Consider the following 56585-nt stretch of genomic DNA (forward strand, 5'->3'; position numbering starts at 1 on the left):
CCCGCGAAGGGGCGCGCAGCGGCCCCAAAAATGGCGGAATGAAATACATGGCACCCTGGCTGACAGTTGTAGGTATCGGCGAAGACGGCTTCAGCGGCCTGGGCAAGCAGGCCCGGCGCGCGCTGCTGGGCGCTGCGCGGATCTTCGGCAGCCCGCGCCAGCTGGCTTTGCTGCCACGCTGCGTGGTCGGCGAACGGCTGGGCTGGCCAAGCCCGTTCTCGCTGGCCCCGGTACTGGCCCTGCGCGGCCAGCCGGTATGCGTGCTGGCCAGCGGCGACCCGATGTTCTACGGCGTCGGCGCCAGCCTGGCGCGCCAACTGCCCGCCGCTGAAATTCGCGTGCTGTCGATGCCCTCCTCCTGCGCCCTGGCCGCCGCCCGCCTGGGCTGGCCACTGCAGGACGTGCAAGTCGTATCGCTGGTCGCTCGGCCCCTGGCAGCGCTCAATGCCCACCTGCACAGCGGCGTGCGCCTGCTGGTGCTGAGCAACGACGGCGACAGCCCGGCAGCAATTGCCACGCAGCTGCGCGAGCGGGGCTTCGGGCCAAGCCGCCTGCGGGTCTTCGAACACTTGGGTGGCGTGGACGAACGTGAGTTGGCCGGCACCGCCCAGGACTGGCCGCACAGCGACGTCGCCGCGCTCAACCTGGTAGCCATCGAGTGCCTGGCCACGCCCGAGGCGCCGCGCCTGCACCGGCTGGCCGGGTTGCCGGACAGCGCCTTCCGGCATGACGGCCAGCTGACCAAACGCGATGTCCGCGCCATCACCCTGGCCCGCCTGGCACCACAGCCCGGCGAGTTGCTGTGGGACGTGGGTGCCGGCTGCGGCTCGATCGGCATCGAATGGATGCGCGCCCACCCGGCCTGCCGCGCCCTGGCCATCGAGGCCGACGAAGGCCGCCAGGGCTTTATCGAACACAACCGCGATGCGCTGGGTGTACCCGGCCTGCAACTGGTCCGCGGCAAGGCACCGGCGGCGCTTGAAGGCCTGGAGCAACCGGATGCGATCTTCATCGGTGGCGGCGTCACCCGCGAAGGTGTGCTCGACCTGTGCTGGGCAAACCTGCGCCCCGGCGGCCGGCTGGTAGCCAATGCGGTGACCCTGCAAAGCGAACTGGCCCTGGCGCATTTCCGTGAACGCCATGGCGGCGAGCTGACCCGCATCCATGTCGCCCATGCCCAGCCATTGGGCGCGTTCGACACTTGGCGCCAGGCGCTGCCGATCACCTTGCTGGACATGGTGAAACCCGCCGATGCGTGAAGAAACCCGCGAACAGCCCGCCCCCCTGCGCAGCGGCCTGACCACCGGCAGCTGCGCCACCGCGACCAGCCTGGCGGCAGCACGCTTGCTGCTCGGTGGCGAGAGCAACGACGCCGTCAGCATCACCCTGCCCAAGGGCAAGGTGGTGCAGATGCGCCTGGAGTTCTGCCGCCTCACCGGCCAAGGTGCCGAAGCGGGCACGCTCAAGGACGCCGGCGATGACCCGGACGTGACCCACGGCGCCCTGCTCTATAGCCAGGTGCGCCTGCTGGCCGAACCGGGCATCCGTTTTGTCGCCGGCACCGGCGTCGGCACCGTGACCCGCCCGGGGCTGGTGCTGGCGGTGGGTGAGCCGGCCATCAACCCGGTGCCACGGCGCATGATCAGCGAACACCTGCAACGCCTGGCGGACGAATGCAGCTACCCCGGTGGCTTCGAGGTCACGGTCAATGTGCAGGGCGGCGAGCAACTGGCCCTGAAGACCATGAACCCGCGCCTGGGCATTCTCGGCGGGCTGTCGATCCTCGGCACCAGCGGCATCGTGCGGCCGTTTTCCTGCGCGGCCTACATCGCCTCGATCCACCAGGGCATCGACGTCGCCCACACCAACGGCTACACGCATATCGCCGCATGCACCGGCAACGCCAGCGAAGACACCATGCGCCGCGTCTATGGCCTGCCGGAAATAGCCCTGATCGAAATGGGCGACTTCGTCGGTGCGGTGCTCAAGCACCTGCGCAAGGTGCCGGTGCCACGCCTGACCCTGTGCGGCGGTTTCGGCAAGATCAGCAAACTGGCTGCCGGGCACATGGACCTGCACAGCCGCCATTCCAGCATCGACCTGCCGCAACTGGCCGGCTGGGCGGCGGACATCGGCGCCGACGAGGCGCTGCAGGCATCGATCATTACTGCCAACACCAGCCAGCAGGCCCTGGCACTGGCCCATGCAGCCGGCATCCCCTTGGGTGACGCGGTGTGCGGCCACGCCCTGGCCTTTGCCCGCAGCGTGGTGCCAGCGCAGGTGCAGGTGGAGGTGTTCGCCATCGACCGCCAGGGTGGCATCGTCGGCCGGGCGGGTGTGCAATGAACAGGCGCATCCTGCTGCTGGGCGGCGTCACTGAAGCCCTGGCCATCGCTCGCCGCCTGGGCCCGCAGCACGTCTACAGCCTGGCAGGCATCGGCCGGGTGCCGCAGGACCTGCAATGCCAGGTTCGGGTCGGCGGCTTTGGCGGTGCCGAAGGGCTGGCCAGCTACCTGCACGAGGCAGGCATCACGTTGCTGATCGATGCTACCCATCCCTATGCCGCACAGATCAGCCGCAATGCGGCCAACGCCGCAGGCATGGCCGGTATCCCGTGCTGGGCCTTGCGCCGCCCGGCGTGGCAGGCGCAAACGGGGGACGACTGGCGCGAGGTCGAGGACTGGGCGGGGTTGATCGAGGCACTCAAGCCGTTTCGCAGGCCATTGTTCACGCTGGGGCGTGAGCCGCTGCAACATCTGGACGAGATACCGCCGGAGCAGTTCTGGACCTTGCGTGCGCTGGTGACGTGCCCTGGCAATGATCGCTGCGAAGTGATTGGCGCGCGCGGGCCGTTTCATATCGACGATGAGCGGGCGTTGTTCCAGCGCCGCAAGATCGATGTGCTGATCAGCAAGAACAGCGGCAGCGTGGCGACCGAACCGAAGCTGGAAGTGGCGCGGGAGCTGGGGATACCTGTGCTGATCCTGAAGCGACCGGCTTTGCCGGATGTGGACCGGGCATTCGACTCGCCAGCCGACCTGGCTGCGGCACTCGACCTGCAATAACTGTGGGAGCGGGCGCGCCCGCGAACACCGGCGAAGCCGGTGCCATGCACCGAGTCGTATTTTTCGCGGGCACGCCCGCTCCCACAGGGGTGGCCTACAGTATGTTCAGACTTTTCTTGCAAACCATGAAGTGGCCATGTGCCGTACTGCTACCTTAAACTCGGCACTCCCTCCCGGAAGGCGCTACCCATATGGAAATGCAATGGTGGATCTGGCTGGTCTTCGGCATCGCGCTGATCCTGCTCGAACTGGTCCTGCCGACGTTCTTCATCCTCTGGTTCGGCATCGGCGCCGTGCTGGTATCGCTCATTTCGCTGGCCGCCCCCAGCCTGCAACTGGACATGCAGGTGCTGCTGTGGGTGCTGATGTCGTCAGTCACCACGGCACTGTGGTTCAAGCTGTTCCGGCGCAAGCAACCAGACGTGCGCTGGACCGCCGAAAGCGTGATCGGTGAAGTGGGGCTGCTGACTGCTGGTGTATCGGAGTTCCAGAAAGGCCGTGTGCGCTTCCAGAAGCCTATCCTCGGCAACGAGGAATGGACCTGCGTCGCCAACAGCGAGATCGCGGCCGGCGAGCGGGTACGCCTGACCGCCATCGAAGGGAACACCGCCCGGGTCATCCGGGCCTGAATCCGCACTAAAAGGAATTTCGCATCATGACCAGCCTCATCGTCGTCGTCGCCATTGCCCTGTTCGTCCTGATCACCGTGTTCAAGGGGGTGCGCATCGTGCCCCAGGGCGAGGAATGGGTCGTCGAGCGCCTGGGCCGCTACCAAAGCACGCTCAAGCCCGGCCTTAACATCGTCATCCCGTACATGGACGTGGTCGCCTACCGCCTGCCGACCAAGGACATCATCCTCGATGTGCAGCAGCAGGAAATCATCACCCGGGACAACGCGGTGATCGTCGCCAACGCCCTGTGCTTCGCCAAGGTGGTCGACCCGCAGAAGGCCTCCTATGGCGTGCAGGATTTCTCGTTCGCCGTCACCAGCCTGACCATGACCTCGCTGCGTGCCATCGTCGGCGCCATGGACCTGGACGAAGCGCTGTCCAGCCGCGAGCAGATCAAGGCACGCCTGCGCGAGGCGATGTCCGAGCAGACCGAAGACTGGGGCGTGACCGTACGCTCGGTGGAAATACAGGACATCAAGCCCTCGGAGAACATGCAACTGGCCATGGAGCGCCAGGCGGCAGCAGAGCGTGAGCGCAAGGCCGACGTGACCCGTGCCGAAGGGGCAAAGCAGGCGGCGATCCTGGAAGCAGAAGCACGCTTGCAGGCTGCCAGGCTGGATGCCGAAGCGCAGATCAGCCTGGCCGAGGCCTCGGCGCGGGCGATTACGCTGGTCAAGGACGCGGTCGGCAACGAGACCGTGCCGGCAATGTACCTGCTGGGCGAGCGCTATGTGGGGGCGATGGAGAACCTGGCGGGCAGCAGCAATGCCAAGGTGGTGGTGCTGCCGGCGGACCTGCAGGAGACCGTGCGTGGGCTGATGGGCCGCAACAAGGCTTGAGGGTACCTTTGCCTTCATCGCCGGCAAGCCAGCTCCCACAGGTTTACCACAGGCCTTGAAATCTGTGCGGTCCCTGTGGGAGCTGGCTTGCCGGCGATTGGGCTGCAAAGCAGCCCCTCGAAGGGCCCGGCCTGCGTCACTTCACCGCACCCCGCCATTTTTACCTATACTCCGCCTTACAATACCCACCACGATTCCTGACCGGATCTCTCCATGCCCCCACGTCGGCACATCGCCTGGATAGCCTGCCTTGCAGTGCTGTTCAACCTGCTGGCCATGCCGCTGTCTTCCGCCGCGCCCAAGGGCCCGGCCGAGCAGCTGCTGTGGGGGGCCTTCTGTTCCAGCATGGCCAACAAGGCCAAGGTCGACGTCCAGGCCCTGGCCAAGATCGACCTCGGCCCGCAAAGCGACGACAGCGCCAGCATGATGAATTGCTGGTGCTGCTCCGGTGCCGCGCCACTGCTGGCCCTGCCCGGCTACCCGCCGCAGCTGCACAACCCGCCGATACTGCTGGCCGGCCTGCTGCCATCACCCGCCGACTACCACGCCACGCCGCGCCAACTCTGGCCGGCGCTCAACCCCCGTGCCTCTCCGCTGGCCTGAGTTCTTCACGCTGTCTGCCTGAACCTGAACAGAAACGGAGATTCACCATGCTCAAGCACGCCCTCGTCATGGCCGCCCTGCTGCTGCCCGGCGCCTTTGCCAATGCCCACGAATACAGCGTGGGTGACCTGCACATCGCCCACCCCTGGTCACTGCAGCTGCCCCCCAACGCCCCCAACGTCGCGGCGTATTTCGTGGTGCACAACAACGGCCAGGCCGACGACCGCCTGCTCGGTGTCGACAGCCCCATCAGCGATGACGCACAACTGCACGAGCATGCCATGAGCGCCAGCGGTGCCATGAAGATGCAGCAGGTGCCCAGCGTGGTGGTGCCCGCAGGCAAGGACCTGACCTTCGCCCCCAGCGCCTACCATGTGATGCTGATGCAGCCCAAGGACCGCAGCCTGCTCAGCGACGGCAAGCGCTTCCCGTTGACCCTGCACTTCGAAAAGGCCGGCGATATCACCGTCGATGTGGCCGTGCAGAAGCAGGCGCCGACGGACCAGCCGCAAGCCCACGAACACACGCACTGATCACCCACTGAAAGGCACTCGTCATGAGCCTGCCGCGCAACAGCATCAGCCGTACCACCCGCCCTGACCGCAGGCGCGCCGGTGGCGGATGGCTGAGCCTGTTCGCCATGTGGATGATCTTCATCGGCCCGCTGATTTCCCAGTCGATGCCGATGGACCACCACGCCGGCATGAGCATGCCGATGGACATGCCGATGGCCACCGCCCATCAGCATGGCGGCGACACCCATCACGGCCAGGCTGGCGATGGCCAGCTGCATGTGATGTGGGAAAAGTGCGGTTACTGCAGCCTGTTGTTCAACTGCCCGGCCCTGCCCCAGGCCCTCAGCCCGCTCAGTGCCGGCAGCGTCGTACCCACCACCCACCTGTTCGCACCCACGCGCCAGGGCCATGCCCGGCAGGCTGTATTCCCCGGCGCGCGCAGCCGCGCCCCTCCTTCCTCGGTCAACGTCTGAACCCACATTTTTTGCGCACGGAGCCAGGAGGCTTCGCGCTGACTCATGACTGATCGACTGGAATCATTATGTCCGGCTGCACCCCTGTTTTTGCCTTGTCCCTGCGTGGGACCATCGCCGCCGTGTGCGGCTCGCTGCTCGCACCCGTGGCCCTGGCCGCCGACCCAGGCCATGAAGGCCATGCACACGACGCCCCCGAGCTGAGCCCGACGGTGATCACCGCCGTGGCCCCGAGCTCGCCGCTGACCGTGGTCACCAACCCGAAAGACCCGCGCCAGCCGGTGCCGGCCAGCGATGGCGCCGACTACCTGAAGACCATCCCCGGCTTCTCGGCCATCCGCGCCGGCGGCACCAACGGCGACCCGGTACTGCGCGGCATGTTCGGCTCGCGCCTGAACATCCTCACCAATGGCGGCCTGATGCTGGGCGCCTGCCCCAACCGCATGGACGCCCCCACATCGTACATTTCGCCGGAAACCTACGACCGCCTAACCGTCATCAAGGGCCCGCAAAGCGTGATCTGGGGCCCGGGCGGCTCGGCGGGCACCATCCTCTTCGAGCGCGAGCCGGAGAAGTTCGGCACCCTCGGCAGCCGGGTCAATGCCAGCCTGCTGGCCGGCTCCAACGGCCGCTTCGACAAGGTGCTGGACACTGCCGCCGGCAACGACCAGGCCTACGTCCGCTTCGTCGGCAACCAGTCGCGCTCGGACGACTACCACGACGGCGGTGACAACACCGTGCCGTCACGCTGGGACAAGTGGAACGGCGATGTCGCTCTCGGCTGGACCCCCGACCAGGACACCCTGCTGGAACTCACCGCCGGCAAGGGCGATGGCGAGGCCCGCTATGCCGGGCGTGGCATGGACGGCTCGCAGTTCAAGCGCGAAAGCCTGGGCCTGCGTTTCGAAAAGTCCAACCTCGGCGAGGTGCTCGACAAGGTCGAGGCGCAGGTCTACTACAACTACGCCGACCACGTGATGGACAACTACAGCCTGCGCACGCCTTCGGGCAGCGGCATGATGGGCATGCCGATGGTCAGCAACGTCGACCGCCGCACCATGGGCGCACGCATCAAGGCCACCTGGCGCTGGGCCGATGTGCAACTGATCGGCGGCATCGACGCGCAGACCAACGAACATCGCAAACGCGGCGGCATGGGTGTGGACGCGCACAAGGGCCAGGCCTGGACCAAGGACGCCGACTTCCACAACTACGGTGCATTCGGCGAGCTGACCTGGTACGTCAGCGGTGAGGACCGCATGATTACCGGTGCCCGCCTGGACCGCGCCTCGGCCCGCGACTTCCGCGCAACCAGCGCCACCAACGGCGACACCCGCGCCGATACCCTGCCCAGCGGCTTTGTCCGCTACGAGCACGACCTGGCAGCCATCCCGGCCACCACGTACATCGGCCTTGGTCATGCCCAGCGTTTCCCCGACTACTGGGAGCTGTTCTCGCCCAAGCTGGCACCACCCGGTGCGGCCAATGCTTTCGACGGTATCAAACCAGAGAAGACCACCCAGCTCGACTTCGGTGTCCAGTACCGTGACGAGCGCATGGAAGCCTGGGCGTCTGGCTACATCGGGCAGATCCGCGATTACATCCTGTTCGACTACCAGGGAATGAGCTCCCAGGCTCGCAACATCGACGCCCGCATCATGGGCGGCGAACTGGGCGCGGCCTACCAGCTGACGGAAAACTGGAAGGCCGATGCCACGCTGGCCTACGCCTGGGGCAAGAACAGCAGTGACGGCACGGCACTACCGCAAATGCCGCCCCTGGAAAGCCGCCTGGGCCTGACCTACAGCCGCGATGCCTGGAGCGTCGGCGCACTGTGGCGGCTGGTGGCGGCGCAGAACCGCATCGCTGAGAACCAGGGCAACGTGGTCGGCAAGGACTACGACAAGAGCGCCGGCTTCGGCGTGTTCTCGCTCAATGGCGCCTACAAGGTAAGCAACCACCTCAAGCTCAGCGCGGGGGTCGACAACCTGTTCGACAAGACCTACGCCGAGCACTTGAACCTGGCCGGGAACGCCGGGTTCGGCTACCCGGCTACCGATCCACAGCCGGTCAACGAGCCAGGCAGGACCTTCTGGACCAAGGTCGACTTCAGCTTCTGACAACAACAACGGGCGCGGCGCAGGTCGCGCCCATCTGCTGGTCAAACAGGAGGTTCCCATGAGAGGAACACGCATCAACTTCTACAACCTGGCCTGGCGTTGGCACTTCTATGCGGGGCTGTTCGTGGCCCCGTTCATGATCCTGCTGGCAATCACCGGGATAATCTACCTGTTCAAGCCGCAGCTCGACCCGCTGCTGTACCGCGAGCTGATGGTGGTCGAAGCCGGCCACCACCGACAGGGCGCGGACACGATGCTGGCCGAGGTGCGCAAGGCCTACCCCGAGGGCCACGTTGGCCAGTACCTGCCGCCGCTGGACGCCGAACGCAGCGCACAATTCGTGGTACATGACGCCGGGCGCGAACTGAACGTGTTCGTCGACCCCTATAGCGGCAAAGTCCTCGGCGAACAGGATGGCAAGCAGAACCTGCAGGCCATCGCCCGCGCCCTGCATGGCGAACTGATGGTCGGCACGGTCGGTGACCGCCTGGTAGAGCTGGCCGCGGGCTGGGGCATCGTGCTGGTGGTATCGGGCCTGTACTTGTGGTGGCCACGCGGGCGCAATGGCGCTGGGGTGCTGTGGCCACGGCTGTCGGCACGCGGCCGACTGTTCTGGCGCGACCTGCATGCGGTGACCGGCTTCTGGGGCTCGGCCTTGTTGCTGCTGATGCTGGTCAGCGGCATGACCTGGACCGGCCTGTGGGGCAAGCAGTACGCCGACTTGTGGAACCGCTTTCCGGCGGCCATGTGGAACGACGTGCCCAAGTCGGACCAGCAGGCGGGTGAACTCAACAGCGCGCACCGCCAGACCGTGCCTTGGGCGATGGAAAACACGCCGATGCCGCAGTCCGGTGCACACGCCGAACATGCCGGGCATCACATGATGTCGAGCGCGCCGGCAGCGCCACAGATAAGCCTGCAGCAGGTCGAAGATATCGCTACCGCGCGCCAGGTCGAACCGGGTTACAGCATCACCGCGCCGACCACGGCCGATGGCGTGTTCACCATCGCCGTATTCGCCGACGACCCGCGCAACGACGCCACCCTGCATGTCGACCAGTACACCGGCAAGGTGCTGGCCGATGTGCGCTGGCAGGACTACAGCCCGGTCGCCCGTGCCACCGAGCTGGGTGTGATGCTGCATGAAGGCAAGATGTTCGGGGCATTCAACCAGATCATCATCCTGCTGGTGTGCCTGATGATCTTGCTGGGCTCGGTGAGCGGGCTGGTGATGTGGTGGAAGCGCAGGCCGGCCGGCGGGTTGGGTGTGCCGCCGCTGCGCCATGACCTGCCGCGCTGGAAAGTAGCGGTGGGGGTGATGTTGGTGCTGGGGTTGATGTTCCCGCTGGTGGGGGTGTCGATGGTGGTGATGTGGCTGGTGGATAGCTTGGTGGTGAGGCGCGGTCGGGTGCTGGCCAGCGCTTGAGTCTTGGCCTGTACCGGCCTCTTCGCGGGCTTGCCCGCTCCCACAGGGTCACCACAGATTTCGAGGCCTGTGGTGCACCTGTGGGAGCGGGCAAGCCCGCGAAGAGGCCGGCACAGGCACAACACTGCTCCCCAAAAGTCGAGTCGATCTGTCGCGCCCCGAACTGGAACGCGCGTGTTAGCCTAGCCGGCTACCTCTGACAAGACGACCGACTGTCCAACGGAATGCAGCCTATGACGCAAACCTCACCCACAGCGCCAGATGAACAGCATCTGCAGCGCAACCTGACCAACCGCCACATCCAGCTGATCGCCATCGGTGGCGCGATCGGTACCGGCCTGTTCATGGGCTCGGGCAAGACCATCAGCCTGGCCGGGCCGTCGATCATCTTCGTCTACATGATCATCGGCTTCATGCTGTTCTTCGTCATGCGCGCCATGGGCGAACTGCTGCTATCGAACCTCAACTACAAGTCGTTCATCGATTTCTCCGCCGACCTGCTCGGCCCCTGGGCGGGCTACTTCACCGGCTGGACCTACTGGTTCTGCTGGGTAGTCACCGGCATCGCCGACGTGGTCGCGATCGCGGCCTATACGCAGTTCTGGTTCCCCGAACTGCCGCAGTGGATACCGGCGCTGACCTGCGTAGGGCTGCTGCTGTCGCTGAACCTGGTGACGGTGAAGATGTTCGGTGAAATGGAATTCTGGTTCGCCCTGATCAAGATCGTCGCCATCATCGGCCTGGTCGTCACCGGCCTGTACATGGTCATCACCGGCTTCACCTCGCCCAGCGGGCGCACCGCGCAACTGGCCAACCTGTGGAATGACGGCGGCATGTTCCCCAATGGCCTGATGGGCTTCTTCGCCGGCTTCCAGATCGCCGTGTTCGCCTTCGTCGGCATCGAGCTGGTAGGCACCACCGCCGCCGAAGCGAAGAACCCGGAGCGCACCCTGCCACGGGCGATCAACTCGATCCCGGTCCGGATCATCGTGTTCTACGTGCTGGCGCTGATCGCGATCATGGCCGTGACCCCATGGCGCGACGTGGTGCCAGGCAAGAGCCCGTTCGTGGAGCTGTTCGTGCTGGCCGGCCTGCCGGCGGCGGCGAGCATCATCAACTTCGTGGTGCTGACCTCGGCGGCCTCGTCGGCCAACAGCGGCGTGTTCTCCACCAGCCGCATGCTCTACGGCCTGAGCCAGGAGGGTGACGCACCCAAGGCGTTCGAGAAACTGTCGAGCCGCTCGGTACCAGCCAACGGCCTGTACTTCTCCTGCACCTGCCTGCTGCTGGGCGCAGTGCTGATCTACCTGGTGCCGAACGTGGTCGAGGCATTCACCCTGGTCACCACCGTTTCGGCGGTGCTGTTCATGTTCGTCTGGACACTGATCCTGCTGTCGTACCTGAAGTACCGCAAACACCGCGCAGGGCTGCACCAGGCCTCGAAGTACAAGATGCCGGGTGGGCGCTTCATGTGCTACGTGTGTTTGGTGTTCTTTGCCTTCATCCTGGTGTTGCTGAGCCTGGAAGACGATACCCGCGCGGCATTGCTGGTGACGCCGATCTGGTTCGTGCTGCTGGCGGTGACCTATCAGGGTGTGCGCAGCAAGCGTCATCCGCGCACGGCAGTGCGTAACGGCTGATGGCCTCGGGGGCTGCTCTGCAGCCCATTCGCCGGCAAGCCAGCTCCCACAGGGACAGCGCATGGCTCGAGGCCGATGCGGTCGAGGTGGGAGCTGGCTTGCCGGCGATGGGCCGCACTGCGGCCCCAATCCTGTGCACACAAATCCATCAGGCACCAACCTGGATCCAACCAACGCCCCAACACCTCGCACAACCCCTCTATTGCGCACCTTCCGCCGTTAGGCACACCCCTTGCAACACCCCTCCCCGCTTGCCCAACACATAAAAACTCAGCGGAGAGAGCACATGAAGCGACGCAGTCTGATCAAGGCCTTCACCCTTAGCGCATCGATTGCCGCAATGGGCCTGAGCTGGAGCATCCAGGCCGCCGAAACCATCAAGGTCGGCATCCTGCATTCGCTGTCGGGGACCATGGCCATTTCCGAGACTTCGCTCAAGGACATGGCGCTGATGACCATCGACGAAATCAACGCCAAGGGTGGCGTGAACGGCAAGCTGCTCGAGCCGGTGGTGGTCGACCCGGCCTCCAACTGGCCGCTGTTCGCCGAAAAGAGCCGACAGCTGCTGACCCAGGACAAGGTGGCAGTGGTGTTCGGCTGCTGGACCTCGGTATCGCGCAAGTCGGTATTGCCAGTGTTCGAGGAACTGAACGGCCTGCTGTTCTACCCGGTGCAGTACGAGGGTGAAGAGATGTCGCCGAACGTGTTCTACACCGGCGCCGCGCCCAACCAGCAGGCCATCCCGGCCGTGGAATACCTGATGAGCGAGGACGGCGGCAGCGCCAAGCGCTTCTTCCTGCTGGGCACCGACTACGTCTACCCGCGCACCACCAACAAGATCCTGCGTGCCTTCCTGCACAGCAAGGGCGTGGCCGACAGGGACATCGAAGAGGTGTACACGCCGTTCGGCCACAGCGATTACCAGACCATCGTCGCCAACATCAAGAAGTTCTCCGCCGGCGGCAAGACCGCGGTCATCTCCACGGTCAACGGCGACTCCAACGTGCCGTTCTACAAGGAGCTGGCCAACCAGGGCCTGAAGGCCACCGACGTGCCGGTGGTGGCGTTCTCGGTGGGCGAAGAAGAACTGCGCGGCATCGACACCAAGCCGCTGGTGGGCCATCTGGCAGCGTGGAACTACTTCGAGTCGGTGGATAACCCGGTCAACCAGAAATTCGTCGCCGACTGGAAGGCCTACGCCAAGGCCAAGGGCCTGCCAGGCGCCGACAAGGCGGTGACCAACGACCCGATGGAGGCCACCTACGTGGGCATCCACATGTGGGCGCAGGCGGTGGAGAAAGCCAAGTCCACCGATGTCGACAAGGTGCGCGAGGCACTGGCCGGGCAAAGCTTCGAGGCGCCGTCCGGTTTCACCCTGACCATGGACAAGACCAACCACCACCTGCACAAGCCGGTGATGATCGGCGAGATCCAGGATGACGGGCAGTTCAGCGTGGTTTGGGAAACCGAGCAACCGCTGCGGGCGCAGCCATGGAGCCCGTTCATTCCAGGCAACGACAAGCGCCCTGATTACGCCGTGAAAGGTAACTGAGTGCACTGGGGCTGCTTTGCAGCCCATTCGCGGGCACGCCCGCTCCCACAGGTTCGGTGCCAGGTTCGAAACCTGTGGGAGCGGGCATGCCCGCGAAGAATCCACCGCCGATTTCCAGGATTACCCGCATGCTCAGACTGCTGCTCACCCTGCTCCTGCTGATGCCCTTGGCAACCCAGGCCAGCGAGGGCGAATTCTTCCTCGCTGCCAAGCCCGCCGAGCAAGCCCGCCTGCTCGAAGGCTGGGCCGCGCAACCCGATAACGCACGCCTGGCCCTGTTGGACAACCTGCGCCAAGGCCGCATCGCCGCCGACGACACGCGCAAGGTGCGCCTGAACAACCGCCTGCGCGGCCTGATCGACAACGCCCTGGCCAGCCACCAGTTGCTCAGCGACAACAGCGACATCCGCCTGGCCGCTGCCCAACAACTACAGAAAAGCGCGCAACCGGCGCAAATGGCCTTCCTCGACCGGCGCTTCGCCAGCGAACCCGATGCCGCCGTGCACGCCGCCCTCGGCCTGGCCCTGGCCAACCTGCAACTGGGCGCCAGCGAACCAGCGGTACGCCTGGCTGCCGTGCGCCTGCTCGGCGAAACCGGCGACCCGCTGGCCCGCACCCGCCTCGAAGCCTTGCTGCAACCCGACGCCGAGAGCGACGCGGCCGTACGCACCGCGGCCGAAACCAGCCTGGCCCAGGTCAAGCGCAAGCTGCTGGTGGGCGAACTGCTCGGCCAGGCCTTCAGCGGCCTGTCGCTGGGCTCGATCCTGCTGCTGGCAGCCCTTGGCCTGGCCATCACCTTCGGCCTGCTCGGGGTGATCAACATGGCCCACGGCGAAATGCTGATGCTCGGCGCCTACAGCACCTACATGGTCCAGGTACTGCTGCAGCGCTACGCCCCCGGCGCCATCGAGTTCTACCCGCTGATCGCGTTGCCGGTGGCGTTCGCCATCAGTGCCGGGGTCGGCATGGCGCTGGAGCGCACGGTAATCCGCCACCTGTATGGCCGCCCACTGGAAACCCTGCTGGCGACCTGGGGCATCAGCCTGATCCTGATCCAGGCCATCCGCCTGCTGTTCGGTGCGCAGAACGTCGAAGTCAGCAACCCGGCCTGGCTGTCGGGGGGCATCCAGCTGCTGCCCAACCTGGTACTGCCATACAACCGCCTGGTGATCATCGGCTTCGCCTTGGCCGTGGTACTGCTCACCTGGCTGCTGCTCAACCGCACACGGCTGGGCCTGAACGTGCGCGCGGTCACCCAGAACCGCAACATGGCCGCCTGCTGCGGCGTGTCCACCGGGCGCGTCGACATGCTCGCCTTCGGCCTCGGCTCGGGCATTGCCGGGCTAGGCGGCGTGGCCCTGAGCCAGGTCGGCAACGTCGGCCCGGACCTGGGCCAGAGCTACATCATCGACTCGTTCCTGGTGGTGGTGCTCGGCGGCGTCGGCCAGTTGGCCGGCAGCCTGTGGGCAGCCTTCGGCCTTGGCATCGCCAACAAGCTGCTGGAGCCGCAGATCGGCGCCGTGCTCGGCAAGATCCTCATCCTTGCGTTGATCATTCTGTTCATCCAGAAGCGCCCGCAAGGCCTGTTCGCCCTCAAGGGACGGGTAATCGACTGATGAACCAGCCACTGCTTGTCACCGCTACGCAAAAGGCCGGGCCACGCCTGACCCTGGCCATCGGCGCCGTCGTCGTCCTGCTGCTGGTGGCCCTGCCGCTGCTGTCGCTGCTGCCGGCGGACCATGCCCTGCAAGTGTCGGCCTACACCCTGACCCTGGTCGGCAAGATCCTCTGCTACGCCATCGTCGCCCTGGCCCTGGACCTGGTCTGGGGCTACGCCGGGCTGCTGTCGCTGGGCCACGGGCTGTTCTTCGCCCTCGGTGGCTACGCCATGGGCATGTACCTGATGCGCCAGGCCGCCGGTGACGGCCTGCCAGGGTTCATGACCTTCCTGTCGTGGAGCGAGCTGCCCTGGTACTGGGCCGGCACCCAGCATTTCGCCTGGGCCCTGTGCCTGGTGGTGCTGGCGCCCGGGCTGCTGGCGCTGGTGTTCGGCTGGTTCGCCTTCCGCTCGCGGATCAAGGGCGTGTACTTCTCGATCATGACCCAGGCGCTGACCTTCGCCGGCATGTTGCTGTTCTTCCGCAACGAAACCGGCTTTGGCGGCAACAACGGCTTTACCAGCTTTCGCACCATCCTTGGCTTCGACATCGCCGCCCAAGGCACCCGCGCGGTGCTGTTCCTGCTCACCGTCGGCCTGCTGCTGGCCAGCCTGTACCTGTGCTGGCGCCTGACCCGCAGCAAGTTCGGCCGTTTGCTCACCGCCGTGCGCGACGCCGAGAACCGCCTGATGTTCTGTGGCTACGACCCACGCGGTTTCAAGCTGCTGGTGTGGGTGTTAAGCGCCGTACTGTGCGGCCTGGCCGGTGCGCTGTACGTACCGCAGGTGGGCATCATCAACCCCAGCGAGATGTCGCCGACCAACTCCATCGAAGCCGCCGTGTGGGTGGCCCTGGGCGGGCGCGGCACCTTGATCGGCCCGTTGCTCGGCGCCGGCCTGGTCAATGGCATGAAAAGCTGGTTCACCGTGGCCTTCCCGGAGTTCTGGCTGTTCTTCCTCGGCGCGTTGTTCATCCTCGTCACCCTGTACCTGCCCAAGGGCGTGGTCGGCCTGTTGAAGAAAAGGAGCCAGCCATGAGAGGCGTGCCCCCGGTCCACCCGGAATTCATGCTCGAACCGGTGTTCGACAACCTCGGCGCCGGCCGCGACGCCATCGGCCTGGGCCACAGCCGCAAGGCCGGCCTCGATACCCGCCATGGCACCGTGCTGAGCCTGGAAGACATCAGCGTCAGCTTCGATGGCTTCAAGGCGCTGAACGCGCTGAACCTGTACATCGGCGTGGGCGAGCTGCGCTGCATCATCGGCCCCAACGGGGCCGGCAAGACCACGATGATGGATGTGATCACCGGCAAGACCCGGCCCGACAACGGTACGGCCTATTTCGGTGACACCCTCGACCTGACCCGCATGAGCGAATACCAGATCGCCCAGGCCGGCATAGGCCGTAAGTTCCAGAAGCCCACGGTGTTCGAGGCGCTGACGGTGTTCGAAAACCTGGAGCTGGCGCTGAAGACCGACAAGTCGGTATGGGCCAGCCTGGCAGCGCGCTTGGGTGGTGAGCAGCGCCAGCGCATCGAGGAGGTGCTGGGCACCTTGCGCCTGCTGCCGCTGGCCCAGCGCCAGGCGGGCTTGCTGTCGCATGGGCAGAAGCAGTTCCTGGAGATCGGCATGCTACTGGTGCAGGAGCCGCAACTACTGTTGCTGGACGAGCCGGTGGCGGGCATGACCGATGCCGAGACCGAGTTCACCGCCGAGCTGTTCAAGGGGCTGGCTGGCAAGCATTCGCTGATGGTGGTGGAGCATGACATGGGGTTTGTCGGCAGCATTGCCGACTATGTGACCGTGCTGCACCAGGGCAGCGTGCTGGCGGAAGGGTCGCTGGAACAGGTGCAGGCGGATGAGCGGGTGGTCGAGGTCTACTTGGGCCGGTGACCGGCATTTGAGTTTTTGAAGCCTGTACCGGCCTCTTCGCGGGCTTGCCCGCTCCCACAGGAAACCCACAGCTTTCGAGCCCTGTGTAGTACCTGTAGGAGCGGGCAAGCCCGCGAAAGGGCCGGCACAGGCACAGCAACAATTTCAGGAATACACACATGCTCAAGATCGACACCCTGCACCAGTACTACGGCGGCAGCCATATCCTCCGGGGCCTGTCCTTCGAAGCCAAGGTCGGCGAAGTCACCTGCCTGCTGGGCCGCAACGGCGTGGGCAAGACCACCCTGCTGCGCTGCCTGATGGGCCTGGTCCCGGCGCGCGACGGCAGCATCGAATGGGAAGGCAAGCCGATCACCAGCCTCAAGCCCCAGCAACGGGTCCACGCCGGCATCGCCTACGTGCCCCAGGGCCGCGAGATCTTCCCGCGCCTCACTGTCGAGGAAAACCTGCTGATGGGCCTTTCGCGCTTCCCCGCCCGTGAAGCTCGGGAAGTACCGCCCTTCATCTACGAACTATTCCCCGTGCTGGAACAGATGAAACAACGCCGTGGCGGTGACCTGTCCGGCGGCCAGCAGCAACAGTTGGCCATCGGCCGCGCGCTGGCCAGCCGCCCGCGCCTGCTGATCCTCGACGAGCCCACCGAGGGTATCCAGCCTTCGGTGATCAAGGAGATCGGCGCAGTCATCCGCCGCCTGGCCGAGCGTGGCGACATGGCCATCCTGCTGGTGGAGCAGTTCTACGACTTCGCCGAGGAGCTGGCCGACCAGTATCTGGTGATGGCCCGTGGCGAGATCATCCAGCGGGGGCGCGGTGAAAACATGCAGGCCGAAGGTGTGCGCGGGCTGGTAACCATTTAATCTGCAAGCAACTACCCTGCGAGACGCTGTCATGAGTCATGAAATCCGCGACGCCCTGCCTTCCGATGTGCCGGGCATCCTCGACATCTACAACGACGCGGTGCGCAACACCACGGCGATCTGGAACGAAACCCCGGTGGACCTGGCCAACCGCCTGGCCTGGTTTGCCGCACGTGCGCAGCAGGGTTACCCGATCCTGGTGGCGGTGGATGAGAGCGGGGTGCTGGGCTATGCGTCGTTTGGCGACTGGCGGCCGTTCGAGGGCTTTCGCCTTACCGTTGAGCATTCGGTGTATATCCGCGGCGACCAGCGTGGCAAGGGGCTGGGTCCGGTGCTGATGGCGGCGTTGGTCGAGCGTGCGCGCGCGTGTGGCAAGCATGTGATGGTGGCGGCCATCGAGAGCGGCAATGCAGCGTCGGTGCGCCTGCACGAGCGGCTGGGCTTCGTGGTGACCGGGCAGATGCCGCAGGTGGGGGTGAAGTTTGGCCGGTGGCTGGACTTGACCTTCATGCAGCTGGTGCTGAACCCGGGGGCAGAACCAAGCTAAGTCTGTGTGACATTCTTCGCGGGCTTGCCCGCTCCCACAGGACCGCACATTTTCCGAGGCCTGTGCAGTATCTGTGGGAGCGGGCAAGCCCGCGAAGAGGCCGGGCCTGCAAACCTCACATCTGGGTAAACCTGCCCAACCGCTGCCTCAGCATGTTGTTCTCGCTGCGCAACTGCTGCACTTCCTGCAGCAGTTCCAGCGCCAGCGCCACCCCTTCCCACTCCAGTTCCAGCTCCTGATGCAGCTTCGCCGCACGTTTGGCCAACAACGGCGCCTGATCGTCGAACAACCAGTCCTCCGGCGTTCGGCCGGAAGGTTCGACAATGCCGTGCTCGACGATTTCGATCACGCAGTCAGCCGTGATATTGGCCTCCTGACACAAGGTACGCATGTCCAGTTGAACGATCAGGGTGCTGCTCATGATCACTTACTCCATTGTGTCCTCGGGTTGAACGCAGCCTTCTCGGAAAGCTTGGTCCACAATTCGCGGGCAGACTCGTCGGATGCTGGCGGCATGACCACTTTCAGTTGCGCGTAAAGGTTGCCGCGCTCGCCACTCTTGTTGGCCAGGCCCTTGCCCGGCACGCGCAGGCGCTGGCCGCTCTGGCTGTCGGGGCGGATGGTGAGGTTGATCTTGCCGTCCAGGGTCGGCACGGCCACCTTGGCGCCCAGTGCGGCCTCCCACGGTGCCAGCGGCACGGTGATGATCAGGTCATGACCTTCGACATCGAACAGCGGGTGCGGTGCCATGCGAATGGTCAGGAACAGGTCGCCATTGGCCCCGCCACCACTGCCCGGCGCGCCCTGGCCCTTGAGGCGGATGCGCTCGCCGTCGGTCACCCCTGCCGGGATCTTCACGTTCAGGGTCTTGGTAGTGAAGCCGGTGCGCTGGCCCATGGCATTGGTCTGCGGCACCTGGAAGCTGATCTGCTTGGACTCCTTGCTCAGGGTCTCTTCAAGGAATACCGCCAGTTCTAGCTCCACGTCCTGCCCCCGCCTGCCGGCGCTGCGTTGCTGCTGCCGGGCACCACCGAACGGGTTGCCGCCCCGGCCACCAAAGATCGAGCTGAAAAAGTCGGAAAAATCACCGCCTTCGAAACCACCGCCACCGCCGCGGCTTTCCCAGCCCGGTGGTGCCTGGAACGGCCGGCCATGCTGGCCGCCGTACTTGCGGATTTCGTCGAATTCGGCACGTTTCTGCGCGTCGCCCAGCACTTCGTAGGCCTCGTTGGCCTCCTTGAATTTTTCCTCGGCGTCGCGCTCCTTGCTGACATCGGGGTGATACTTGCGCGCCAGCTTGCGGTACGCGGCCTTGATCGCCTTGTCGTCCGCCGTGGGCTCTACGCCGAGTATCTTGTAATAGTCTTTGAAGTCCATCTATGGATCACCAATGTGAATGTGCTTGTTGCAAAAGAAGATAGGGGTCAAGCATAGCCTTTCAAGACCGCCTTGGGTTTGCTCCATGGCAGACGACCGGTCTTGATTCTGTAGCCAACTGGCATACACTGCGCGGCCGTTTTGCCTCCGGAAGCTCATTCCCCATGTCTGACGTATCCCCGGCCCGCGCCCTGGGCATCGACTTTGGCACCTCCAACTCCACGGTCGGCTGGCACCGCCCCGGCGTCGAGTCGCTGATTGCCCTGGAAGACGGCAAGATCACCTTGCCCTCGGTGGTGTTCTTCAACATCGAGGAGCGTCGCCCGGTATATGGCCGCCTGGCACTGCACGAGTACCTGGAAGGCTACGAAGGCCGCCTGATGCGTTCGCTGAAGAGCCTGCTGGGCTCCAAGCTGATCAAGCACGATACCAGCGTGCTGGGCAGCGCCCTGCCGTTCAAGGACCTGCTGGGCATGTTCATCGGCGAGTTGAAAAAACGCGCAGAGGCCGCTGCCGGGCGTGAGTTCGAGCAGGTGGTGCTGGGCCGCCCGGTGTTCTTCGTCGACGAAGACCCGGCCGCCGACCAGGAGGCCGAGGACACCCTGGCCGAAGTGGCGCGCAAGATCGGCTTCAAGGATGTGTCGTTCCAGTACGAGCCGATTGCCGCGGCCTTCGACTATGAGTCGAGCATCAGCCGCGAAGAGCTGGTGCTGATCGTCGACATTGGCGGTGGTACCTCCGACTTCACCCTGATCCGCCTGTCGCCCGAGCGCCACCTGGTGGCCGAGCGCCAGAGCGACATCCTCGCCACCGGCGGTGTGCACATTGGCGGTACCGACTTCGACAAGCAGCTGAGCCTGCAGGGCGTGATGCCGCTGTTCGGCTACGGCAGCCGCATGAAGAGCGGCGCGCTAATGCCGACCAGCTATCACCTCAACCTCGCCACCTGGCACACCATCAACGCCCTGTACTCGCAGAAGTCGCAGCTGGCGCTGGGCAGCATGCGCTATGACATCGAGGACACGCTGGGCATCGACCGCCTGTTCAAGCTGATCGAAGAGCGTGCCGGGCACTGGTTGGCGATGGAGGTGGAGGCCAGCAAGATCGAGCTGACCGAGCAGCAGAGCCGCCACGTCGACCTCGGCCGCATCGAGCGCGAGCTGGGCGTGGACCTGTCACGGGCGCTGTTCGAGGGGGCTATCGAAGGGTTGCTGGAGCGGGTGCGTGGTAGCGTGAGCGAACTGCTGGCCAAGGCTGGAGTGAGCGAAACACAGGTCGATACGGTGTTCTTCACCGGCGGTTCCAGCGGGATTCCGGCGCTGCGCAACAGCGTGTCGGCGATGCTGCCGAATGCGCGGCATGTGGAAGGCAACATCTTTGGCAGCATTGGTAGCGGGCTGGCCATCGAGGCGCGCAAGCGTTACGGCGTAGCCTGAGCCAGGCTCTTCAGCCTGTGCCGGCCCCTTCGCGGGCTTGCCCGCTCCCACAGGGACCGCACAGTACCCAAGACCTGTGCGGTACCTGTGGGAGCGGGCAAGCCCGCGAAGAGGCCGGTACAGGCTACTGAAGAATCAGACCAGTTCGGCCCGCTTCAGCTCACTCTTCAGGTAGGCATAGTAGATCGGCCCCGCCACCACCCCCGGCAGCCCGAACGCCGCCTCGAACACCAGCATCGCCAGCAGCAGTTCCCACGACTTGGCACTGATCTGCCCGCCCACGATCCGCGCGTTGAGGAAGTACTCGACCTTGTGGATGACGATCAGGTAACCCAGCGCCGCCGCCGCCACCCAGATCGACAGCGACAGGCCGACGATGGTGATCAGGGTATTCGACATCAGATTGCCGATCACCGGCAGCAGGCCCAGCAGGAAGGTCAGCACGATCAGCGTCTTGGTCAGCGGCAGGTGCACGTCGAACATCGGCAGCACCACCGCCAGGAAGATGCCGGTGAAGGTGGTGTTGAGCAGCGAAATCTTGATCTGCGCGAAGACGATGTTGCGAAACGCCTGCACCAGCAGGCTCAGGCGCTCGAACAGCGCCGCCGCCAGCGGCTTGCGCCGGGAGATGTCGGGGATGCGCTGCAAGGCGACGATGGCGCCCAGGATCATGCCGATCAACAGGGTGACGAACATGTGCGCCATGCCCTTGCCCACCAGCTGCAGGTCGCTCAGGTGGCTCTTGATCCAGTCACCGATGGCCACCTTGAACTCCGCCGCACTGGCCGGCAGGTAGCCTTCGATGAACGGCGGCAGCTGCCCGCGGGCGCGCTCCACCAGGGCCATGAACTTGTCCAGCGAAGCCCCGGGGTTTTCCGCCTCGTGCAGCAAAAAGCTGAAAGCACCGGCAAACAGCAGGGTCAGGGTGCTGACCACCAGCGTGCCGAGCAGCGCCACCGCCAGCCAGCGGGCACGCTGCCCGGCAATCAGCGGCTGCAGCCGCGGCGTGAGCATGTTGACCAGCTCGAACACCAGCAGGCCGGCCAGCAGGCTCGGCAGCAATTTCAGGGGTAACGCCAGCAACAGGCCGGCAAACACGATGATCCAGCTGGCCAGGGTGACCTGGCGGGGGGTGAAGGTCATACAGCCTCAACGGCAGACAACGGGAAAGACCCGCAGTCTGCCAGCCTTACGTCTGCAGGCATAGGCGCAGGTCATTTCTTCTTCAGGCAGTCGCTCATGAACGCTTTGCGCTCGTCACCCTTCAGGGCCTTGGTGGTGGCGTCGGCGTTGCAGGTTTTCATCTTTTCTTGCTGGGTTTGCGGCACATCCTTCTTCAGGCAGGTGCTCATGAAGGCTTTGCGCTCATCGCCCTTGAGGGCCTTGGCGGTGGCGTCGGCGTTGCAGGTTTTCATTTTTTCCTGCTGCGCGGTATTGGCGGCGAAGCCTTGGGCGCTGAACAACACCGCCAACACCAGTAAGGGGATTTGCAGCACTTTCATGGAGTAGTCTCCTTGGCTCCGCGCCCGATGCACGGGGGTCGAGCTGAGTGTAGCCAAGAATTTCAACGCCCTGCCCGTGCCTGGCGGCGGTATTGCTCGGGCGTGCACTGGGCCTGGCGCTGGAACATGGCGATGAACGCCGAGGCGCTGCTGTAGCCCAGGTCGAAGGCGATGGCCTGGATCGGCTGGCCGGCCTCCAGCGCTTCGATGGCGCGCAGAAAGCGCAGGCGCAGGCGCCATTCGCCAAAACTGATGCCCAGCTCACGCAGGAACTGGCGGGCCAGGGTACGTTCGCTGACATGCACCTTGGCGGCCCAGTCGGCCAGCGGGCGGTTGTCGCCCGGCTCGGCACCGAGGGCATCGAGCACCTGGCGCAAGCCTTCGCTGTGGGCAAACGGCAGGTAGCAGGCCTGGGTGGGCGCCAGCAGCAGCTGGTCGAGCAGCACTTGCACCAGGCGCTGGTCGCGCTCGCCCTCGGCCACCCGCAAGTCGCGCCGGGCGAAGTCGGCGAGGATGGCCTTGAGGATGTCGCTGATCATCAGGCTGCACGGTTGCTGCGACAGTGCGGCGCACAGGCTGCGGTCCAGGTAGACCGAACGGTAGACGATGGCCTGCGGGTTGTAGCAGCCATGCTCGGTGTCGGGCGGCACCCACACGGCGTATTGCGGCGGCGACAGGAAGTGCTGGCCGGCGACCTCCAGGTGCATCACGCCGTGGGCGGTGTAGTTGAGCTGGCCCCAGGCGTGGCGATGCAGGGCGCTGCGGGTGTCGGCACCGAACTCGTCGTGGCGGAAGTACACCGGGGCCGGGAGCCGGGTGAACTGGGGAATGTCGAGGTATTTGCGCGGCATGCTGTCTGCTTTGCGGGGCGGGTTGTCTGGATAGGAGTATAGGCTTGTTGACAGACAGTTGATAATGGCTGCCATCGGGGCCTGCTGCGCAGGCCTTCGCGGGCTCGCCCGCTCCCACAGGAACTGCGCCAGCTTTCAGGCCTGTGATATCCCTGTGGGAGCGGGCAAGCCCGCGAAGGGCTGCAAAGCAGCCCCAATCCAAGCCCCAACGAGTAACCTGCTACATGAACTACCTGTTCCCCCTGACCGCCATCCTGATATGGGCCGGCAACACCGTGGTCACCAAGATGTCCGCCGGCGCCATCCACCCCGCCGAGATCGGCTTCTACCGCTGGCTGCTGGCCGCGCTGTTGTTCACCCCGTTCCTGCTGCCCGCCGTGTGGCGCAATCGCGCGGCCATTCGCCCGCACCTGGGCAAGGTTTTCGTGCTGGGCGTGCTGGGCATGGCGCTGTACCAGAGCCTGGCCTACTTCGCCGCCGGCATCACCAGCGCCACCAACATGGGCATCATCCTTTCGCTGATGCCACTGATGTCACTGGCACTGTCCATCGCCTGGCTGGGCCAACGCCTGAGCTACGGCGCCCTGCTGGGCGCGCTGGTATCATTTTTCGGCGTGCTTGAAGTGGTCAGCGCCGGCCACCCCGCCAGCCTGTTGCAACAAGGCCTGAACAGCGGCGACCTGCTGATGCTGGTGGCCACACTGGCCTACGCGCTGTACAGCTTCCTGCTGAAGAAATGGCAGCTGCGCCTGCCGCCGATGCAGCTGCTGTACCTGCAGGTGCTGGTAGCCATCGTCGTGCTGCTGCCGCTGTTCCTGCTGTCGGACAAGACTGGCCTGAACAGCCGCAACATCGGCCTGGTGCTGTACGCCTGCGTGCTGGCCTCGATGATCGCACCCCTGGTATGGATGCAGGCCGTGCACCGCCTGGGGCCCAGCCGCACCACGCTGTTCTTCAACCTGCTGCCGCTGGTCACGGCACTGATCGCCGCCGTGGTGCTCGACGAGCAACTGGCCCGCTATCACCTGGTCGGCGGCCTGCTGACCCTGGCGGGCGTGGTGCTGGCCGAGCGCTGGACCACACCGATCCGTCGTTAGAGCCCTGCCGCCTTGAGCCGGGCGGCATGTTCGGTGAACAGCCGCACCGGTTCGGCACCCTTGCCCACCGCACCAAGCGACTGGTTGACGATATCCAGGTGGTCGAGCGGGTAATCGTCGCCGATCACCTGCCCCAGGTGCGAACTGAAGCGCCCGACCATACCGTCGCAATGGCCCTTTTCCTTGACGAAACTGCGCGCGAACAGGCGGCAGAAGTGGCTGCTGCCGTCGAAACGGTTGCGCCGCTGGTCGGTCAGGCCAGGCTGCAAGGTGCCTGACCAGGAGTAATAGCGCACGCCATCGACCTCATAGGCCCCTTCCCCGCCCCACGTGCCTGGCAACCCCTGTGGATAAGCCTGGTTGAACAGCGCCACCCCGGCGCTGGTCAACGACTGGTGCGAGGCGTGTACATCCACCGGCAGCGGGTCGCGGCGCCAGCCGGTTTCCAGCCACACCAGCAGCACGGCCAAGCCATGCAGCACGGCCTTCAGGATGCGCCCCTGCGGGGAATCGCCCGGTGCCGTACGCTCCAGGTAGTCGGCCAGTTCCGAGCCATGGTTGGGCCCCGCCACCGAAGTGACCGAAGCCACCCGCGCGGGCCGCCTGGCAGCCGCGTAGCGCGCGCTCAGGGCACCCTGGCTGTGGCCGATGAGGTTGACCTTTTCCGCTCCGGTGCGCAGGCAGATGTCTTCGATGATGGCCAGCAACTGCTCGCCGCGCACCTCGCTGGAATGCAGTGGCGAAACCTGCACCGGGAACACCTGCGCCCCGCCCTTGCGCAGGGCCGGCACGATGCCGAACCAGTAGGGGTAGAGCACTACCCGGACAAAACCGAGCATGCCCGGCACCAGCACCAACGGGTATCGCGTGGCCAATTCCTGCTGCATTGCCCCAGCCCCTTTCCGTGGACGACCGGCCAACACTACAGCGGCCTTGATGACCATCGCAATCGAACTCCCGGCGCGCGCTGCGGTTCCAAACCACACATACCCTTTGCAAGGAGCGGGACCATGTACAAGCAGACCCTGGCAATCCTTCTGGCAAGCGCCACCCTCGCCGCCTGCGGCAGCCGCCCGGAAAACCCGGTGGACTACGTCACCTACCGCGACGAGCCGCTGGTCAAGCAGGTGGAAAAAGGCATGACCATGCAGAAAGTCATCGCCATCGGCGGCAGCCCGTCCAACGTGATCGACCTCCCCCATGGCGGCACCTGCAACGACTACATCCTCAACCACGATGGCCACCAGCAGCCCTACTACGTGCGCTTCGACGCCACCGGCCATGTCGACGCCAAGGGCTTCAAGACTTGCAAACAACGCGAAGAAGACAGCGACGCCGTCCACGGCGCCTAAGCCTTCCAGGCCATATCCATGACCACCCTGACGTTCCAGGAGATGAACATGAATGCGACTGAACTGACCGATGTGCAAACCCTGCGCGAACGTGCCCGCCAGCATGTGGAGCAAGGTGCGGTGACCGAGGGTTACGATGCTGATCGCCAACAGATCCTGCGCCTGCTCAATGATTCACTGGCCACCGAACTGGTCTGCGTGCTGCGCTACAAGCGTCACTACTTCATGGCCAGCGGCATCAAGGCCAGCGTGGCTGCCGATGAATTCCTCGAGCATGCCAACCAGGAAGCCGAGCACGCCGACAAGCTTGCCGAACGGATCGTGCAGTTAGGTGGAGAGCCGGATTTCAACCCGGACAACCTGAGCAAGCGGTCTCATGCCCAATATGTGGCGGGCACTTCATTGAAGGAGATGGTGCTGGAAGACCTGGTGGCGGAGCGGATCGCCATCGATAGCTATCGCGAGATCATTCGGTACATTGGGGATAAAGATCCGACTACGCGGCGGATTTTTGAAGACATCCTCGCGCAGGAAGAAGAGCACGCGGACGATATGTCCGACCTGTTGCAAGGCTTGTGATTCTTGGGGGCGCTTTGCGCCCCTTTCGCGACACAAGGCCGCTCCCACAGGTATTTCACAAGTCTTTAGGGCTGTGAAATACCTGTGGGAGCGGCCTTGTGTCGCGATGGGCCGCGAAGCGGCCCCCTGCTATTTCCGCTCTTTCACCACCGCCGGCGCCTTGCCCGCCTTCATCTGCTGCAACAGCGGCGTGCACTGGTTGGGATCATCCCCGCTGCTAGGCGCAATCAGCGCCAGCAACCCCGCCGCCGGCCCGGCAACCACACCCAACGCCACCATCCCCGCCCCGCGCAACGCCAGCGGCACCGCCTGCACCCCGGCACTGGGCTTGGCGAACGGCCCGCGCACATACAGCGGCGAGCGCAGCGAGAACAGCCGCAGCCCTTTCGATTCAGGGGTAATTTTCAGGTCCAACTGCTCCGTGGCGAAATTGGCCGTGCCGTTGATGTAGATGATCGCGTTCTCGGTATCGAAGATGAACAGGCGCGTGGTCGCCAGGCCATCCTTGATGCCCACATCGGCGGCCGCGCAGTTGATCTTCACATCCTCATCGCCAAACAGCTTGCCGACCACATAGTTGCCCACGTTCAACCCGGCAATCTCCATCAGGCTGCGGCTGATGGCACCATCGTTGATCAACATGCGCAGGTCGCCATTGGCCGTGCCCAGCAAGGCGGCCACCGAGTTGCCCCGGCCACTGATATCGGCATCGCCATTCAACTCACCGAAGCTGGTCTGCATCGGCGCAAAGGAGGGGAACAACTGCTTGAGCTTGAAGCCGCGCGCCGTCAGCCGGGCACGCCCCTGCAACGGTACGTTGCGGCCATCCAGGCGGATTCTGGAAGCCAGGTTGCCGCCAGCCACGCCAAAACGCAGGGGCTCCAGGCGCAGCAGGCCGTCCTCCAGTATCACGTGGGCCGACAGGTCGTTGAACGGCAGTTGCGCGCTGTGCACGATGCGCTTGCCGGCGAAGGTGACGTCGGCGTCCATCGTGCGCCAGCGCTCGGTGCGGAACTCTTCCACCGGCAGCACCTTACCCGCCGGCTGCTTGCTGGCACCCCCGCGGGCCTTCTGCTCGGCGTTGGAGTCGGCGCCGATCAGCGGCGCCAGGTCCTTGAATAGCAACTGGTTGGACACCAGGTTGCCAGACAGCTTGGGCCGTGGCTGGCTGGCAACGAAGGCCAGGTCGCCGTGGATATCGCTGTCACCGATCTTGCCGTTGAAGCCCTGGTAGTTGAAGGTCGCCCCTTGCACCGCGTGCAGGTTGGCGCTGAGGTGGCCGTCGGTGGAATAGGCCGGGGTGTCGGGCAAGGTTACGCCGGTCAACGGGTAGAGGTTGCCCAGGCTGGCCCCGGACAGGCGCAGGCGCAGGTCGAGGGCGCCGAGGTTGCGCGGGTCGGTCAGGGTGCCGGCGAGCACCACATGGGTGTCGGCGATGTGCACGTCAGCCTGCAGCGGGAACGGCTGGCTGGCGTCCTGCAGGGCCAGCAGGCCGCCGATCTTGCCGGTGCCGGACACTGGCTGGCCTTTGTAGCGGCCCTGGGCCTTGAGCCCGAAGGCGTAGTCCTGCGCGGCACCGGCCTTCTCGGCGCTGGCCTTGCCGACGATGTCGCTGAACGGGACAGGCTTGCCCAGCGGGTCGATCTGCACCTTCATGCTGGTTTTCAGGGTTTGGTCATCGAAGCTGACATTGCCCTGGTCGAAGCCGATGGCGCCAATGTCCAGCTGCCATTTGGAAGGCTCTGCGTTTTCATCCTTGGGGCCGAAGTCGAAGATCCAGTTGGCGCGGCCATCGGCCAGGCGGGTGAGGCTGGCTGTGGGCTTGGTCAGGTCGATGCGCGGGATGCTGATCTGCTGGAACAGCAGCGGCAACGGCGCCAGGCGGAACGCCACGCGCTCCAGGCCGACCATCTTCGGTTCCTTGAGCCACTCGGGGTTGCCCAGGGTCAGGTCTTCGGCAATGAAGTGCGGCCAGGGCACCCAGGCACGCCAGCCCCCCTCTTCTGGTTCGGTGCGCCAGTCCACGGCAAGGTTGCCATTGATCGCGAAGGGTCGCTGCAGGGCCTCGGAGACTTTCTCGTTGAGCAGGGGCTTGACGCGGTTCCAGTCGAAGGTGGCGATCACCACCACCAGGATCGCCAGCAGGGTCAGCAGGCTGGTGAAGGTCCAGAGGAGGATTCTGGCGGGACGCGTCATTGCGTGATTCTCCTTGCGGTATGGCACAGAACAGGTGCAGCGGTGGCACTCAATATCTCGGACTGATGAAAACCCGTGGGGTTTTATCGATGGCGCCATGATAGCGAAGTTTTTCCTGGCCTTTTGCTCAGCAATTCGTCGCGCCAGGCTATACGTGTTACCCGTAATCTTCGCTATCAAATTGCCACCCTGCAGCCTGGAAAGTGCTGTCTAGAGCATCTTGCAACCTCTATCAATACGGTCGATTGTTACCATTACCCGTATGAACTTCTCTCTGGCGTTACCCGGCGTAGCATTGGCTCCGTACCCACTTTCCAGCCCCCGAGAGGAGCACCGAAATCATGAAACGCCATCTGCTGACCCTGACCCTGTCCATCCTGGCCGCCAACGCTTTTGCCCTGCCAGCCGACGAGCAACACCTGACCGCCGAATCGCGCTCCAGCGCTGCCGAAATCGCCCAGCCGCTGAAAACCGTTGCCGAAGGTGGTGCTGATCGCCTGATCGAACGTAGTGGCCGTGTTGCCGAAGGTGGCTCCGATCGCCTAATCGAACGTAGTGGCCGCGTTGCCGAAGGTGGCTCCGATCGCCTGGTTGAACTCAGCCGTGTGAGCTGATCACCATGGCCGAAAAGAACAACCTCTGTCACAACGCTTGCTCCCCTCCAGGCCCGGTCCATTGACCGGGCTTTGTTTTTTTAACTAGAGTGCCCAGCCTTACCGCCACAGAAGCCCGCACCATGCTGCCGCGCGCCGAACAGAAGCTACAGACCCGCCAGGCCCTGCTCGATGCCGCCTGCCAGCTCATGGAGAGTGGCCGTGGTTTCGGCAGTATCAGCCTGCGCGAAGTGGCGAAGACGGCCGGCATCGTACCCACCGGCTTCTACCGGCATTTTTCCGACATGGACGCCCTGGGCCTGGCCCTGGTTGCCGAGGTCGACACTACCTTCCGCCAGACCATCCGCCTGGTGCGCCAGAACGAATTCGAACTGGGCGGCATCACCGACGCCTCGGTGCGCATCTTCCTCGACGTGGTCGCCGCCCACCGTGCGCAGTTCCTGTTCCTCGCCCGTGAGCAGTACGGCGGTTCGCAGGCCGTACGCCAGGCCATCGCCCGCCTGCGCCAGGACATCAGCGACGACCTGGCCACCGACCTGGCGCGGATGAAGCGCTGGCAGCACCTGGACAGCGCCGCGCTGGCGGTGATGGCCGACCTGGTGGTGAAAACCGTGTTCGCCACCCTGCCAGAGCTTATCGACAGCCCCGAAGCGGGTTATCCACAGGCGTTGACGCCGCAGGAAAAGATCACCCAGCAGTTGCGCTTCATCTTCGTGGGGGCGCGGCATTGGCAGGGGTTGGGCAACCCGGGCTGATCGGTAGCCTGTACTGGCCTCTTCGCGGGCATGCCCGCTCCCACAGGTACCCCGCATTGCTCGAACCTTGTGGTGATCCTGTGGGAGCGGGCGTGCCCGCGAAGAGGCCGGCACAGGCTACCCACAACCCAGTTCTGCTACCATGGCGCCCTGCCCGACAGCGACGAGCGCCGAAATGTCCGACCCCCGCCCCACCCTGCCCGAACTGGCCCGCTTCAACCAGCACTTCGCCGAACGCATCGTGCCGTTGTGGCAAGGCCCGGGCTGGAACGCCGACATGGCCCTACCCTACGAGGCACTGGACGCCCAGCACCAGCCATTGCCGGTGCAGCGCTACCGGGCCATGGCCTGCGCGCGTCAGCTGTACCTGTTCAGCAGCCGCATCGGGCAACCGGGCGCAGCCGAGCGTGCGGCCGCCTTGTTCCGCTCGCTGCAGAAGCACTTCCACGACGCCGAACACGGCGGCTGGTTCTACAGCATCGACGCCCAGGGCAAACCGCTGGACCGGCGCAAGGACCTCTACACCCACGCGTTCATCGTCTTCGCCTGTGCACATTACTGGGGCAAGGTGCGTGAAAACCTGGTGGAGTCCACGCTGAACGCCGCGCTGGACATCATCGACCAGCAGTTCGCCCGCGACGATGGCCTGTACGAAGCCAGCCTCGCTGAAGACTGGGCCGACCTTGGCAGCGGCCCTCTGCAGAACCCGCAGATGCACCTGGCCGAAGCCTTCCTGCAGGTGCTGGCGGTGCGTGACGACGAGCATGCCCGGCAGTCGTTGCTGCACCTGTGCGAGGCGCTGCAGGAACACTTCATCGACCCCGCCCACGGCCTGATGCTGGAAAAGCCACGCGGCACTGTGGATAACTGGTTCGAGCCGGGGCACCAGTTCGAGTGGTTCTATCTGCTGCATACCTCGCCACTGCTGCGAGATACGCCGCTGCATGCGTCCATCGACCGGGCTTTCGGCTACGCCGAGCAATACGGGGTGAAGGACACCGCGGTACTGGCGATGCTGGATGTGGATGGCCAGGTGCTCGACGCCACCCAGCGGATCTGGGCACAGGCGGAATACCTGCGGGCGCTGGTGTTGCGGGCGGGGGGCGAGAGCAAGCTTGCCGGGCAGTTACAAGCCCTGGAAACGCGGTTCCTGCGTGAGGCCGGCTGGTATGAGTGCCGGGATAGGCAAGGCAGTGTCAGCCGGCATGATATGCCTTCAACTACGCCCTATCATTTGGCGACCTGCCTGGAAGGATTGCAGCGCCTGAGCTGACGCCATCGCCGGCAAGCCAGCTCCCACAGGTACAGTGCGGCCTTGAGAAATGCGCGATCCTGTGGGAGCTGGCTTGCCGGCGATGGGCCGCATAGCGGCCCCGCTCTTCTGATCAGCCCTTGGTGGAGCGGTCGATCGAGAAGCCTGCCCAGTCCTGGCTCACCGGCATCAGCTCGAGGCTGTTGATATTGATATGCGCCGGCTGGTTGAGGATCCAGAAGATGGTTTCGGCAATGTCCTGCGGCTGGATCGGCTCGGCACCGGCGTAGGTGGCGTCGTATTTGGCCTGGTCACCGCCAAAGCGCACCAGCGAGAACTCGCTCTCGCACAGGCCCGGCTCGATGTTGCTCACGCGCACGCCCGTACCCCGCAGGTCGCAGCGCAGGCTCAACGAGAACTGGCCGACGAAGGCCTTGGTGCCGCCGTACACGTTGCTGCCCGGGTACGGGTAGTTGCCCGCCACCGAACCTACGTTGAGGATCGACGCCCCACGGCCATGGGCGATCAGCCGTGGCAGCAGCAGGCGGGTGGTGTACATCAGGCCCTTGATGTTGGTATCGACCATGGTTTCCCAGTCGTCCAGGCTGCAGTTCTGCGCCGCGTCCACACCCAGCGCCAGGCCTGCGTTGTTGACCAGGCCGCGCAGTTTGTCGAAGCCGGCCGGCAGGCTGGCGATGGCCTGCTCCATGGCCTTGCGGTCACGCACGTCGAGCACCAGGCCGTGTACTTCGGTCTTGGCCGACAGTTCGGCGCACAGGGCGTCCAGGCGCTCCTTGCGGCGGCCAGTGAGCACCAGCTTCCAGCCGGCTTCGGCGAAGCGGCGGGCAGTGGCCTCGCCGAAACCGGAAGTCGCGCCAGTGATGAATACGGTGGACGTCATGCTCTGTTCCTCACGGTGGATTGTCATCGGCAGGCTTGCAGCATGCCCGCGCCAGGCGCTTGCAGCAACCCGCCCGGGGCACTGTTCATTTTTTGATCATATGCGGCAAACCCTTGCAGCAGAGGGCTCGGCACCAGCTATGCGCATGTTATCCACAAGGCTTTCCCCACGGATTGGGGGCAACTTGTCCATGGTGCGGAACCCTTTCAGCGACTTGTGGTCGGTGGATATCTTTTCGGTGATGGCGCAAGGCTTTCAAGCATGCCGCCTGCAGCGGTCTGTCCAAGGTTTTTTCACAGGGTTATCCACAGGCTTTGCGCAAGCCTTGGAATGAATGCAGGGCTTTGAAAAACCTGGGAAAATCATCCACAAGGCGCCTGTGATCAAAAAATGATCATGAAGCTGCAGGCCTTGTTATCAAAGGGCTTGAGCGAGATGCCACCATGTTTTCCACAGGCGGTTCCACATTATCCGTGGAAAAGAACGGGCCTGTGGAAACAAGGGCTTGAGATGGGCTGGCGATGCATGAACGGAGAGGCGTGGTAGAAGTTGTCCACATCCAGAATGGGGCTGCTTTGCAGCCCATCGCCGGCAAGCCAGCTCCCACAGGGACCACACAGACCCTGAGGGCAGCGCAGTACCTGTGGGAGCTGGCTTGCCGGCGAAAGGGCCGCAAAGCGGCCCCCGCATGCAACTCAATGCCCGCCGAGATAGGCGTTACGCACTTCCTCGTTGACCAACAGCTCCTGCCCCGTGCCGCTCATGCGAATCTGCCCGTTGACCATCACATAAGCCCGGTCCGACAGTTTCAGCGCATGGTTGGCGTTCTGCTCCACCAGGAAGATGGTCATCCCGGTCTTGGCCAGCTCACGCAAGGTCGAGAAGATCTGCTTGACCACGATCGGCGCCAGCCCCAGCGATGGCTCATCCAGCAGCAGCAACTTTGGCCGGCTCATCAGCGCGCGGGCAATGGCCAGCATCTGCTGCTCGCCACCGGACATGGTCATGGCCCTCTGGTTACGCCGCTCTTTCAGGCGCGGGAACAGCTCGTACATGCGCTGCATGTCTTCGTCGGCATGCTTGTCACCGATGGGGATGGTACCCATCATCAGGTTCTCCTCGACGGTCATGTCGGGGAACACCCGGCGCCCTTCCGGCGACTGGGCGATGCCGTTGGAAGCGATGTAGTGCGACGACTTGCGAGTGATGTCGGTGCCGCGGTACACGATATGCCCCGACGCCGCCCGCGGCTGGCCGAAGATCGACATCAGCAGGGTCGACTTGCCGGCACCGTTGGCGCCGATCAGGCTGACCGTCTCGCCCTCGTTGATGTGCATCGAGACCTTTTTCAGCGCCTGGATCGGGCCGTAGAACACGTCCAGGTCCTTCAGTTCGAGAATGGGTGCACTCATACCAGTTCCTCTTCATCGGCACCCAGGTAGGCGGCGATCACCGTCGGGTTGTGGCGGATATCCTGCGGCGCGCCTTCGGCAATCACGTTGCCGTGGTCGAGCACCACGATATGGTCGGAAATGCTCATGACCATGCCCATGTCGTGTTCGATCAGCACCACGGTGATGTCGTGCTCGTCGCGCAGCACGCGGATCATGCGGCTGAGAGCTTCGGTTTCCTGTGGGTTCAGGCCAGCCGCCGGTTCGTCCAGGCAGATGATCTTCGGCCGCGTGCACATGGCCCGGGCGATTTCCAGACGGCGTTGCTGGCCGTACGACAACTCGCCAGCCAGGCGGTTGGCGCAATCGACCAGGTCGACCACCTCCAGCCAGTAGAACGCGTGGTCCAGTGCGTCACTCTCGGCCTTGCGGTAGGCCTTGGTGTTGAGCACCCCGGCCAGCAGGTTGCGGTTGACCCACATGTGCTGGGCCACCAGCAGGTTCTCCACCACCGACATTTCCTTGAACAGGCGAATGTTCTGGAAGGTGCGTGCCAGGCCGGCGCGGTTGACCAGGTGAGTACCGCCGAACATCTTGTAGTACATGCGGTTGGCAAAGCGCGCCGGCGAGACGAAGTCCGCCACCTGGAAGCGCTCGCCGAGCAGCTGGATGACATTGGTGTGGCTGCCGCGCACGTTCAGCTCGATGCGCCCGCCACTGGCCTTGTAGAACCCGGTCAGGCAGTTGAAAACGGTGGTCTTGCCCGCACCGTTGGGGCCGATCAGGGCGAAGATCTGGTTGCGCCGGACCTTCAGGCTGACATCGCTGAGCGCCTTGATGCCACCGAACTGCATCATCAGGTTGTCGACCGAGAGAATGATATCGTCGCTCATGGCGCCACTCCTTTACGCGGGGTCACACCGGTACGGCTGATGCGGATCAGCCCACGCGGTCGCCAGATCATCATCAGCACCATCAGCACACCGAACAGCAGCACGCGGTATTCGGAGAAGCTGCGCAGCAGCTCGGGCGCCACGGTCAGCACGAAGGCCGCGATCACCACGCCCACGGTCGAGCCCATGCCACCGAGCACGACGATGGCGAGGATCAGCGCCGACTCGAAGAAGGTGAACGACGACGGGTTGACGAAGCCCTGATAGGTGGCAAAGAACACCCCGGCCAGGCCAGCGGTGGAAGCGCCCAGGGTAAACGCCGAGAGCTTGACCAGCACGTGGTTCAGGCCCATCGAGCGGCAGGCGATCTCGTCTTCGCGTAGCGCTTCCCAGGCACGGCCGACCGGCATGCGGGTCAGGCGATGCTTGATGTAGAGCACTGCAAGCACGACGATGAACAGCACCGCGTAGATGAACACGAACTTGAGGTTGGCGTTGTAATCGAAGCCGAAGAACTCGTGGATCGGTACCCCACCGTCCTTGGCCCTACGGCCGAACTCCAGGCCGAAGAAGGTCGGCGCCGGTGCCGGCATGCCGTTGGGGCCGCCGGTGAACGACAACCAGTTGTTCAGCACCAGGCGGATGATCTCGCCGAAGCCCAGGGTCACGATCGCCAGGTAGTCGCCGTGCATCCGCAACACCGGGAAACCGAGTATGCACCCCGCCAGTGCCGCTGCGATGGCCGCCAGTGGCAGCACGCTCCAGAAGCCCAGGCCAAGGTACTGGTAACCCAGCGCCAGGCCGTACGCGCCGATGGCATAGAACGCCACGTAGCCCAGGTCGAGCAGGCCGGCCAGGCCGACCACGATGTTCAGCCCCAGGCCCAGCAGCACGTAGATCAGGCCGAGGATGACCACGGTCAGCAGGTACTTGTTGGCGAAGATCGGGAAGACGATGGCAATCACCACCAGCGCAGGGATGATATAGCGCAGCCGCGATACGTAGTCCGGCGCGCGCACATGCACGCCCGAGCCACCGCTTTCGAAGCCCTGGAGCATGCGCGAGCCGGCGGCTGTCTGCAGGTACAGGCTGAGCAGGAAGCGCCCCAGCATCACCCCGCCGACCAGCCAGGCCACACGCCGCGGCTCGGCATTGAAGGTGTAGCCGTCGAGCACCACGCCGACCACAGGGCCAAACACGATAAGTGCCAGCAGGCCGGCGACGATGGTCTCCAGCAGGCTGCGTTTGATGTCGAAACTTCTGGTTTCAGTAACGGAGGCAGTTTTGGCAATGGACATGTTCACACCTTAGCCACGAGCGGGCGACCCAGCAGGCCTTGTGGGCGGAAGATAAGGATCATCACCAGCAGCGAGAAGCTGAACACGTCCTTGTAGTCGGAGTTGATCAGGCCAGAGAACAGCGACTCGGAAATACCCAGGATGATCCCGCCGAGCATGGCGCCAGGCAGCGAGCCGATACCGCCGAGCACCGCGGCGGTGAACGCCTTGATGCCGATGATGAAGCCGGCGTAGAAGTCGAAGGTGCCGTAGTTCATGGTGATCAGCACGCCGGCCAGGGCGGCCATCACCGCACCGATGACGAACACGTAGGAGATCACCCGATCGGTGTTGATGCCCAGGATCGAGGCCATCTTGCGGTCTTGCTGGGTGGCACGGCACATGCGGCCGAGCTTGGTGTACTTGATCACGTAGGTGAGCAGGCCCATGCCAACGAAGGCAGCCACCAGGATGAAGATCTTGGTGTAGGTCAGTTGCACGAAGCCGGTGCCCACTTCGACACGCCAGGCACCTTCCAGCAAGGTTGGCACGCCTTGCTGGCGGGCGCCCTGGCTGATCTGCGCGTAGTTCTGCAGGATCAGCGAGATGCCGATGGCACTGATCAGCGGTGCCAGGCGGGTGGAGTTGCGCAGGGGTTTGTAGGCGATGCGTTCGATGGTGAAGCCGTACACACCGGTGACGACGATGGTGAACAACAGGGTGCCCAGCATCAACAGGGGGAACGACTCGATACCGAAATAAGCCAGCAATGCCAGGCTGATCGCCGCGAGGTACGCGGAAATCATATACACCTCGCCGTGCGCGAAGTTGATCATGCCGATGATGCCATAGACCATTGTGTAGCCGATGGCGATCAGGCCATAGACCGACCCGAGGGTCAGGCCGTTGACCAGTTGCTGCAGGAAAATACCATCCATAACGCAATCTCACCTGATTGAGATTGCACGAGCGCCGACCACGGCGGGCCTGGGACAAGGCGGCCCTCGCAGCGCAGTACTGTGCAGATCTACGGATAAAGACAGGTACCGCGGGGCTTTGGCCCGGGGGCTGACGCGCCCGGGCCGTGGGCCGTTGTTATTTTTGTTTTTCCAGCTGGTGGTACTTGCCTTGGGCATCCCACTGGTAGACCACATAGTCGGACACGGTCAGGTCACCCTTCGAGTCCCACTTTTTCTCGCCCATGACGGTCTGCACCGGGTTGGCCTTGAGCCACTTGGCAGCGTCTTCGCCCTTGTTCGACTTGGCGCCGTTGAACGCGGCAGCCAGGGCCTGCAGCGAGGCGTAGGCGTACAGGGTGTAGCCTTCAGGTTCGGTACCGGCCTTGCGGAACTCCTCCACCACCGCCTTGCTGTCCGGCAGCAGGCGCGGGTCGGCGCCGAAGGTCATGTACACGCCATCGACGTACTGCGCGCCGCCGGCGGTGGACACCAGTTCGTCGGTGACGATGCCGTCATCGGACATGAACTTGACGTCCTTCAGGCCCTGCTCGCGCAGCTGGCGTACCAGCGGGCCGGCTTCCGGGTGCAGGCCGCCGAAGTAGACCACGTCGGCACCGGTGGAACGGATCTTGGTGACGACGGCGCTGAAGTCCTTCTCGCCGCGGGTCAGGCCTTCGTACAGCACCGGCTTGACGCCGCGTTTCTCCAGCTGTGCCTTGGTCGCGTCGGCCAGGCCCTGGCCGTAGGTGTCCTTGTCGTGCAGCACCGCGACTTTCTTGCCCTTGAGCACGTCGACGATGTAATCGCCGGCGACGATGCCCTGCTGGTCGTCACGGCCGCACATGCGGAACATGGCGCCCAGGCCGCGCTCGGTAACCTGTGGGTTGGTGGAGCCAGGGGTGATGGCGATGACGCCAGCCTCGTCATACACCTCGGAGGCCGGGATGGTGTTGGAGGAACAGAAGTGGCCGACCACGCCGATCACCTTGTCCTGGTCGACCAGACGGTTGGCCACGGCCACGGCCTGCTTAGGCTCGCAGGCGTCATCGCCCTTGACCAGCACGATTTTCTCGCCGTTCACGCCACCGGCGGCGTTGATCTTGTCGGCCGCTGCCTGCGCACCTTTCATGTACTGCTCGCCAAACGCTGCGTTAGCCCCGGTCATCGGGCCCGCTACACCGATCTTGACGTCGGCCTGAACATACGAAGAAACACCCAGTGCCGTAGCTACGGCCAGAGCCAGGAAACCTTTCTTGTAAAACGTCTGCGACATGAGGTGGTGCTCCTAGAGTTTTTTTTGGTTGGCACTACAACTTCTCAGCCCTGTGCTCTGAGCAAGGGCCGTGCCATAGGTTTTGTCTTCCGGGAAAACACACTGTGCAGGTTGCCGGCAGGCGACCGACGGCCTTTTCTTTATTGAGCGTGCAACCGTCTGCCACGCGGCAGGCGCCACCACACGTACAGACAAGGAGCAACCATCGGGTGCCATCATTGCAACCCTGGCAAGTGTTTACGTGCAACCGCCCTGTAACAGCGGACGTCACCGAACTGCACACAGCTGGTGCGCGACTGCTACAGGCGGCACCGTTTCAAGGCTAGCTGGTGCACGAAAAAACACGCGGTTTTGGCAGATCCGGCCTCTTCGCGGGCTCGCCCGCTCCCACAGGTATTGCACCGTTTCTGAGCTCGGAGGTGTTCCTGTGGGAGCAGGCAAGCCCGCGAAGAGGCCGGAACAGCCACACGAGGCGCAAAAGGCTGGCACAATGTCCGCCATTCGCCGCTTCCGGAGCCCCATTGATGAGCGAGAGCGCATTCGCCGAGCGCATCGTGCACAACCTGCTCGACACCGACTTCTACAAACTCACCATGATGCAGGGCGTGCTGCACAACTACCCGGACGCCGACGTCGAGTGGGAATTCCGCTGCCGCAACGGCGAGGACCTGCGCCCCTACCTCGGCGAGATCCGCAACCAGCTCGAACTGCTCAGCGACCTCACCCTGGATGACGGCCAGCTGGCCTTCCTCGAACGTATCAGCTTCCTCAAGCCTGACTTCCTGCGCTTTCTGCGCCTGTTCCGCTTCAACCTGCGCTACGTACGCCTGGGGATAGAAAACGACCAGCTGTTCCTGCGCCTGAAAGGCCCGTGGCTGCATGTGATCCTGTTCGAAGTGCCGCTGCTGGCGATCATCAGCGAAGTGCGCAACCGCCACCTGCACCCGCGCATGCGCCTGGCCGAGGCCCGCGACCAGCTGTACCGCAAGTTCGACTGGCTGCGCGCACATGCCAGCGACGATGAACTGGCCGAACTGCAGGTGGCCGACTTCGGCACCCGTCGGCGCTTTTCCAGCCGTGTGCAGGAAGAAGTGGTGCGTGTGCTGCGCGACGATTTCCCGGGCCGCTTCGTCGGCACCAGCAACGTCGACCTGGCATGGAAACTGGATATCAAGCCGCTGGGCACCATGGCCCATGAATGGATCATGGCCCACCAGCAACTCGGCCCGCGACTGATCGACAGCCAGATCGCCGCGCTGGACTGCTGGGTGCGCGAGTACCGCGGCCTGCTCGGTATCGCCCTGACCGATTGCATCACCATGGATGCCTTCCTCGGCGATTTCGACCTGTACTTCGCCAAGCTGTTCGACGGCCTGCGCCACGACTCGGGCGAACCGGTGGCCTGGGCGGAAAAGGCCATTGCCCATTACCAGAAACTGGGTATCGACCCGATGACCAAGACCCTGGTGTTTTCCGACGGTCTCAACCTGACCCGCTCGCTGGAAATCTTCCGTGCCCTGCGTGGTCGCATCAACGTCAGCTTTGGCATCGGCACCAACCTGACCTGTGATATCCCGGGCGTGGCCCCGATGAGCATCGTGCTTAAAATGACCGACTGCAACGGCGCGCCGGTGGCGAAGATCTCGGACGAAGCCGCCAAGACCCAATGCCGCGACGAGAACTTCGTCGCCTACATGCGCCATGTATTCAAAGTCCCCAGCAAGGAGTAACCCATGCAAGCGGTTCAGCAAGAGATTGCCCAGGCGCTGAAGGTACAGCCGCCATTCGCCGACGCCGCCGCGCTCGAGGCCGAAGTGGCCCGGCGCGTGGCGTTCATCAAGGATTGCCTGGCCAACGCCCGGCTCAAGACCCTGGTGCTGGGCATCAGCGGCGGCGTCGACTCGCTGACCGCCGCCCTGCTCGCCCAGCGCGCCATCAACGAGCTGCGCGCCGAAACCGGCGACAAGGCCTACACCTTCATCGCCGTGCGCCTGCCTTACCAGGTCCAGCATGACGAGCATGACGCCCAGGCGTGCCTGGAAGTGATCAAGGCCGACGAAGTGCACACCGTGGATATCGCCCCGGCAGTACGGGCGCTTGCGGCTGAAGTGGTGGAGTTGAAGAACGGCTCGCCGACGCTGGTGGACTTCGTGGTCGGCAACGTCAAGGCGCGTACCCGCATGGTCGCCCAGTACACCATCGCCGGTGCCCGCGCGGGCCTGGTGATCGGCACCGACCACGCCGCCGAGGCGGTGATGGGGTTCTTTACCAAGTTTGGTGATGGCGCCTGCGACCTGGCGCCGCTGAGCGGGCTGGTGAAGAACCAGGTGCGGGCGATTGCGCGCAGCTTCGGTGCGCCGGAGTCACTGGTGGAAAAGGTGCCGACTGCGGACCTGGAAGACCTGGCGCCGGGCAAGCCGGACGAAGCCTCCCATGGCGTGACCTACCAGCAGATCGATGCCTTCCTGCATGGGCAGCCGGTTGACCAGGAAGCGTTCAACATTATCGTCGCCACCTACCGCAAGACCCAGCACAAGCGCGAACTGCCGTTCGCCCCTTGATAAGGTTATAGACGGACCTGTGGGAGCGGGTTCATCGGGACGCCGAACCGCCGCGAATGCAATGGTGAACCCACCGACGTATTCGCGGCGGTTCGGCGCCCCGATGAACCCGCTCCCACAGGATTCACCGTCAGCCTTTGATTACTTGACGACGACCTTGCCCTTCATCATCGAGATGTGGCCCGGGAAGGTGCAGAAGAAGCTGTAGTCGCCACCGGCTTCCAGCTTGGTAGCGTCGAACTTCACCTCGGTCTCCTTCTCAGGAGCACCAATCATCTTGGTGTGGGCGATGATCGCGGCGTTGTCAGCTTTGATGTAGTCCTTTTCCAGACCCTGGCTCATGCCTTCGGTGGCAATGCCCTGCATGTCGGCAGTCTTGCTGATCACCAGGTTATGGCCCATGACGTTCTTCGGCAGGTTACCGGAGTGGGTCAGTTTGACGGTGAATTCCTTGCAGCTCTTGTCGACGGTGATTTCCTTGGTGTTGTAGGACATCTGGTCGGTGGAGTCGACAGTCACCGAGCACTCGGCTGCGAAGACAGAAGCGCTGGCGAGGGTCAGCAGGGATACCGCTACAGCTTTCGCAAACATCATGAATCTCCTTGGCAGGGTTTTATCAATTGCGAGACTGCCTGAAACCGTTCAGCCCCTTGCTGATATGGGTCAAGGGGCTGTCAAGAGGCCAGCCAGTAGAATTGTTCAATGGATTGTATACAACCAATCTAAGGGCACATCATGCCCTTTTATTGGACGATGGGACAACCTCTCATTTAGGAGCAATACGAAATGACCCTTGGTAGCCTGATGAACAGCCTGCTGGCGGCCTACGCCCATGGAGCGACCGGCGCCATCTGCGAATTCTCCCGACCGGAGTGAAACCAGCCTTGGAACTGTAGGACATGGGCCTTACCCTGTCAGCCTGAGTGACTGGAGATGAGCAATGCCCGTACGTTCCGTTTGTGTGTTCTGCGGCGCCAGCATTGGTGCCAACCCTGCCTACCGTGAAGCAGCTATCGCGCTGGGCCAGGCGATTGCCCGTCGCGGCCTGACCCTGGTCTATGGCGGTGGCGCGGTCGGCCTGATGGGCACCGTCGCCGACGCGGCCATGGCGGCCGGTGGCGAAGTGATCGGGATCATCCCCCAGAGCCTGATGAATGCCGAAATCGGCCACAAGGGCCTCAGCCGCCTGGAAGTGGTCGACGGCATGCACGCGCGCAAGGCACGCATGGCCGAGCTGAGCGATGCCTTCATCGCCCTGCCCGGTGGGCTGGGTACGCTGGAGGAGTTGTTCGAGGTATGGACCTGGGGCCAATTGGGCTATCACGCCAAGCCGCTGGGGCTGCTGGATGTGAACGGCTTCTACGAGAAGCTGGGCGGATTCCTCGACCATATCGTCGAAGAAGGCTTCGTGCGGCCGCAGCATCGGGCGATGTTGCTGCTGGGGCAGCAGCCTGATGAGCTGCTGGACGGGATGGACAGCTTTGTTGCGCCGGTGGCGCCGAAGTGGGTCGACAAGAAGCCCGACTAAACCTGTAACAGGGGCTGCTTTGCAGCCCAATCGCCGGCAAGCCGGCTCCCACAAGTACAGTGCAAGCCTTGGGCTTTGTGCAATTCCTGTGGGAGCTGGCTTGCCGGCGATTGGGCCGCAAAGCGGCCCCCGATATCAGCGCGGGATCACTGGCTGACGCGGCTTCTTGTTGCCTTTGCCACCCTTGGCCGCTTCCTTGCGCTCCTTGGCCGCCTGCTGGTTACGCGCAAACGCTTCGGCCTTGGCTTTTTCACGCTTGTCCCACGGCTTGCTGCCATCACTGCCACGCGGCGGCAGGCCGGTGTGCTGGGTGAGAACCTTCTGCTCCTTGCCCACCTTGTGGCTACCCGCAGGGGTCGAATTCTTGCGGCGTGCACTCTGGTAGGTATCGGTCTGCGGCTGGTGCAGCGGGATCAGCTGGTGTTTGCCCGGCCCGATCAGGTCGGCGCGGCCCATGCGCTGCAACGCCTCACGCAGTATCGGCCAGCCCTTCGGGTCGTGGTAACGCAAGAACGCCTTGTGCAGGCGGCGCTGCTCCTCGCTCTTGACGATCTCCACACCTTCGCTCTTGTAGGTCACCTTGCGCAGCGGGTTCTTGCCCGAGTGGTACATGGCCGTGGCCGAAGCCATCGGCGACGGGTAGAACGCCTGCACCTGGTCGGCACGGAAGCCGTTGCCCTTCAGCCAAAGGGCCAGGTTCATCATGTCTTCGTCGGTGGTGCCTGGGTGCGCGGCGATGAAGTACGGGATCAGGTACTGCTCCTTGCCCGCCTCTTTCGAGAACTTCTCGAACATGCGCTTGAAGCGGTCATATGTGCCGATGCCCGGCTTCATCATCTTGTCCAGCGGGCCACGCTCGGTGTGCTCCGGGGCAATCTTCAGGTAACCGCCGACATGGTGGGTGACCAGTTCCTTGACGTACTCCGGCGACTCCACCGCCAGGTCATAACGCAGGCCAGAGGCAATCAGGATCTTCTTCACACCCGGCAGGGCACGAGCCTTGCGGTACAGCTCGATCAGCGAGCTGTGGTCGGTGTTGAGGTTTTCGCAGATGCCCGGGAATACGCACGACGGCTTGCGGCAGTGCTTCTCGATGTCATGGCTCTTGCAAGCGATGCGGTACATGTTGGCAGTCGGGCCGCCAAGGTCGGAGACCACGCCGGTGAAGCCCGGCACCTTGTCACGCATCTCTTCGATTTCGTGCAGGATCGACTCGTGCGAGCGGTTCTGGATGATGCGGCCTTCGTGCTCGGTGATCGAGCAGAAGGTGCAGCCACCGAAGCAGCCACGCATGATGTTCACCGAGAAACGGATCATCTCGTAGGCCGGGATGCGCTCCTTGCCGTAGGCCGGGTGCGGCACACGGGCATAGGGCATGCCGAACACGTAGTCCATTTCCTCGGTGCTCATGGGGATGGGTGGCGGGTTGAACCACACATCCACTTCGCCATGCTTCTGCACCAGGGCGCGGGCGTTGCCCGGGTTGGTCTCCAGGTGCAGCACCCGGTTGGCATGGGCATAGAGTACCGGGTCGTTACGCACCTTCTCGAACGACGGCAGGCGGATCACCGACTTTTCCCGGGTCATGCTCGGGCTGTCGAGAATCTGCACGACCTTGGCTTCGTTCGGGTCCTCCTGGTCGCCCTTGGCCTGCTCGATGGCACAGGCCTGGGTGTCCTGGGTATTCACGTACGGGTTGATGATCTTGTCGACGCGGCCCGGGCGGTCGATGCGGGTCGAATCGATCTCGTACCAGCCCTGAGGCGTGTCACGACGCACGAAAGCAGTGCCGCGCACATCGGTGATGGTCTCGATCTTCTCGCCGTTGGACAGGCGCTGGGCCACCTCGACCACCGCGCGCTCGGCGTTGCCGAACAGCAGTATGTCGGCGCTGGCGTCGATCAGGATCGAGTGGCGGACCTTGTCCTGCCAGTAGTCGTAGTGGGCGATGCGGCGCAGCGAGGCCTCGATGCCGCCGAGCACGATCGGCACATGCTTGTAGGCTTCCTTGCAGCGCTGGCTGTACACCAGGCTGGCGCGGTCCGGACGGCTGCCGGCCAGGCCACCAGGGGTGTAGGCGTCGTCGGAACGGATCTTCTTGTCCGCTGTGTAGCGGTTGATCATCGAGTCCATGTTGCCCGCGGCCACGCCGAAGAACAGGTTCGGCTCGCCGAGCTTCATGAAGTCGTCTTTCGACTGCCAGTTCGGCTGGGCGATGATGCCCACGCGGAAGCCTTGGGCCTCCAGCAGGCGGCCGATGATGGCCATGCCGAACGACGGGTGGTCGACGTAGGCATCACCGGTCACGATGATGATGTCGCAGGAATCCCAGCCGAGCAGATCCATCTCCTCCCTGCTCATCGGCAGGAAAGGTGCTGGCCCGAAGCATTCGGCCCAGTACTTGGGATAGTCGTAGAGTGGTTTGGCTGCTTGCATGTCAGTGACCGGTTCTGGTGTGCAGGGAAATCGCGGGCGCGGAATATAGCACAAATTTTGACCAAATCCGACGATGGTTGTCGGATTCATGGGTTGCCTGTACCGGCCTCATCGCCGACAAGCCAGCTCCCACAGGAGATCACTGCCTTGAGGCCGGTGGAGCCCCTGTGGGAGCTGGCTTGCCGGCGATGAGGCCGGTCGCTTATTCGTCGTCGTCGAAGTTGTACATGCCCGGCGCAAGGTTCTCGAAGCGGGTGTACTTGCCGATGAACGCCAGGCGCACGAAGCCGATTGGGCCGTTACGCTGTTTACCGATGATGATTTCCGCCACGCCCTTGTGCTCGGTCTCGGGGTGGTACACCTCGTCGCGGTACACGAACATGATCACGTCGGCGTCCTGCTCGATCGCACCAGATTCACGCAAGTCGGAGTTCACCGGGCGTTTGTTCGGGCGCTGTTCCAGGGAGCGGTTCAGCTGCGACAGGGCGATGACCGGGCAGTTGAATTCCTTGGCCAAAGCCTTGAGCGAGCGGGAGATCTCGGAAATTTCGTTGGTCCGGTTGTCGCCGGCCGAACCCGGGATCTGCATCAGCTGCAGGTAGTCGACCATGATCATGGCGATTTCGCCATGCTCACGGGCCAGGCGGCGGGTACGGGCGCGCATTTCCGAGGGGCTGATGCCGGCGGTATCGTCGATGAACAGCTTGCGGTCGTTGAGCAGGTTCACCGCCGAGGTCAGGCGCGGCCAGTCGTCGTCGTCCAGTTGGCCGGAACGCACCTTGGTCTGGTCGATACGGCCCAGGGACGAAAGCATACGCATGATCAGCGATTCACCTGGCATCTCGAGGGAGAACACCAGCACCGCCTTGTCGGTACGCAGTACGGCGTTTTCCACCAGGTTCATGGCGAAGGTGGTCTTACCCATCGACGGTCGGCCGGCGACGATGATCAGGTCGGCTGGCTGCAGGCCGCTGGTCTTCTCGTCGAGGTCAGTAAAGCCGGTGGACACGCCGGTGATGTCACTGTCGGAGTTGAACAGCGTGTCGATGCGGTCGATGGCCATGGTCAACAGTTCGTTGACCCCCACCGGGCCGCCGGTTTTCGGGCGGGCCTCGGCGATCTGGAAGATCTGCCGCTCGGCGTCGTCGAGAATCTCTTCGGCGTTGCGCCCTTGCGGGTTGAACGCGTTGTCGGCGATATCGGTACTGATACTGATCAGCTGGCGCAGGGTGGCGCGCTCGCGAATGATCGCGGCGTAGGCCTTGATGTTGGCTACCGACGGGGTGTTCTTGGCCAGCTCGGCCAGGTACGCCAACCCACCGACTTGCGAAGAAAGGCCTTCCTTGTCCAACTGCTCGTGCAGGGTCACCACGTCGAATGGCTGGTTGGCGTCGGCCAACTTGTGCACGGCACGGAAGATCAGGCGGTGGTCATGCCGGTAGAAGTCGCCATCCGATACCTGGTCCAGCACCCGCTCCCAGGCATTGTTGTCCAGCATCAGGCCACCGAGCACGGCCTGTTCGGCCTCGATGGAATGCGGCGGCACCTTCAGGGCTGCGGTTTGCAGGTCTAGCTGTTCGGAGGTGGTGATCTCGTTCATGGCCACGAAAGAATTCTGGAGGATGAAAAAGACAAAGGGCACGGCCTGTCGAAAACAGGACCGTGCCCGATGTTAACCGCCTGACCCACAAGGAGCCAGCCAGTCAGCGCAGCTTAGGCAGCTACGACGACCACGCGTACGGTGGCTTCAACGTCGCTGTGCAGGTGCACGGCTACGTCGTATTCGCCAACCTGACGGATGGTGCCGTTCGGCAGACGAACTTCAGCCTTGGCCACTTCAACGCCGGAGGCGGTCAGGGCGTCAGCGATGTCGTGGGTGCCGATCGAACCGAACAGCTTGCCTTCGTCGCCAGCGGTGGCAGTGATGGTCACTTCCAGCTCGGCCAGTTGGGCAGCGCGGCTTTCAGCCGAAGCTTTCTTGTCAGCAGCTGCTTTTTCCAGCTCGGCGCGACGCTCTTCGAACGCAGCCAGGTTGGCGGCGTTGGCAACGGTGGCCTTGCCGAATGGCAGCAGGAAGTTACGGCCGTAACCAGCCTTAACTTTTACTTTGTCGCCCAGGTTGCCCAGGTTAGCGACTTTTTCCAGCAGGATCAGTTCCATTTGGTAAAACCTCTTAACTTTTAACCTTCACCGTTCGCGGAGTCATTCCCCTTGGGGGACTTGCGACCGCGAAAATCAATCAGGCTGTCGACAATGGCCAAAACCACCAGCAACGGATAAATCAGCTGCATGATCAGCGGCAACGTCACGTACATGCCCACCAGCCAGAAACCGGCCAGTCGCCCCTGCGCCACCAGCCCGTGCATCAAGGCGATGCCGGCCAGCACCAGTACCAGGCTCGAGGCCGATGCCAGGACGATGAACTGCGGCCCGATGAACGGGGCCACCACCATCACTGCCACCAAGACCGCCATGGTCTGTTTCGGCAACTTCAGGGCGCGAAACTCGCGACCGAAGCCTCCAGGGTTGTACAACGCTGCCTGCCAGTAGCGCGCCAGCACCAGGGCCAGCACACTGAACAATTGCACCGTCACTGCTGTGGAAGCGACCAGCACAGGGCGGATCAGCTCACCGGAGAGCACCGGTTGCCCCTCGATTTTCGGCATGGCTTCGGCAAACGCCTTGGCCAGCACATCGAAGGTTTGCGCCAGCGCCAGATCGAGCACGAGGCTGAAAGCCACGGCGAACACGGCACTGACCAGCAACACCCGGCTCCAGGGATGCTCGGCGCGCAACAGCGCAGCCAGGCCCAGGGCACCCGCGATCACCAGAAAGGTGATGGGATCGCCCATGACCCACACGGCCAGCCCGGCCAGCAGGCCGCCGGCGATGACCGTTGTAGCATCCTTGAACCCACGCCGCAGCAGCACAAGGCTGCCGGCAGCGGCACTCAACCAGAACAGCAGCGGCAGTACCGCGCTGATGACCACCACCAGGGTGGCCTGCACACGACCGCGCATGATGAAACTTGCTAACGTTCGCATGCTAATCCCTTACTGCTTGTCGACGACCCGGTCTCAGCGGCCGTGGCTGTCGGTGTAGGGCAGCAGGGCCAGGAAGCGGGCGCGCTTGATAGCGGTAGCCAGCTGACGCTGATAACGAGCTTTGGTACCGGTGATACGGCTTGGAACGATCTTGCCGGTTTCGGATACGTAAGCTTTCAGGGTGTTGAGATCTTTGAAGTCGATCTCTTTCACGTCTTCAGCAGTGAAGCGGCAGAATTTACGACGACGGAAGAAACGTGCCATTTAATAGGCTCCTCTAAAGGTCCGTGGATTACTCGTCAGCGTTATCGCTGGAGTCGCTGTCATTGCTGTCGTCGCCGTCGGCGGATTCAGCATGCTCAGGACGCTCACGACGCTCACGGCGCTCGCTGCGGTTTTCTTCAGCCTTCAGCATCTCGGACTGGCCGGTAACGGCTTCGTCGCGACGGATGACCAGGTTACGGATAACGGCATCGTTGTAGCGGAAGTTGTCTTCCAGCTCGGCCAGGGCCTTGCCGGTGCACTCAACGTTCAGCATCACGTAGTGAGCCTTGTGAACATTGTTGATTGCGTAGGCCAGTTGACGACGGCCCCAGTCTTCCAGGCGGTGGATCTTGCCACCATCTTCTTCGATCAGCTTGGTGTAACGCTCAACCATGCCGCCGACTTGCTCGCTCTGGTCCGGGTGAACCAGGAAGATGATTTCGTAATGACGCATGAATGCTCCTTACGGGTTAGTAGTCTGCCAGCGAATCTGGTCAGACAAGGAGTGAATGACACTGTATGTCTTGCACGGAGGGGAGGCACATGTGCGCCTGCCAGCTCGGCAAGGGGCGCAATTGTAGAGAAGGCGAGGCGTACAAGCAAGGTGATTGGTGAATATTTGAACAGCCTGAAAAATATTCAGAATGTGTCAGGCCCCATTCGCGGGCACGCCCGCTCCCACAGATCAACTGCTGCCTTTGGCATTGCAGATTACCTGTGGGAGCGGGCGCGCCCGCGAAGAGGCCGGCGCAGGTTATGGATCAGCGCTTGGCCTGACGCTGACGCACAGCCTCAAACAGGCACACGCCAGTCGCCACCGACACGTTCAGGCTGCTGACACTACCGCCCATCGGCAACTTCACCAGGAAATCGCAATGCTCGCGGGTCAGTCGGCGCATGCCCTTGCCTTCCGCGCCCATGATCATCACCAGCGGCCCGGTCAGGTCCTGCTGGTAGATTTCCTGCTCGGCCTCGCCGGCGGTACCTACCACCCACAGGCCACGCTGCTGCAGTTTTTCCAGGGTGCGCGCCAGGTTGGTCACGGCCACCAGCGGGATCACCTCCGCAGCGCCACAAGCCACCTTGCGCACGACCGGCGTCAGGGTTGCGGACTTGTCCTTGGGCACCACCACTGCCGTGGCACCGGCGGCATCGGCGGTACGCAGGCAGGCGCCAAGGTTGTGCGGGTCGGTCACGCCATCCAGCACCAGGATCAACGGTGGTGTTTCGGTGCGTTCGAGCAATTCCTCGAGCATCAACTCGCCCCAGACCTGGCTCGGGCTCACCTCGGCGACCACACCCTGATGCACGCCCTCTACCCAGGCATCCATCTCACGGCGCTCGGCCTGGCCGACCGCCACGCGATTTTCCGCGGCCAGCGCCAGCAGCGCCTGCAGGCGCGGCTCGCTGCGCCCTTCCGACAGCCAGATCTGCTTGACCCGCTTCGGATGGTGCTGCAGCAATGCCTGCACGGCGTGCACGCCGTAGATCTTTTCCAGCTGACTCATGACTTGCTCTTGCTCTTGCGTGGTGCGCCGGACTTCGACGGGCCTTTACGGTGCTTGGTCGGCTTGCCGGAGGCCTTGCCACCCTTGTCCGACTTGCTGCTGGCATGGCCGCCACTGCGCGCCTCGCTCATCAGCGCCTTCTTCATTTCGCGGCTCTTGCGCACTTCGGCGTTACGCTGCACAGCGTCTTTCGGGAAGTACGCCTCGGCGGTCTCGCTCTTGCGGCTGCGCGGCTTAGGCGTGGCCTTGGCCTCGACCGGGGCCTGCTCGGCCTGGCCGGCAGCCGGTGCGGCACCACGCTGCTTGCGGCCGATCGGGGCGGCGAGGGTCTTTTCCGACACTTCGAAGTCGATCTTGCGCTCGTCGAGGTCGACGCGCATGACCTTGACCTCGATCGTGTCGCCCAGGCGGAAGCTGCGCCCGGTACGCTCGCCAGACAGGCGGTGGTGCACCGGGTCGAAGTGGTAGTAGTCGCCCGGCAGCGCACTGACGTGCACCAGGCCTTCCACATAGATATCGGTCAGCTCGACGAACAGGCCGAAACCGGTCACCGCGGTGATCACACCCGGGAAAGTCTCGCCCACGCGGTCCTTCATGAACTCGCACTTGAGCCAGTTGACCACGTCACGGGTGGCTTCATCGGCCCGGCGCTCGGTCATCGAGCACTGCTCGCCGAGCTGCTCGAGGGTGTTCTCGTCGTACGGGTAGATGCGCGCCTTGGGGATGCTCATGGCGCCGGCACGCTTGACGTGCGGGGTTTCGACCCTGGAACGGATGATGCTGCGGATGGCGCGGTGCACCAGCAGGTCCGGGTAGCGACGGATCGGCGAGGTGAAGTGGGTGTACGCCTCGTAGTTCAGGCCGAAGTGGCCGTTGTTGTCGGTGCTGTACACCGCCTGGCTCAACGAACGCAGCATCACGGTCTGGATCAGGTGGAAGTCCGGGCGCCCGGCGATGCTCGCCAGCAGTGCCTGGTAATCCTTCGGCGACGGGTCCTTGCCCTTGTGCAGGGTCAGGCCCAGTTCGCCCAGGAAGGCGCGCAGCTTTTCCAGACGCTCCGGCGGCGGGCCGTCGTGCACACGGTACAGGGCCGGCACGCCGTGCTTTTGCAGGAACTCGGCGGTGGCCACGTTGGCCGCCAGCATGCATTCCTCGATCAGCTTATGGGCGTCGTTGCGCACGGTCGGGCGGATTTCCGCGATCTTGCGCTCGTCACCGAAGATGATGCGGGTTTCCTGGGTCTCGAAGTCGATAGCGCCACGGGTGTGACGGGCCTCCACCAGCACCTTGTACAGGTTGTACAGGTTCTTCAGGTCCGGCACGACTGCCTTGTACTCCTCGCGCAGCGCCTTGCCCTCACGGGTGCGGGAGTGCTCGAGCATGCTGCTGACCTTGTTGTAGGTCAGGCGGGCGTGGGAGTGGATGACGCCTTCGTAGAACTGGTAGTCGACCATCTGGCCGGCTTTGTTCATGGTCATTTCGCAGACCATGGCCAGGCGATCGACATGCGGGTTCAGCGAGCACAGGCCGTTGGACAGCTCTTCGGGGAGCATCGGTACCACGCGCTCGGGGAAGTACACCGAGTTGCCGCGCTGCTGGGCCTCGACGTCCAGGGCCGAACCCAGGCGCACGTAGCTGGACACGTCGGCAATGGCCACATACAGGCGCCAGCCGCCGGAGAACAGGCGCAACTTGCCCAGCGGCTCGCAATAGACGGCGTCGTCGAAGTCACGGGCGTCCTCGCCGTCGATGGTGACGAACGGCAGGTGGCGCAGGTCGACGCGCTTCTCCTTGTCCTTCTCTTCGACTTCGGAGCGGAACTTGCGCGCTTCCTTGATCACGTCTTTGGGCCAGACGTGCGGGATATCGTAGCTGCGCAGGGCAACGTCGATTTCCATGCCCGGCGCCATGTAGTTGCCGATGACCTCGACAACATCGCCTTGCGGCTGGAAGCGCGGGGTCGGCCAGTGGGTGATCTTGATCTCGACGAACTGGCCGATCTTGGCCCCGCCGTTGCGCCCGGCGGTGACCAGCACTTCCTGCTGGATCTTCGGGTTGTCCGGGGTCACGTAGCCGATACCGCCTTCTTCGAAGTAACGGCCGACCACGCTTTCGTGGGCACGGGAGATGATTTCGACCAGCACGCCTTCACGGCGGCCACGGCGGTCGACGCCAGATACGCGGGCCAGGCCGCGGTCGCCGTCGAACACCAGGCGCATCTGCGACGGGCTGAGGAACAGATCTTCGCTGCCGTCGTCCGGAATAAGGAAGCCGAAGCCATCGCGGTGACCGGAGACGCGGCCGCAGATCAGGTCCAGCTTGTCTACCGGGGCATAAGTGCCGCGCCGGGTATAGATAAGCTGGCCATCGCGCTCCATTGCACGCAGTCGGCGGCGCAGGGCTTCGATCTGGTCTTCGTCGTAAAGACCGAACTCGGCCGCCAGCTCTTCGCGTGCGGCCGGTTCGCCACGGTCGGCGAGGCGCTGCAGGATCAGCTCACGGCTGGGAATGGGGTTGTCGTATTTTTCCGCTTCGCGAGCGGCCTCGGGATCGAGGGATTGCCAATCGGCCATCAGAAGGGGTTCACCTTGGGGTATATAGATAGGAATTCTGGCATAGGCGTATTGAAACCGGAAATGTCAGCCTTGGACAGCCCCACCGGCGCCTCCGGCGAGCAGGAATAGGCCTGCGGAATCAACAAGTTGAATTTTTTGAAATTTTTTTCGCTTGGGGGGTTTACAGCCCCCCGGACCGTCCGTATAGTGCGCACCACAACGACGGACAACCCCGAAGTTGTAGTAGAGATGAGCGGCGCTGTAAAGCATCAAGTAATCTCGAATGTGTGCCCAGGTGGCGGAATTGGTAGACGCGCTGGTTTCAGGTATCAGTGGCTTAACGGCCGTGGAAGTTCGAGTCTTCTCCTGGGCACCAAATATTTTCAAGTAACAGATGACCAAGGATCTGTTACTACTGTGTGAAAGCGAACGATAGTCGCCTTCTCCAGATGATGCAAAGCTTTGCCCAGGTGGCGGAATTGGTAGACGCGCTGGTTTCAGGTATCAGTGACTTAACGGTCGTGGAAGTTCGAGTCTTCTCCTGGGCACCATACAAAAACCCACTAGCTTGCTAGTGGGTTTTTTCTTGCCTGCGATTTTTGTATCCCTCCTCTTTCGATCATAGGTGCAAACCTGCACCGGCCTCTTCGCGGGCACGCCCGCTCCCACAGGTATCTCACTAGCCAAAAGGCCTGTGATGATCCTGTGGGAGCGGGCGTGCCCGCGAAGAGGCCAGCACAGCCAACCCACCTTCAGACTCTTGCACCATGGTCTGACCATGAATTTCTCGTCACCCGGCCACTTGAGAAACGATTTCGTTTACCATTGTTTCCAAATATGTAGCCGTAAGCGAGGAAGTACCCGCATGACGATCCGCCCGCAACCGCTGATGCGTACCTTGGCCGCCGCCGTGCTGAGCCTGGCCATCGGCGCTCCGGCCGCCATGGCAGACGCACCGGTCACCCTGACCATGTACAACGGTCAGCACAAGGAAATCGGCGAGGCCATCGCCAAAGCCTACGAGGCCAAGACCGGCATCCACATCGATATCCGCAAGGGCAGCAGCAACCAGCTGGCCAGCCAGATCATCGAGGAAGGCGAACGCTCGCCGGCCGACATCATCTATACCGAAGAGTCCCCTCCCCTGAACAACCTGGGCGAACTGGGCCTGTTGGCGAAGATCGACGACGCCACCGCGAACATGATGCCCAAGGAGTACGTTGGCGCCAACGGCACCTGGATGGGCATTACCGCCCGTACGCGCATCGTCGTGTTCAACCCGAAGAAGGTCGACGAGAAAGACCTGCCGACCACAGTGATGGACTTTGCCAACCCCGAGTGGGAAGGCCGTGTCGGCTATGTGCCCACCAGCGGCGCCTTCCAGGAACAGGCCGTGGCTATCCTGAAGATGCACGGGCGAGAAGCCACCGAAGAATGGCTGACCGGCCTGAAGGCATTCGGCAAGACCTACACCAACAACATGGTCGCCCTCAAAGCCGTGGAAAAAGGCGAAGTGGCTGCGGTACTGGTGAACAACTACTACTGGTATGCGCTTGAGCGCGAGCGCGGCAAGCTGGACACCAAGCTCTACTACCTGGCCGATGGCGATGCCGGCAACCTGGTCACCATTTCCGGCGCAGCCGTGGTCAAGGCCAGCAAGCACCCGAAAGAAGCCCAGGCCCTGCTCAACTGGATGGCCAGCGAAGAAGGCCAGCGCGTGATCACCCAGACTACCGCCGAGTACCCGCTGCACAAAGGCATGGTTTCCGACCGTGGCCTGAAACCGTTCGAAGACCTGCGCCCACCGAAGATCTCACCAGCCGACCTGGGCAATGCCGAGGAAGCGATCGAGCTTGAGCGCGAGGTCGGCCTGCTCTGATGACTGCCGCCCTGTCCGAGCCGGTGCCGGTACGCTTCGTACCGCGCCGCAAGCGCCCCTCCGTCTGGGTGGTGCTGCCTGTGCTGTTCCTGGTAGCGATGAGCTTGCTGCCTTTGCTGTACGTTGCCATGAAAGCCTGGGAGGCTGGCTGGCGCGAAGCCTTGCACCTGCTGTGGCGGCCGTTTGTCTGGGGGCTGATGCGCAACACCCTGATGCTGATGGTCGGGGTGACGCTGACCTGCATGGTGGTCGGCCTGGCCCTGGCCTGGCTGCTGGAGCGCAGCAACCTGGCCGGCCGCCGGTTGTGGGGCGTGGTGCTGTGCCTGCCGTTCGCCGTACCGTCGTTCGTCAGCAGCTTCACCTGGGTGTCGCTGAGCTCGGACTTCGAAGGGCTGGGCGGGGCGATCATGGTCATGGCCCTGTCCAAGTACCCACTGGTGTTCCTGCCGGTGGCCGCGACCCTGCGCAACCTCGATACCTCGCTGGAGGAGTCGGCACGTACGCTGGGTTGCAGCCGCTGGGGTGTATTCATCAAGGTCACCCTGCCGCTGCTGTGGCCATCGATGCTGGGCGGCGCGCTGCTGATCGCCCTGCACATGCTGGTGGAGTTCGGCGCCTTGTCGATCCTCGGCTTGCAAACCTTCACCACGGCGATTTACCAGCAGTTCGAACTGGAGTTCAGCAATGCCAACGCGGCCATGCTGTCCGCCGTACTGTTGGCGATGTGCCTGGTGATGCTGTGGCTTGAACTGCGGGTACGTGGCAAAGCCCGTCATGTGCGCATCGGCCAAGGTGTGGCGCGGCGAGCACAACCGGTGCGGCTGCGTGGCTGGGCAGTGCTGGCGCAACTGTTCTGCGTAGGCCTGGCGGTGTTGGGCAGCGGTATTCCGCTGGCCATGCTCGGCTACTGGTTGAGCGTGGGTTCATCGGCGGCATTCCCTGTGGCAGCGATTTCCAAGGCGCTGTTCACCTCGTTGTCGGTGTCGCTGGGGGGTGCCGGTTTCTGCGTGTTGCTAGCCCTGCCAATCAGCTTCCTGGTGGTGCGCTACAAGGGCCGCCTGGCAATTTGGGCCGAGCGCCTGCCATACCTGTTGCACGCCCTGCCCGGCCTGGTGATTGCCCTGACCCTGGTATTCTTCGCCCTGCATTACGTGCCGGCGCTGTACCAGACCACGGCACTGTTGCTGCTGGCCTATGCGCTGCTGTTCCTGCCGCTGGCGCAGTCGCCGGTGCGCACCGCACTGAACAAGGCTTCACCTACCCTGGAGGAAGCGGCACGAACCTTGGGCGCGAGCAGCTTTACCGCGTTCTGCCGGGTGACCCTGCCGATCATCTTCCCGGCCATGGCGGCAGCCTTTGCCCTGGTGTTCCTGGATGCCATGAAGGAACTGACAGCTACCTTGCTGCTCAGCCCGACCGGCATGACTACCCTGGCCACCGAGGTGTGGGCGCACACGGCCAACGTCGAGTTCGCGGCGGCAGCGCCTTATGCGGCGTTGTTGATTGTGGTCTCGGGGTTGCCGGTGTATCTGCTGACTACGCGGATGTATCTGAACAAGGCGTAACCTTCTTCGCGGGCTTGCCCGCTCCCACAGGTACCGCGCCGCCCTTAGGGCCGTGCAGTACCTGTGGGGGCTGGCTTGCCGGCGATGAGGCCATCAAATGTTACGCAGCATCCGGCGGACGATTGGCCCATGCACCCTGCCGACAGGCAGCATGTAGAGGCGGCCGAAGTGGTTGAAACACTGTACCGAGGTGGTCACGCTCAAACGCTGCTGGCCATCCCTCTGCTCATCCAGATCCATGCTCACCATCACCGCCAGGTGCGTGTCACGCGAGGTCAGGACCAATTGCTGGTCGCTGATTGCCTCGACCAGGAAAAAGTCCAGATGCTCACCCACTGCCGGCAAACGTTCGGGGCTGCGCGATGAGAAACCGTGGATAGCAGTGACATTGAAGCGGCGCGAGATCAAATCGCGCAGGCGAAAGGCTTTGGCCAGCCAGCCTGGGACGTCCGAAGTCATGGCGCAGTAGGCCTGGAGAGCGGTCATTGGCGCGCTGACATGCACGCTGTCGCAATGGAGGAAATCCAGGGCGGCCGGGGCGGCGACCAGTTGAGCTGACATGAACAACTCCGTTTGCCATGTGTCGTTGCCATCATAGCAACACTGCCCACAGAGGTAAGGGCCCTGTGTCGCGATCGATGTGGGAGCGGGCATGCCCGCGAACACCGGCGAAGCCGGTGCCATCCACCGTGTCGCCTGCTTCGCGGGCACGCCCGCTCCCACAATGATCGGGTCAGGCTCTGAATTGTCCCAGGCTGGCACGCAGCTGTGCCGCCAGGTCATCCAGCACCTTGCTGCTGGCGGTGGTCTGCATCACCACCTCGGCCGAGCGTTCGGCCTGGGCGTGTATGGTTTCCACCCGTCCACGCACTGCCTGCGCCCCGCTCGCCTGCTGTTCGGCCGCCCGGGTGGCCAGGCCGATGGCCGCGTGCACCTGCTCCACCGCTGCCTGCACCGACTGCTGGCGGCGCTCGTTGTCACGCAGCACCAGCAGCCCTTCGCTGGCCTTGAGCCCGGCCTGGCTGATGGTGGCCACGGCCTCCTTGGCCCCCTTCTGCAGCGCGGCGATATGCGCCTGGATATCTCCCGTGGAACTTTGCGTCTTGCTCGCCAACGCCCGCACCTCATCGGCCACGACGGCAAACCCGCGCCCGGTTTCGCCAGCACGGGCGGCTTCGATGGCCGCGTTCAAAGCCAGCAGGTTGGTCTGTTCGGCGATGCCGTGGATAACCGTCAGCACCACTTCGATCTGCTCACTCTGCTTGGCCAGGCGCTCGATCACCTGGGAGCCGGCTTCCACCTGCCCGGCCAGGTTCTCGATCAGACCGGCTAGCTGGGTCGATGTGCGGCTGTTCTCGTCAGTTGCCTGGCGGATATCCACCACCTGCTGCAGGGCGGCCTGCATCGCGTGGCTTTCAGCCTGGGCCTCGTCGGCCATGCTCGACAGGTCGCGCAGGCTGGCCGCCACTTCATCGCGTTGCAGCGCAGCGGCAGCATCGGCGCCGGCATTGCGCTGGGCCATCGCGCCAATCTCCACGCCGGTGCGCTGCGCCACCTCGCCCGCCTCGCGCACGATGGGTTGCAGCTTGTCGACAAAACGGTTCACCGCCGAAGCCATGTCGCCAATTTCGTCGCGGCTGTCGAGGGGCACACGCTTGGTCAGGTCGCCTTCGCCAGCCGCCA

The 56585-nt window shown here is 63.8% G+C and carries 52 protein-coding genes, 2 tRNA genes and 2 pseudogenes (1 of these 56 cut by a window edge); 31 read left to right on the top strand and 25 right to left on the bottom strand.

Annotated elements, in window-relative coordinates; translation table 11 throughout:
- Positions 1–47 precede the first annotated feature (47 nt).
- The 17 genes from cbiE (at position 48) to B2790_RS01210 (ending at position 17857) form a co-directional block, all read left to right on the top strand.
- Positions 48–1259, top strand: a complete 1212-nt coding sequence (gene cbiE, locus B2790_RS01130) for a precorrin-6y C5,15-methyltransferase (decarboxylating) subunit CbiE (protein ID WP_286918124.1) — start codon at positions 48–50, stop codon at positions 1257–1259.
- Positions 1252–2346 carry a cobalt-precorrin-5B (C(1))-methyltransferase gene (locus tag B2790_RS01135; RefSeq protein WP_286918073.1) on the top strand — a complete coding sequence of 365 codons (1095 nt, stop codon included), beginning with the start codon at positions 1252–1254 and terminating at the stop codon, positions 2344–2346. Before cbiE ends, B2790_RS01135 begins: the two co-directional genes overlap by 8 nt.
- Positions 2343–3065: a cobalt-precorrin-6A reductase gene (locus B2790_RS01140; RefSeq protein WP_286918074.1), complete on the top strand. Its 723-nt coding sequence runs from the start codon at positions 2343–2345 to the stop codon at positions 3063–3065. Before B2790_RS01135 ends, B2790_RS01140 begins: the two co-directional genes overlap by 4 nt.
- A gap of 191 nt (positions 3066–3256) precedes the next feature.
- Complete coding sequence (locus B2790_RS01145) at positions 3257–3694, top strand: NfeD family protein (protein ID WP_025340792.1); 438 nt, start codon at positions 3257–3259, stop codon at positions 3692–3694.
- Positions 3695–3720: 26 nt separating this feature from the next.
- Positions 3721–4575, top strand: coding sequence for an SPFH domain-containing protein (locus B2790_RS01150; RefSeq protein WP_061550630.1), 855 nt, complete (start codon positions 3721–3723; stop codon positions 4573–4575).
- A gap of 213 nt (positions 4576–4788) precedes the next feature.
- Positions 4789–5178 (top strand): DUF2946 domain-containing protein, encoded by a 390-nt coding sequence (locus B2790_RS01155; protein ID WP_286918075.1) that lies wholly within the window; start codon positions 4789–4791, stop codon positions 5176–5178.
- Positions 5179–5225: 47 nt separating this feature from the next.
- Positions 5226–5711: a copper chaperone PCu(A)C gene (locus B2790_RS01160; protein ID WP_286918076.1), complete on the top strand. Its 486-nt coding sequence runs from the start codon at positions 5226–5228 to the stop codon at positions 5709–5711.
- Between the two features lie 23 nt (positions 5712–5734).
- Complete coding sequence (locus B2790_RS01165) at positions 5735–6166, top strand: DUF2946 domain-containing protein (protein ID WP_075046501.1); 432 nt, start codon at positions 5735–5737, stop codon at positions 6164–6166.
- A 68-nt stretch (positions 6167–6234) separates the two neighbouring features.
- Positions 6235–8286 (top strand): TonB-dependent copper receptor, encoded by a 2052-nt coding sequence (locus B2790_RS01170; RefSeq protein WP_286918077.1) that lies wholly within the window; start codon positions 6235–6237, stop codon positions 8284–8286.
- A 58-nt stretch (positions 8287–8344) separates the two neighbouring features.
- A complete protein-coding gene (locus B2790_RS01175) occupies positions 8345–9712 on the top strand; it encodes a PepSY-associated TM helix domain-containing protein (RefSeq protein WP_286918078.1) in 1368 nt (455 codons plus the stop codon).
- A 233-nt stretch (positions 9713–9945) separates the two neighbouring features.
- On the top strand, positions 9946–11352 hold the full coding sequence (cycA, locus tag B2790_RS01180) for a D-serine/D-alanine/glycine transporter (protein ID WP_085587956.1): 1407 nt from the start codon (positions 9946–9948) through the stop codon (positions 11350–11352).
- Between the two features lie 286 nt (positions 11353–11638).
- Positions 11639–12904, top strand: coding sequence for an urea ABC transporter substrate-binding protein (gene urtA, locus B2790_RS01185; protein ID WP_286918079.1), 1266 nt, complete (start codon positions 11639–11641; stop codon positions 12902–12904).
- A gap of 86 nt (positions 12905–12990) precedes the next feature.
- Positions 12991–14520, top strand: coding sequence for an urea ABC transporter permease subunit UrtB (urtB, locus tag B2790_RS01190; protein WP_414708549.1), 1530 nt, complete (start codon positions 12991–12993; stop codon positions 14518–14520).
- Positions 14520–15599 (top strand): urea ABC transporter permease subunit UrtC, encoded by a 1080-nt coding sequence (gene urtC / locus B2790_RS01195; RefSeq protein ID WP_025340800.1) that lies wholly within the window; start codon positions 14520–14522, stop codon positions 15597–15599. The genes urtB and urtC overlap by 1 nt, the downstream gene beginning before the upstream one ends.
- Positions 15596–16453 (top strand): urea ABC transporter ATP-binding protein UrtD, encoded by an 858-nt coding sequence (gene urtD / locus B2790_RS01200; protein ID WP_286918080.1) that lies wholly within the window; start codon positions 15596–15598, stop codon positions 16451–16453. Before urtC ends, urtD begins: the two co-directional genes overlap by 4 nt.
- Positions 16454–16611: 158 nt before the next feature.
- The gene (gene urtE, locus B2790_RS01205; protein WP_013974394.1) at positions 16612–17310 is read left to right on the top strand and encodes an urea ABC transporter ATP-binding subunit UrtE; all 699 of its coding nucleotides are present in this window, start codon (positions 16612–16614) and stop codon (positions 17308–17310) included.
- Between the two features lie 31 nt (positions 17311–17341).
- Positions 17342–17857: a GNAT family N-acetyltransferase gene (locus tag B2790_RS01210; RefSeq protein ID WP_023660837.1), complete on the top strand. Its 516-nt coding sequence runs from the start codon at positions 17342–17344 to the stop codon at positions 17855–17857.
- Positions 17858–17972: 115 nt separating this feature from the next.
- Here B2790_RS01210 and B2790_RS01215 read toward each other — a convergent pair whose 3' ends face one another.
- Both B2790_RS01215 and cbpA read right to left on the bottom strand, forming a co-directional pair.
- Entirely contained in the window at positions 17973–18278 is a 306-nt protein-coding gene (locus tag B2790_RS01215) for a chaperone modulator CbpM (protein ID WP_286918081.1), read from the bottom strand.
- 2 nt (positions 18279–18280) lie between these two features.
- Positions 18281–19234 carry a curved DNA-binding protein gene (gene cbpA / locus B2790_RS01220; protein ID WP_025340804.1) on the bottom strand — a complete coding sequence of 318 codons (954 nt, stop codon included), beginning with the start codon at positions 19232–19234 and terminating at the stop codon, positions 18281–18283.
- A 164-nt stretch (positions 19235–19398) separates the two neighbouring features.
- Here cbpA and B2790_RS01225 point away from each other — a divergent pair, with 164 nt between their 5' ends.
- Positions 19399–20670, top strand: a complete 1272-nt coding sequence (locus B2790_RS01225) for an Hsp70 family protein (protein ID WP_085587946.1) — start codon at positions 19399–19401, stop codon at positions 20668–20670.
- A 135-nt stretch (positions 20671–20805) separates the two neighbouring features.
- On the opposite strand, the gene B2790_RS01230 is transcribed toward B2790_RS01225, so the two are convergent.
- The 3 genes from B2790_RS01230 to B2790_RS01240 all read right to left on the bottom strand — a co-directional run bounded on the left by B2790_RS01230 (position 20806) and on the right by B2790_RS01240 (position 23023).
- Positions 20806–21813: an AI-2E family transporter gene (locus tag B2790_RS01230; protein WP_025340806.1), complete on the bottom strand. Its 1008-nt coding sequence runs from the start codon at positions 21811–21813 to the stop codon at positions 20806–20808.
- Positions 21814–21884: 71 nt separating this feature from the next.
- Positions 21885–22172 (bottom strand): PsiF family protein, encoded by a 288-nt coding sequence (locus B2790_RS01235; RefSeq protein ID WP_003258250.1) that lies wholly within the window; start codon positions 22170–22172, stop codon positions 21885–21887.
- A gap of 62 nt (positions 22173–22234) precedes the next feature.
- Positions 22235–23023: an AraC family transcriptional regulator gene (locus B2790_RS01240; protein ID WP_286918082.1), complete on the bottom strand. Its 789-nt coding sequence runs from the start codon at positions 23021–23023 to the stop codon at positions 22235–22237.
- Between the two features lie 224 nt (positions 23024–23247).
- Here B2790_RS01240 and B2790_RS01245 point away from each other — a divergent pair, with 224 nt between their 5' ends.
- Complete coding sequence (locus B2790_RS01245) at positions 23248–24120, top strand: DMT family transporter (RefSeq protein ID WP_085614762.1); 873 nt, start codon at positions 23248–23250, stop codon at positions 24118–24120.
- On the opposite strand, the gene B2790_RS01250 is transcribed toward B2790_RS01245, so the two are convergent.
- The gene (locus tag B2790_RS01250) at positions 24117–25007 is read right to left on the bottom strand and encodes an esterase/lipase family protein (protein ID WP_286918083.1); all 891 of its coding nucleotides are present in this window, start codon (positions 25005–25007) and stop codon (positions 24117–24119) included. The genes B2790_RS01245 and B2790_RS01250 overlap by 4 nt on opposite strands.
- A gap of 123 nt (positions 25008–25130) precedes the next feature.
- On the opposite strand from B2790_RS01250, the gene osmE reads away from it, so the two are divergent.
- Together osmE and B2790_RS01260 are read left to right on the top strand one after the other, a co-directional pair.
- Positions 25131–25472 (top strand): osmotically-inducible lipoprotein OsmE, encoded by a 342-nt coding sequence (gene osmE, locus B2790_RS01255; RefSeq protein WP_015271980.1) that lies wholly within the window; start codon positions 25131–25133, stop codon positions 25470–25472.
- Between the two features lie 48 nt (positions 25473–25520).
- Positions 25521–26051, top strand: coding sequence for a ferritin-like domain-containing protein (locus tag B2790_RS01260; protein ID WP_025340810.1), 531 nt, complete (start codon positions 25521–25523; stop codon positions 26049–26051).
- A 129-nt stretch (positions 26052–26180) separates the two neighbouring features.
- Here the strand turns inward: B2790_RS01260 and B2790_RS01265 are convergent, their stop codons facing one another.
- On the bottom strand, positions 26181–28247 hold the full coding sequence (locus tag B2790_RS01265; protein ID WP_286918084.1) for an AsmA family protein: 2067 nt from the start codon (positions 28245–28247) through the stop codon (positions 26181–26183).
- 341 nt (positions 28248–28588) lie between these two features.
- Between B2790_RS01265 and B2790_RS01270 the strand changes: the two are divergent.
- The 3 genes and pseudogenes from B2790_RS01270 to B2790_RS01280 all read left to right on the top strand — a co-directional run.
- A pseudogene (locus tag B2790_RS01270) lies at positions 28589–28849 on the top strand (hypothetical protein); the annotation flags it as partial.
- A gap of 134 nt (positions 28850–28983) precedes the next feature.
- The gene (gene fabR, locus B2790_RS01275) at positions 28984–29616 is read left to right on the top strand and encodes an HTH-type transcriptional repressor FabR (RefSeq protein ID WP_015271984.1); all 633 of its coding nucleotides are present in this window, start codon (positions 28984–28986) and stop codon (positions 29614–29616) included.
- Positions 29617–29791: 175 nt separating this feature from the next.
- Complete coding sequence (locus B2790_RS01280) at positions 29792–30889, top strand: AGE family epimerase/isomerase (RefSeq protein ID WP_286918086.1); 1098 nt, start codon at positions 29792–29794, stop codon at positions 30887–30889.
- Positions 30890–31001: 112 nt separating this feature from the next.
- Here the strand turns inward: B2790_RS01280 and B2790_RS01285 are convergent, their stop codons facing one another.
- From B2790_RS01285 to B2790_RS01310, 6 genes are all read right to left on the bottom strand, one after another.
- Entirely contained in the window at positions 31002–31769 is a 768-nt protein-coding gene (locus B2790_RS01285) for an SDR family oxidoreductase (RefSeq protein ID WP_085663549.1), read from the bottom strand.
- Between the two features lie 695 nt (positions 31770–32464).
- Positions 32465–33181, bottom strand: coding sequence for an ABC transporter ATP-binding protein (locus tag B2790_RS01290; protein ID WP_015271986.1), 717 nt, complete (start codon positions 33179–33181; stop codon positions 32465–32467).
- Positions 33178–34053, bottom strand: a complete 876-nt coding sequence (locus tag B2790_RS01295) for an ATP-binding cassette domain-containing protein (protein WP_025340815.1) — start codon at positions 34051–34053, stop codon at positions 33178–33180. The genes B2790_RS01290 and B2790_RS01295 overlap by 4 nt, the downstream gene beginning before the upstream one ends.
- On the bottom strand, positions 34050–35351 hold the full coding sequence (livM, locus tag B2790_RS01300; RefSeq protein ID WP_025340816.1) for a high-affinity branched-chain amino acid ABC transporter permease LivM: 1302 nt from the start codon (positions 35349–35351) through the stop codon (positions 34050–34052). Before livM ends, B2790_RS01295 begins: the two co-directional genes overlap by 4 nt.
- A gap of 2 nt (positions 35352–35353) precedes the next feature.
- Entirely contained in the window at positions 35354–36268 is a 915-nt protein-coding gene (locus B2790_RS01305; protein ID WP_013974411.1) for an ABC transporter permease subunit, read from the bottom strand.
- A 157-nt stretch (positions 36269–36425) separates the two neighbouring features.
- Entirely contained in the window at positions 36426–37562 is a 1137-nt protein-coding gene (locus B2790_RS01310; protein ID WP_015271988.1) for a branched-chain amino acid ABC transporter substrate-binding protein, read from the bottom strand.
- Positions 37563–38086: 524 nt separating this feature from the next.
- Between B2790_RS01310 and pncB the strand changes: the two genes are divergently transcribed.
- Positions 38087–39292 (top strand): nicotinate phosphoribosyltransferase, encoded by a 1206-nt coding sequence (pncB, locus tag B2790_RS01315; protein ID WP_025340817.1) that lies wholly within the window; start codon positions 38087–38089, stop codon positions 39290–39292.
- Positions 39293–39295: 3 nt separating this feature from the next.
- The gene (gene nadE / locus B2790_RS01320; protein WP_286918087.1) at positions 39296–40123 is read left to right on the top strand and encodes an ammonia-dependent NAD(+) synthetase; all 828 of its coding nucleotides are present in this window, start codon (positions 39296–39298) and stop codon (positions 40121–40123) included.
- 141 nt (positions 40124–40264) lie between these two features.
- Here the strand turns inward: nadE and azu are convergent, their stop codons facing one another.
- A complete protein-coding gene (gene azu / locus B2790_RS01325) occupies positions 40265–40714 on the bottom strand; it encodes an azurin (RefSeq protein WP_015271990.1) in 450 nt (149 codons plus the stop codon).
- A 349-nt stretch (positions 40715–41063) separates the two neighbouring features.
- On the opposite strand from azu, the gene B2790_RS01330 reads away from it, so the two are divergent.
- Positions 41064–41651, top strand: a complete 588-nt coding sequence (locus tag B2790_RS01330) for a TIGR00730 family Rossman fold protein (protein ID WP_025340819.1) — start codon at positions 41064–41066, stop codon at positions 41649–41651.
- A 135-nt stretch (positions 41652–41786) separates the two neighbouring features.
- Here B2790_RS01330 and B2790_RS01335 read toward each other — a convergent pair whose 3' ends face one another.
- The 8 genes from B2790_RS01335 to rnr all read right to left on the bottom strand — a co-directional run bounded on the left by B2790_RS01335 (position 41787) and on the right by rnr (position 51476).
- Complete coding sequence (locus B2790_RS01335; RefSeq protein WP_286918088.1) at positions 41787–44087, bottom strand: YgiQ family radical SAM protein; 2301 nt, start codon at positions 44085–44087, stop codon at positions 41787–41789.
- 202 nt (positions 44088–44289) lie between these two features.
- Positions 44290–45687: a replicative DNA helicase gene (dnaB, locus tag B2790_RS01340; protein WP_015271992.1), complete on the bottom strand. Its 1398-nt coding sequence runs from the start codon at positions 45685–45687 to the stop codon at positions 44290–44292.
- A 113-nt stretch (positions 45688–45800) separates the two neighbouring features.
- Positions 45801–46247, bottom strand: coding sequence for a 50S ribosomal protein L9 (gene rplI, locus B2790_RS01345; protein ID WP_003249568.1), 447 nt, complete (start codon positions 46245–46247; stop codon positions 45801–45803).
- 20 nt (positions 46248–46267) lie between these two features.
- Positions 46268–47131: a hypothetical protein gene (locus B2790_RS01350; protein WP_286918089.1), complete on the bottom strand. Its 864-nt coding sequence runs from the start codon at positions 47129–47131 to the stop codon at positions 46268–46270.
- Between the two features lie 33 nt (positions 47132–47164).
- On the bottom strand, positions 47165–47395 hold the full coding sequence (gene rpsR / locus B2790_RS01355; protein ID WP_003249563.1) for a 30S ribosomal protein S18: 231 nt from the start codon (positions 47393–47395) through the stop codon (positions 47165–47167).
- Positions 47396–47423: 28 nt separating this feature from the next.
- Entirely contained in the window at positions 47424–47849 is a 426-nt protein-coding gene (gene rpsF / locus B2790_RS01360) for a 30S ribosomal protein S6 (protein WP_013974420.1), read from the bottom strand.
- A gap of 307 nt (positions 47850–48156) precedes the next feature.
- Complete coding sequence (gene rlmB, locus B2790_RS01365) at positions 48157–48903, bottom strand: 23S rRNA (guanosine(2251)-2'-O)-methyltransferase RlmB (RefSeq protein ID WP_003259007.1); 747 nt, start codon at positions 48901–48903, stop codon at positions 48157–48159.
- Entirely contained in the window at positions 48900–51476 is a 2577-nt protein-coding gene (gene rnr, locus B2790_RS01370) for a ribonuclease R (protein ID WP_025340822.1), read from the bottom strand. The genes rlmB and rnr overlap by 4 nt, the downstream gene beginning before the upstream one ends.
- 271 nt (positions 51477–51747) lie before the next feature.
- Between rnr and B2790_RS01375 the strand changes: the two genes are divergently transcribed.
- From B2790_RS01375 to B2790_RS01390, 4 genes are all read left to right on the top strand, one after another.
- Positions 51748–51834: transfer RNA gene (locus tag B2790_RS01375), tRNA-Leu, on the top strand.
- Between the two features lie 88 nt (positions 51835–51922).
- Positions 51923–52009, top strand: a tRNA-Leu gene (locus B2790_RS01380).
- A 314-nt stretch (positions 52010–52323) separates the two neighbouring features.
- Complete coding sequence (locus B2790_RS01385; protein WP_013974422.1) at positions 52324–53337, top strand: extracellular solute-binding protein; 1014 nt, start codon at positions 52324–52326, stop codon at positions 53335–53337.
- Positions 53337–54902: an ABC transporter permease gene (locus B2790_RS01390; RefSeq protein WP_286100652.1), complete on the top strand. Its 1566-nt coding sequence runs from the start codon at positions 53337–53339 to the stop codon at positions 54900–54902. The genes B2790_RS01385 and B2790_RS01390 overlap by 1 nt, the downstream gene beginning before the upstream one ends.
- A 93-nt stretch (positions 54903–54995) precedes the next feature.
- Here B2790_RS01390 and B2790_RS01395 read toward each other — a convergent pair whose 3' ends face one another.
- The 3 genes and pseudogenes from B2790_RS01395 to B2790_RS24920 form a co-directional block, all read right to left on the bottom strand.
- Positions 54996–55463, bottom strand: a complete 468-nt coding sequence (locus B2790_RS01395) for a DUF2867 domain-containing protein (RefSeq protein WP_286918090.1) — start codon at positions 55461–55463, stop codon at positions 54996–54998.
- A gap of 172 nt (positions 55464–55635) precedes the next feature.
- Positions 55636–56520, bottom strand: a complete 885-nt coding sequence (locus tag B2790_RS24915; RefSeq protein ID WP_371034222.1) for a methyl-accepting chemotaxis protein — start codon at positions 56518–56520, stop codon at positions 55636–55638.
- Positions 56521–56541: 21 nt separating this feature from the next.
- Positions 56542–56585 (bottom strand): annotated as a pseudogene (locus tag B2790_RS24920) (methyl-accepting chemotaxis protein); its annotated part runs 649 nt beyond the window's last position; the annotation flags it as partial.

The organism is Pseudomonas sp. UBA6753, from assembly GCF_002453565.1.
Lineage (GTDB): Bacteria > Pseudomonadota > Gammaproteobacteria > Pseudomonadales > Pseudomonadaceae > Aquipseudomonas > Aquipseudomonas putida_Z.

Bases quoted from the DNA above. Each gene is read 5' to 3' on its own strand.
- dnaB (WP_015271992.1), bottom strand. From the start codon at position 45,687: ATGAACGAGATCACCACCTCCGAACAGCTAGACCTGCAAACCGCAGCC.
- urtA (WP_286918079.1), top strand. From the start codon at position 11,639: ATGAAGCGACGCAGTCTGATCAAGGCCTTCACCCTTAGCGCATCGATT.
- B2790_RS01150 (WP_061550630.1), top strand. From the start codon at position 3,721: ATGACCAGCCTCATCGTCGTCGTCGCCATTGCCCTGTTCGTCCTGATC.
- livM (WP_025340816.1), bottom strand. From the start codon at position 35,351: ATGTCCATTGCCAAAACTGCCTCCGTTACTGAAACCAGAAGTTTCGAC.
- B2790_RS01295 (WP_025340815.1), bottom strand. From the start codon at position 34,053: ATGAGCGACGATATCATTCTCTCGGTCGACAACCTGATGATGCAGTTC.
- B2790_RS01225 (WP_085587946.1), top strand. From the start codon at position 19,399: ATGTCTGACGTATCCCCGGCCCGCGCCCTGGGCATCGACTTTGGCACC.
- urtD (WP_286918080.1), top strand. From the start codon at position 15,596: ATGAGAGGCGTGCCCCCGGTCCACCCGGAATTCATGCTCGAACCGGTG.
- B2790_RS01155 (WP_286918075.1), top strand. From the start codon at position 4,789: ATGCCCCCACGTCGGCACATCGCCTGGATAGCCTGCCTTGCAGTGCTG.
- B2790_RS01215 (WP_286918081.1), bottom strand. From the start codon at position 18,278: ATGAGCAGCACCCTGATCGTTCAACTGGACATGCGTACCTTGTGTCAG.
- B2790_RS01335 (WP_286918088.1), bottom strand. From the start codon at position 44,087: ATGCAAGCAGCCAAACCACTCTACGACTATCCCAAGTACTGGGCCGAA.
- B2790_RS01175 (WP_286918078.1), top strand. From the start codon at position 8,345: ATGAGAGGAACACGCATCAACTTCTACAACCTGGCCTGGCGTTGGCAC.
- B2790_RS01310 (WP_015271988.1), bottom strand. From the start codon at position 37,562: ATGTCGCAGACGTTTTACAAGAAAGGTTTCCTGGCTCTGGCCGTAGCT.
- urtE (WP_013974394.1), top strand. From the start codon at position 16,612: ATGCTCAAGATCGACACCCTGCACCAGTACTACGGCGGCAGCCATATC.
- cbpA (WP_025340804.1), bottom strand. From the start codon at position 19,234: ATGGACTTCAAAGACTATTACAAGATACTCGGCGTAGAGCCCACGGCG.
- B2790_RS01350 (WP_286918089.1), bottom strand. From the start codon at position 47,131: ATGCGAACGTTAGCAAGTTTCATCATGCGCGGTCGTGTGCAGGCCACC.
- B2790_RS01235 (WP_003258250.1), bottom strand. From the start codon at position 22,172: ATGAAAGTGCTGCAAATCCCCTTACTGGTGTTGGCGGTGTTGTTCAGC.
- B2790_RS01280 (WP_286918086.1), top strand. From the start codon at position 29,792: ATGTCCGACCCCCGCCCCACCCTGCCCGAACTGGCCCGCTTCAACCAG.
- B2790_RS01240 (WP_286918082.1), bottom strand. From the start codon at position 23,023: ATGCCGCGCAAATACCTCGACATTCCCCAGTTCACCCGGCTCCCGGCC.
- B2790_RS01290 (WP_015271986.1), bottom strand. From the start codon at position 33,181: ATGAGTGCACCCATTCTCGAACTGAAGGACCTGGACGTGTTCTACGGC.
- rnr (WP_025340822.1), bottom strand. From the start codon at position 51,476: ATGGCCGATTGGCAATCCCTCGATCCCGAGGCCGCTCGCGAAGCGGAA.
- B2790_RS01245 (WP_085614762.1), top strand. From the start codon at position 23,248: ATGAACTACCTGTTCCCCCTGACCGCCATCCTGATATGGGCCGGCAAC.
- urtC (WP_025340800.1), top strand. From the start codon at position 14,520: ATGAACCAGCCACTGCTTGTCACCGCTACGCAAAAGGCCGGGCCACGC.
- cbiE (WP_286918124.1), top strand. From the start codon at position 48: ATGGCACCCTGGCTGACAGTTGTAGGTATCGGCGAAGACGGCTTCAGC.
- B2790_RS01390 (WP_286100652.1), top strand. From the start codon at position 53,337: ATGACTGCCGCCCTGTCCGAGCCGGTGCCGGTACGCTTCGTACCGCGC.
- B2790_RS01165 (WP_075046501.1), top strand. From the start codon at position 5,735: ATGAGCCTGCCGCGCAACAGCATCAGCCGTACCACCCGCCCTGACCGC.
- cycA (WP_085587956.1), top strand. From the start codon at position 9,946: ATGACGCAAACCTCACCCACAGCGCCAGATGAACAGCATCTGCAGCGC.
- pncB (WP_025340817.1), top strand. From the start codon at position 38,087: ATGAGCGAGAGCGCATTCGCCGAGCGCATCGTGCACAACCTGCTCGAC.
- B2790_RS01250 (WP_286918083.1), bottom strand. From the start codon at position 25,007: ATGCAGCAGGAATTGGCCACGCGATACCCGTTGGTGCTGGTGCCGGGC.
- rplI (WP_003249568.1), bottom strand. From the start codon at position 46,247: ATGGAACTGATCCTGCTGGAAAAAGTCGCTAACCTGGGCAACCTGGGC.
- rlmB (WP_003259007.1), bottom strand. From the start codon at position 48,903: ATGAGTCAGCTGGAAAAGATCTACGGCGTGCACGCCGTGCAGGCATTG.
- B2790_RS01395 (WP_286918090.1), bottom strand. From the start codon at position 55,463: ATGTCAGCTCAACTGGTCGCCGCCCCGGCCGCCCTGGATTTCCTCCAT.
- B2790_RS01210 (WP_023660837.1), top strand. From the start codon at position 17,342: ATGAGTCATGAAATCCGCGACGCCCTGCCTTCCGATGTGCCGGGCATC.
- B2790_RS24915 (WP_371034222.1), bottom strand. From the start codon at position 56,520: ATGGCTTCGGCGGTGAACCGTTTTGTCGACAAGCTGCAACCCATCGTG.
- B2790_RS01140 (WP_286918074.1), top strand. From the start codon at position 2,343: ATGAACAGGCGCATCCTGCTGCTGGGCGGCGTCACTGAAGCCCTGGCC.
- B2790_RS01385 (WP_013974422.1), top strand. From the start codon at position 52,324: ATGACGATCCGCCCGCAACCGCTGATGCGTACCTTGGCCGCCGCCGTG.
- B2790_RS01135 (WP_286918073.1), top strand. From the start codon at position 1,252: ATGCGTGAAGAAACCCGCGAACAGCCCGCCCCCCTGCGCAGCGGCCTG.
- B2790_RS01265 (WP_286918084.1), bottom strand. From the start codon at position 28,247: ATGACGCGTCCCGCCAGAATCCTCCTCTGGACCTTCACCAGCCTGCTG.
- urtB (WP_414708549.1), top strand. From the start codon at position 12,991: ATGCCCGCGAAGAATCCACCGCCGATTTCCAGGATTACCCGCATGCTC.
- nadE (WP_286918087.1), top strand. From the start codon at position 39,296: ATGCAAGCGGTTCAGCAAGAGATTGCCCAGGCGCTGAAGGTACAGCCG.
- fabR (WP_015271984.1), top strand. From the start codon at position 28,984: ATGCTGCCGCGCGCCGAACAGAAGCTACAGACCCGCCAGGCCCTGCTC.
- B2790_RS01230 (WP_025340806.1), bottom strand. From the start codon at position 21,813: ATGACCTTCACCCCCCGCCAGGTCACCCTGGCCAGCTGGATCATCGTG.
- B2790_RS01170 (WP_286918077.1), top strand. From the start codon at position 6,235: ATGTCCGGCTGCACCCCTGTTTTTGCCTTGTCCCTGCGTGGGACCATC.
- B2790_RS01145 (WP_025340792.1), top strand. From the start codon at position 3,257: ATGGAAATGCAATGGTGGATCTGGCTGGTCTTCGGCATCGCGCTGATC.
- B2790_RS01305 (WP_013974411.1), bottom strand. From the start codon at position 36,268: ATGGATGGTATTTTCCTGCAGCAACTGGTCAACGGCCTGACCCTCGGG.
- B2790_RS01285 (WP_085663549.1), bottom strand. From the start codon at position 31,769: ATGACGTCCACCGTATTCATCACTGGCGCGACTTCCGGTTTCGGCGAG.
- rpsR (WP_003249563.1), bottom strand. From the start codon at position 47,395: ATGGCACGTTTCTTCCGTCGTCGTAAATTCTGCCGCTTCACTGCTGAA.
- B2790_RS01160 (WP_286918076.1), top strand. From the start codon at position 5,226: ATGCTCAAGCACGCCCTCGTCATGGCCGCCCTGCTGCTGCCCGGCGCC.
- rpsF (WP_013974420.1), bottom strand. From the start codon at position 47,849: ATGCGTCATTACGAAATCATCTTCCTGGTTCACCCGGACCAGAGCGAG.
- osmE (WP_015271980.1), top strand. From the start codon at position 25,131: ATGTACAAGCAGACCCTGGCAATCCTTCTGGCAAGCGCCACCCTCGCC.
- azu (WP_015271990.1), bottom strand. From the start codon at position 40,714: ATGTTTGCGAAAGCTGTAGCGGTATCCCTGCTGACCCTCGCCAGCGCT.
- B2790_RS01330 (WP_025340819.1), top strand. From the start codon at position 41,064: ATGCCCGTACGTTCCGTTTGTGTGTTCTGCGGCGCCAGCATTGGTGCC.
- B2790_RS01260 (WP_025340810.1), top strand. From the start codon at position 25,521: ATGAATGCGACTGAACTGACCGATGTGCAAACCCTGCGCGAACGTGCC.